Raw genomic sequence first — 56,555 nt, 5'->3', positions numbered from 1 at the left:
CCAGCCCTTCTCGGTGGCGATCACGCCGATGTCCTTGCTCTGCGCCTCGGCGCATTCGCGGGTGCAGCCGGACACGGCGAACTTGAGCTTGTGCGGCGAACGCAGGCCCTTGTAGCGGTCTTCCAGAAGCAAGGCCATCTTCACGCTGTCCTGCACGCCATAGCGGCACCAGGTGCTGCCGACGCAGGACTTCACCGTGCGCGTCGACTTGCCGTAGGCATGTCCGGTCTCGAAGCCGGCGGCGATCAGCTCTTCCCAGATCAGCGGCAACTCGTGCAACTGCGCGCCGAACAGATCGATGCGCTGGCCGCCGGTGATCTTGGTGTAGAGGTCGTATTTCTTCGCCACCTCGCCGATCACGATGAGCTTGTCCGGAGTGATCTCGCCGCCCGGGATCCGTGGCACCACCGAGTAGGTGCCGTTCTTCTGCATGTTGGCCATGAAGGTGTCGTTGGTGTCCTGCAGCGGCACCAGCGACGGGTCCATGATCGGCTGGTTCCAGCACGAGGCCAGGATCGAGCCGACGGTCGGCTTGCAGATGTCGCAGCCGACATGGCCCTTGCCATGCCTGGCCAGCAGCTCGGCAAAATCGCGGATGCCCTCGACCCGCACCAGCGCGTAGAGCTCCTGGCGGGTGTAGGCGAAGTGCTCGCACAGGCTCTTGTCGACACTGACCCCGCGGGCGCTCAACTCGTGCTCGAAGACCTGCTTGAGCAGGGCCGCGCAACCGCCGCAGCCGGTGGCCGCCTTGGTGCAGCTCTTCAGCGCCGCCAGGTCGCCGCAGCCGCCGTCGATGGCGGCGCACACCGCGCCCTTGCTGACGTTGTGGCAGGAGCAAATGGTCGCGCTGTCCGGCAAGGCGTCGGCGCCTAGGGCCGGCGCACCGCCCGTCTGCGGCAGGATCAGGGCGGCCGGATCAACGGGCACGGCGATGCCGTTCTGCACGTACTGCAACAGGGTGTCGTAGTAGCTGTTGTCGCCCACCAGCACCGCACCGATCACCCGCTTGCCGCTGGCGTCGAGAACCAGCCGGCGATAGCTGCTGCCGCCCTCGTCGATGAAGCGATAGCTGCGGGCGCCCGGGGTTGCGCCGTGGGCATCGCCGATGGAACCGACATCGACGCCGAGCAGCTTGAGCTTGGTCGACATGTCGGCACCGCTGAAGGCTGTAGCCGCCTGTCCCGCCAGCGCTGCGGCAAGGTTGCGCGCCATGGCGTAGCCGGGGGCGACCAGGCCGAACACGCTGCCGTTCCATGACGCGCATTCACCGATGGCGTAGATGTGCGGGTCGCTGCTGCGGCAGTCGCCGTCGATCACCACCCCGCCACGGGGCGCCACCTCCAGGCCGCAGGCGCGGGCCAGGGTGTCCTGCGGACGGATGCCCGCGGAGAACACGACAAGGTCGGTTTCAAGGAACTCGCCGCCGTCAAAATTCATCCGGTAGCGATGCTCTTCGCCGGCGACGATGGCCTGGGTCGCCCGTGACACATGCACGCCGACGCCCAGCGCCTCGATCCGCGCGCGCAGCGCGGCACCGCCCTCGCCGTCCAGTTGCACCGGCATCAGGCGCGGGGCGAATTCCACCACGTGGGCTTCCAGACCGAGCGACTTCAGGGCATTGGCCGCCTCCAGGCCGAGCAAGCCGCCGCCGACCACCACGCCGCGCCGCGCACTGGCTGCGGCGGCGCGGATCCCGTCGAGGTCGTCCAGGGTGCGATAGACCAGCCGGGCCGCGCCCTCCGAGCCCTGGATCGGGGGCACGAAGGGATAGGAACCGGTGGCAAGGATCAGGCGGTCATAGGGATAGCGACCGTTGCCAGTGACCACTTCGCGACGCTCGCGATCGAGTTCCAGCACCGCTTCGCCCAGGTGCAGGGTGACACCCGGCGTGGCATACAGCTCGGCGTCACCCAGCGCGAGCGCCTCGGCATCGCTGCCGCTGAAGTATTCCGACAGGTGCACGCGGTCATAGGCGCGCTGGCGCTCCTCGCCGAACACCCGCACCTCGAAACGGGCCAGGGCGCCGCGCTCGATCAGTTGCTCGACGCAGTGGTGGCCGACCATGCCGTTGCCGACGATGACCAGCTTTTCTCGTTGTTCGATGGACGCGATGGCGTTCATGCCTGGATCCTCACGGTATGAAAAGCACAAAAAAGGCGCCTGGAGCCGAAGCTCCAGGCGCCTTTGCCTGGTTCTGTATCGTTATGGTCCGTTTTGGTGATCGACGTTGACCACCCGGACGTTGTGCATGATTAAAAGCAGGGAGTGTGCCAAGTGCGGAATTGGCCAGGAATCAAGGATTCAAGGGGTTTCCACTGGCTTTTTTGAACCAGGCTGGTGCAGGAAGCGCTGATTCGCAGCATGTTGAGGCATCCACCAGCATCAATACACATCCCGCAGATACCGCCTGTCCCGCCCCATCCGGGCAACATACTCGGCCGCATCCGCCGCGCTCATCCCGCCCTGCTCCGCGACCAGCGCTTGCAACGCCGCATCGACATCCCGAGCCATCCGCCCGGCATCGCCGCAGACATAGAAGCAAGCCCCGTCCTGTAACCAGCGCCACAGCTCTGCCCCCTGCTCGCGCATGCGCTGCTGCACGTAGATCTTTTCCTCCTGGTCCCGCGAGAACGCCGTGTCCAGCCGGGTCAGCAAGCCGCTCTCACGCCACGCCAGCAACTCGTCGCGGTAGTAGAAGTCACAGGCCTCGCGCTGCTCGCCGAAGAACAGCCAGTTGCGCCCGCTCGCCCCCCGCGCCTCACGCTCCTGGAGAAAGGCCCGAAACGGCGCGATCCCCGTCCCCGGGCCGACCATGATCACCGGCCGGCCATCGTCCTCGGGCAGGTGGAAATGCGCCGACGGCTGGGGAAAGATGGCCACCTGCATCTCGCCGGCACGATCCGCGAGGAAGGTCGAGCACACGCCCTTGCGCTGGCCGTAGCGCACCGTCGACAGCGTCAGGTGCACCTGGCGCGGATGCTTGCGCGGACTGGAACTGATGGAGTACAGCCGCGGCTGCAACGGCTTGAGCAGGGCCAGCCAGTCCGCCAGCGGCAACGACAGCGGGAACTCGACGAGCAGGTCCGCCAGTTGCCGCCCCCACAGGGCGTCCTTGTCCTTGGGAAACCCCTGGTGCGAGGCGGCGAAGCGCTCCTGCCACTGTGGCGTGACCCGGCCGATCTCCAGATAACCGCCCAGCGCCTCGCGCAGCGTCATCGGCGCCTGTCCCTTGAGCGAGACCTCGACATCGGCGTCCAGCCCGCTGCACGCGAGGATTTCCTCCACCAGCGCCGGACAGTTGCGCGGCCATACGCCCAAGGCATCACCGGCCTGGTAGGACAACCCGCTGTCGCCCAGGTCGAAGACGATCTGCCGGGTTTCCTTGCTCGCCCCGGGCCCGTTGAGCAGGCGGTTTTCCAGAAGTCGTGCGGGCAACGGTGACTGCCTGGCGAACGCCGCTTTTTCGACCTCGGCCACCGGCACCGCTCCTTGCGCCAGCTTCGCCGTCAGCGCCTGCAACCAGCCAGCGAAGGGTTCGTCGAAATCCGGCTCGCATTCGACCCGTTCCAGCAGCCGCTGCCCCCCCAGTTCGGCAAGGCGCTGGTCGAGCTTGCGGCCGAAGCCACAGAACTGGTCGTAGCTGGAGTCCCCCAGCGCCAGCACCGCGTAGGGCCGCTTCGCCCAGTCGCCGGGCTCGCCCTGCAACGCCTGCCAGAACGCTGCGGCGCTGTCCGGGGCGTCGCCATCGCCAAAGGTGCTGGTGATAAGCAGCAGGCTCGCGGCCTCGCCGATCCGTTCAGGTTGAGCGGCTTCCATGCATTCCAGTTGCACCGCCAGTCCTGCCTCCCGCAGGTGCGCGGCGCAACGTTCGGCCAGGGCCTCGCTGTTGCCGGTCTGCGAGGCCCAGAGTACCCAGTGCGGCGGGCTGGGCGGCGCTTCGACCGGCGCCGGCAACGCCGCGGCGGTGCTGCGGGAATACAGGCCCGCGAGCACGCCGTCGATGAACAGTCGCCGCGCGGGCGCCAGCGGTGCGTTGGCCGGCAGGGTCGGCACGCCGTCGTGGCGCGCCGCATCCAGGCCGAGCAGGAAGCCCTGCAGATAGTGCTGTTCGCCCTCGGCCAGGGTCAGCGCAGGCACGGCGCCCAGGCCAAGGACCTGACGCAGGGTATCGGTAGGCATCGACCGGGTCTCCTCGGGAATGGCGGGATCGAGTTGCAGGACATCGAGGCGCTCACCGCCGACCCGGGTCAGAGCCACGGCGCAGTGCTTGAAGGCGGGTTGCAGCGACAGCGGATCGACCGCGTCGCAGGTCACCGCGTTGATCGCCAGTTGCTCGCCATAGAGATCGTTCCAGTGGAACGGCGCAAAGCAGTTACCAGGCATCATCCGCGTGGTGATCCGCGCGGGCAGCACGGCCTGTCCGCGCCGCGACCGCACCTCGACCTGGTCCTTCTCGGCAATGCCGAGGGCGGCAGCGTCGTCCGGGTGGATTTCCAGAAAGGGTCCGGGCTCAAGCTTGTTCAGGCTGGCGACCTTGCCGGTCTTGGTGAGGGTGTGCCACTGGTGCTGGACGCGGCCGGTATTGAGGACCAACGGGTAGTTTTCGTCCGGGAGTTCTGCAGGCGGCAGCCACGGACGGGCGAAGAAACGCGCCCTGCCGCTGGAGGTAGGGAAGACGATATCCCCGGCATCCAGCCTTTGCGTCTGGCTCAAGCCGTTGTTGAGATAGCGCAGCGGACTGCGGCTATCCTCCCGCCCCGGCTCGCAGGGCCATTGTTGCGGGCCAGAGCGCAGTCTTGCGTAGTCCAGGCCCCGCAGGTCGTAGCCGGTGGCCGGGTTCCAGGCCCGGCGGATCTCGTCGAACACCTCTTGCGCACTGGCGTAGCTGAAGCCTTGCGCGTAGCCCATGGCACAGGCGACACGGGCAATGATCTGCCAGTCGGGCAGGCTCTCGCCGGGCGGCTCCACCGCCTTGGTGGTCAGGGTCAGGTTGCGTTCGGAATTGATCATCACCCCTTCGGACTCGGCCCACAGCGCGGCGGGCAGGAGGATGTCGGCGTAGCGGTTGGTTTCCGTGTCGAGAAAGGCGTCCTGGCTGATCACCAGTTCCGCCGCACGCAGCCCGTCGATCACCCGCTGGCAATTGGCGACGCTGGCCACCGGATTGCTGCAGATGATCCAGCAGGCCTTCACTTCGCCGGCCGCCATGCGCTCGAACAGGCCGATGGTGCCCTCGCCCGCTTCCGCCCGCAGGCTACCGGGCGCAATCTCCCATAGCCGCTCGACGAACTGCCGGTCCGCCTCCACCAGCGCCGAGCGCTGCCCCGGCAGCCCAGGCCCCATGTAGCCCATTTCCCGCCCGCCCATGGCATTGGGCTGACCGGTGAGCGAGAAGGGTCCGCTGCCTGGTCGGCAGATCGCCCCGCTGGCCAGGTGCAGGTTGCACAGCGCGTTGGTGTGCCAGGTGCCGTGGATGCTCTGGTTCAGGCCCATGGTCCAGCAGCTCATCCAGTCCTTGGCTTCGCCGATCCAGGCCGCGGCCTGGCGGATGGCGGCTTCGTCGAGCCCGGTGATGTCCGCCACCCGCGCCGGGGTGTAGTCGGCGAGAAAGGCCGGCATCTCGTCCCAGCCTTCGGTGTAGCGCTGGATGAACGCGCCGTCGGTATGGCCATTCTGGTGAAGCAGGTGCAGCAAGCCATTGATCAGCGCGAGATCGGTACCGGGGCGAATCTGCAGGAACAGGTCGGCCTTGTCCGCCGTGGCGCTGCGCCGCGGGTCGACCACGATCAGGCGGGCGCCGGCCTTGAGGCGGTCGAGCAGGCGCAGGAAGAGGATCGGATGACAGTCGGCCATGTTCGCGCCGATGACGAAGAACACCTCGGCCTTGTCGAAATCCTGGTAGCTGCCCGGCGGCCCGTCGGCGCCCAGGGACAGCTTGTAGCCACTGCCGGCGCTGGCCATGCACAGGCGCGAGTTGGATTCGATATGGCGGCTGCGGATAAAGCCCTTCACCAGCTTGTTGGCCAGGTACTGGGCTTCCAGCGACATCTGCCCGGACACGTACAGCGCCACGGCGTCAGGACCATGCTCATCGATGATCCCGCGCAGGCGCCGGGCGGTCTGTTCGATGGCCGCATCCATGCCCAGGCGCGCCGGGTCGCGCTGGCGCTGGTCGCGCAACCAGGCGTGTTCCATGCGCCCGGACTCGCGCAGCGGCTGGTGGCAACTCAGGCCCTTGGTGCACAGCCGGCCGAAATTGCTCGGGTGCTGTTTGTCGCCGCTGACCTTGATGACCTGGTTGTCCGCCACGCTCATGACGATGCCGCAACCGACACCGCAATACGGGCAGACACTGCGCACCGTCGTGCTGGCCATGACCCTGACTCCCTCGCAAAAACAAAAAGGCGCCCTGCCGCTCCGGCCTGAATGAACAGGGGAGCGACACGGCGCCTTTGTCGTGAATGGGGCAATCGACGTTGATTGCCTGATAGGCAGGACAAAGCAAGGGACGCGCCAGAACAGCCGCAAGCCCGGATTCAGGGAGTTTGAAGGGAAACAGGGTGACGATCGCTGCACCGCCGTGGTGAGCCGTGCACCAACGCAGCGCGAAGAAGGAAAGGTAGAAACAAAAAAAGCGACCCTAAGGTCGCTTTCTCTGTTGCTTCCGGGTGTTCAGTGGGCCCTGGAAGCGAATATGGCGCAGCGGACGGGACTCGAACCCGCGACCCCCGGCGTGACAGGCCGGTATTCTAACCGACTGAACTACCGCTGCGCGTAACACTGAGAAGTGGTGGGTGATGACGGGATCGAACCGCCGACCCTCTGCTTGTAAGGCAGATGCTCTCCCGGCTGAGCTAATCACCCATCGTCTCGGTGTGGCGCGCATTCTACGGAGCACCCCAGGGTCTGTAAAGCACTTTTTGAAAAAAATTTTTCAGGCGTTCCAACGACTTAGCGGGGTTGGCCTGGAAGCGTCGCTCGGAGAATAATGCCCCCCTTATGTAATGAGGAGAGATTCGCCCCATGTGGTTCAAAAACCTGCTGAGCTATCGCCTGACCCAGGACATCCCGTTCGACGCCGAAGCGCTGGAAGCGGCCCTCGCCAGCAAGCCTGCCCGCCCATGCGCCAGCCAGGAGTTGACCACCTATGGCTTCGTCGCTCCGTTCGGCAAGGGCGAGGACGCGCCGCTGGTGCACGTCAGTGGTGACTTCCTGCTGATCGCCGCGCGCAAGGAAGAACGCATCCTGCCAGGCAGTGTCGTGCGCGACGCGGTCAAGGAGAAGGTAGAAGAGATCGAGGCCGAGCAGATGCGCAAGGTCTACAAGAAGGAACGCGACCAGATCAAGGACGAGATCGTCCAGGCCTTCCTGCCCCGCGCTTTCATTCGTCGGGCGATGATTTTCGCCGCCATCGCGCCGAAGCTGGGCCTGATCCTGGTCAACTCGGCCAGCGCCAAGCGTGCCGAAGACCTGCTGTCGACCCTGCGTGAAGTCATGGGCTCGCTGCCGGTGCGTCCGGTGACCGTGAAGATCGCCCCGAGCGCGACCATGACCGACTGGGTGAAGAACCAGCAGGCCGCGCCCGACTTCCACGTGCTGGACGAATGCGAACTGCGCGACACCCACGAAGACGGCGGCATCGTCCGCTGCAAGCGCCAGGACCTGACCAGCGACGAGATCCAGATGCACCTGGGCACCGGCAAGCAGGTCACCCAGCTGTCTCTGGCCTGGCAAGACAAGCTGTCGTTCGTGCTGGACGACAAGACGGTGATCAAGCGCCTGAAGTTCGAGGAACTGCTGCAGGACCAGGCCGAGGAAGATGGCGGTGAAGAAGCACTGGGGCAGCTGGATGCCAGCTTCACCCTGATGATGCTGACCTTCACCGAGTTCCTGCCGGCGCTGTTCGAGGCGCTGGGTGGGGAAGAGATTCCGCAGGGAATCTGATATACCCGGGGGCCGCCTGGCGGCCCCTTGGTCCTGTGGATTTGCCCTTGCCCCTGGAAATGTGCACTATAGTGCGCACTGCGAGGACGGCCTCGCGACGCACCGCGTGAACATCCGGGGACGGCCCCATCACCTGATGGAGTACCCACCATGTCCTGGATCATCCTGTTCTTCGCCGGCCTTTTCGAAGTCGGCTGGGCTGTCGGCCTGAAATACACTGACGGCTTCACCCGCCCCCTGCCCACCGTCCTCACCGTCGCCGCCATGGCCGTCAGCCTCGGCCTGCTCGGCCTGGCCATGAAGGAACTGCCGCTGGGCACCGCCTACGCCATCTGGACCGGCGTCGGCGCGGTGGGCACGGTGATCGCCGGGATCATCCTGTTCGGCGAATCCATGGCCCTGGTGCGCCTGGTCAGCGTGGCGTTGATCATCGCCGGCCTGGTCGGCCTGAAGGTCAGCGCAAGCTGACCTCTTATTAGCGAATCTCCCCGCGCAACTCCCCTACCCGCTCACGCAGCAGCGCCGGCTCCGCCTGTTCCCCCGGAATCGCGGTGCCGGCCACCAGGGTCACCCGCGACCAGAAGCGGCGGAAAAAACCCTTGGCCGGATCCCGGCTGAAGAAACTCCCCCACAATCCTTGCAACGCCAACGGGATCACCGGGACCGGCGTGCGTTCGAGGATCAGCCGCACGCCGCCCTTGAACTCGTCGATCTCGCCATCCAGGGTCAGCTTGCCTTCGGGGAAGATGCACACCAGCTCGCCCTCCTCCAGGTAGTGGGCAATGCGCTCGAAGGCACGGTCGTAGGTGGCGCGGTCTTCGTTGCGCCCGGCGATGGGAATCGCCCCGGCGGTACGGAACACGAAGTTCAATACGGGCAGGTTGTAGATCTTGTAGTACATGACGAAGCGCATCGGCCGGCGCACCGCCCCGGCGATCAGCAAGGCATCGACGAACGACACGTGGTTGCACACCAGCAGCGCCGCGCCTTCATCGGGGATCCGCTCCAGGTCGCGGTGCTTGACCCGGTACATGGAATGGCTCAGCAGCCAGATCATGAAGCGCATGCTGAACTCGGGGACGATCTTGAAGATGTAGCCGTTGACCGCGATGTTGAGCAACGACACCACCAGGAACAGCTGCGGGATCTCCAGCCCGGCCACGCCGAGCAGGAGCATGGTGACGATGGCCGAGACCACCATGAACAGTGCGTTGAGGATGTTGTTCGCGGCAATCACCCGGGCCCGCTGGTCTTCCGGGGTGCGTGCCTGGATCAGTGCATAGAGCGGCACGATGTAGAAGCCGCCGAACACACCGAGACCGACGATCGACAGCAGGATCCACCAGGCCTTGGCCATGCCCAGCAGGGCCAGCCAGTCATAAGGCGCGGCAGCGGCCGGGATATCCCCGGAATGCCACCACCAGAGCAGGCCGAACAGGGTCAGCCCGAACGAACCGAACGGCACCAGGCCGATCTCCACCTTGCGCCCGCTGAGACGCTCGCAGAGCAGCGAGCCGAGGGCGATACCCACCGAGAACAGGGTGAGGATCAGGGTGACCACGGTTTCGTCGCCGTGCATCCACATCTGGGCATAGGCCGGGATCTGGGTCAGGTAGATGGCGCCGACGAACCAGAACCACGAGTTGCCGACGATGGAGCGGGACACCGCCGGGGTCTGGCCCAGGCCCAGGCGCAGGGTGGCGCCGGTCTGGGCGAAGATGTTCCATTGCAGCTTCAACTCCGGCGATGCGGCAGCGGCGCGGGGGATGAAGCGGCTGGCCAGGTAACCGAGGGCCGCGGTGAGGACGATGCCGCAGGCGACCACCGGGGCGTAGGCAGTGGAAGACATCATCACCCCGGCGGCGATGGTCCCGGCCAGGATCGCCAGGAAGGTGCCCATCTCCACCAGGCCGTTGCCGCCCACCAGTTCTTCCTCGTGCAGGGCCTGGGGCAGGATCGAATACTTGACCGGACCGAACAGCGCCGAGTGGGTGCCCATGGCAAACAGCGCCAGGAGCATCAGCCACAGCTGGTTATAAAGGAAGCCGACGGCGCCGATGGCCATGATCACCACCTCGGCCAGCTTGATGGTGCGAATCAGCGCGTCCTTGGCGTACTTCTCGCCGAACTGCCCGGCCAGGGCCGAGAACAGGAAGAACGGCAGGATGAACAGCAAGGCGCAGAGGTTGACCAGCATCGAACCGTCGCCGCCGATGCTCAGCTTGTAGAGAATCGCCAGGATCAGCGACTGCTTGTACAGGTTGTCGTTGAAGGCACCCAGGGACTGGGTGATGAAGAACGGCAAGAAGCGACGTTTCTTGAGCAAGGTGAACTGCGAGGTGTGGCTCATCGTCCATGTACCTGGTCGGGCTTTGTGATTTGAGGCGCCGAGCGCGGGAAAAGCCACACTTTGCCGCAGAACACCTTCCCAGGGCCAGATCCCGTCGGCCCTTCACGTTTCTTCAGGTTTCACACACCCTTGATGCAAGGCGATACGAACAGCTCGCCACGCCAAGCCCCGCACAAGGTCCGCCAGCCCACCAGCAGCCACAACCCCACCAGCGCCAGCACCAGCAGCGCCCCCATGCCCTGGAAGAACCCGAGACCCAACCAGTTCGCCAGCTTCAGCGTGGCCAGGGCATACACCCCCAGCGGAAAGGTGAAGCCCCACCAGCCCAGGTTGAACGGCATGCCCTGGTGCACATGCTTGAGGGTGATCAGGACCGCCGTCAGCAACCACCAGAACCCGCAGCCCCACAACACGACCCCGGCGATCAGCCCGATCCCCCGGGCGATTTCGCCGAACCCGGCCAGGCCATTGGCGGCGAAGATCGCCGGCGCATCACCGCCCAGCAGCAACATGCCCAGCGCCCCGGTGCCGATCGGCCCCAGCGCCAGCCAGCTCGACGCCGCCATGTGCGCCGGCGGCAACTTGTGCAGGGCCATGCGCAGGATAAGGATGGTGAGGATGCTGAACGCCACCGGTAGCGACACAGCCCACAGCACGTAGCTGGTGATCAGCACCTGGAACTGCCGCGCACCATCGGTTAGGTGCGGCGCCAGCAGGCCACCGCTGGCCGCCGCCACTTCTGCCGCCACCACCGGCAACAGCCAGACCGCGGTCATCTGGTCGATGCTGTGCTCCTGGCGGGTGAACATCAGGAACGGAATGGCCACGCCACACAGCAGCGCCAGGCCCACGTCGAGCCACCACAGCGCCTCCACCCAAGGCAGCAGGCCATCGCCGAAGCGCGCCAGGCCGAATACCAGGGCGCCGTTGAGCAGCGTCGCCAGGCCCATGGGGATGGTGCCGAAGAACATCGAGACGGTGGAATGCCCGAAGATCCGCCGCGCCTCATGGAAGAACAGCACCCAGCGCGCGCCGTAGAGCAGGCTAAACAGCACGAAAAGACCGATCGCCAGCCACCACAGCCCCTCGGCGACACCGCGCAGGCCGGGGAATGCCTGTGGCAAGGCCAGGGCCAGCACCCCGGTGCCCATGACCACGGCGAACCAGTTCGGGGTGAACTGGCGGATCACTTCACGGGGGTGCGCCAGCTGGCTGAAAGGGCGCAACGGATGGGTGGCGGTCTGGCATGGCATGGTGGTTGTCTCCTGTCCTCTGATGAGGTGGAACCACCCTACAACCAAAAGGAATATCCATATAACGGTTATTTTCTCTATCTGTTATCGATATTGCAGATACTCACCCCTCCAACGCCCTGCGACGCCCTGCCGCTGCGACCTTGGTCGGCGCTGACGAAGCGTCGGCGACGTGCCAGACTGACTGATCGTGGTGGTAAACAGTTATTTGCTTCGGAGTCATCATGTCGTTGTCCAGCGGGCTGATCGCGGTGGTCGCCCTGGCCTATATGGCCGTCATGTTCGCCATTGCCTTCTACGGCGACCGCCGCGGCACGCCGCTGCCGCCGCGCCTGCGGGCCTGGGTGTACAGCCTGTCGCTGGCGGTGTACTGCACCAGCTGGACCTTCTTCGGCGCCGTCGGCCAGGCCGCCGAGCAGCTCTGGGCGTTCCTGCCGATCTACCTCGGCCCGGTGCTGCTGATGATGTTCGCGCCCTGGGTGCTGCAGAAGATGGTGCTCATCAGCAAGCAGGAGAACATCACCTCCATCGCCGACTTCATTGCCGCGCGCTACGGCAAGTCGCAGACCCTGGCGGTGGTGGTGGCGCTCATCTGCCTGGTGGGCGTGCTGCCCTACATCGCCCTGCAGCTCAAGGGCATCGTGCTAGGCGTCAACCTGCTGATCGGCGCCAATGCCGACGCCACCGGCAGCCGCGTGCAGGACACCGCGCTGGTGGTGTCGCTGGTGCTGGCGCTGTTCTCCATCGTCTTCGGCACCCGCAGCCTGGACGTTACCGAGCACCACCGCGGCATGGTCCTGGCGATCGCCTTCGAGGCCATCGTCAAGCTGCTGGCTTTCCTCGCCGTCGGCGCCTTCGTCGTCTTCAACCTCTACGACGGCTTCGACGACCTGCTCAGCCAGGCCCGCGCCGCGCCTGCGCTGGACAGCTACTGGCAAGAGACCATCAACTGGCCGTCCATGGTGGTGCAGACCGGGGTGGCGATGATGGCGATCATCTGCCTGCCACGGCAGTTCCAGGTCACCGTGGTGGAGAACATCGAGCCCCAGGACATGCGCCTGGCACGCTGGGTCTTCCCCCTGTACCTGGTGCTCGCCGCGCTGTTCGTGGTGCCCATCGCCCTGGCCGGGCAAATGCTCCTGCCCGATTCGGTGATCTCCGACTCCTTCGTCATCAGCCTGCCCCTGGCCGAGGCCCACCCGAGCCTGGCCCTGCTGGCCTTCATCGGAGGTGCTTCGGCGGCCACCGGCATGGTCATCGTCGAGGCGGTGGCGCTGTCGACCATGGTCTCCAACGACATGCTGCTGCCCTGGCTGCTGCGCCGCAACAACGCCGAGCGCCCGTTCGAAGCCTTCCGCCACTGGATGCTCACGGTGCGTCGGGTGACCATCGTGGTCATCCTCCTGCTGGCCTACGTCAGCTACCGCCTGCTGGGCTCCACCGCGAGCCTGGCCACCATCGGCCAGATCGCCTTCGCCGCCGTGACCCAGCTGACCCCGGCCATGCTTGGCGCGCTGTACTGGAAGCAGGCCAACCGCCGCGGCGTGTTCGCCGGCCTGGCCACCGGCACCTTCCTCTGGTTCTACACCCTGGTCCTGCCGATCACCGCCCACAGCCTGGGCTGGCCGCTGACCGTGTTCCCCGGCCTGGACTGGCTGCACGGCAACCCGCTGGGCCTGCCGATCACCCCGCTGACCCAGGGCGTGGTGCTGTCCCTGGCGGGCAACTTCATCGTCTTCGCCTGGGTCTCGATCCTCTCCCGCACCCGGGTCACCGAACACTGGCAGGCCGGGCGCTTCATCGGCCAGCAAAGCAGCGCGCGGCCGAGCAACCGCTCGCTGCTGGCGGTGCAGATCGACGACCTGCTGCACCTCGCCGCGCGCTTCGTTGGCGAGGAACGCGCACGCCAGAGCTTCATCCGCTTCGCCTACCGCCAGGGCAAGGGCTTCAACCCCAACCAGAACGCCGATGGCGAATGGATCGAGCACACCGAACGCCTGCTCGCCGGCGTGCTCGGCACCTCGTCGACGAGAGCGGTGGTCAAGGCGGCCATCGAAGGCCGCGACATGCAGCTGGAAGACGTGGTGCGCATCGCCGACGAAGCCTCCGAGGTGCTGCAATTCAACCGCGCCCTGCTGCAAGGCGCGATCGAGAACATCAGCCAGGGCATCAGCGTGGTCGACCAGTCCCTGCGCCTGGTGGCCTGGAACCGCCGCTACCTGGAACTGTTCAACTACCCGGACGGGCTGATCAGCGTCGGCCGGCCGATTGCCGACATCATCCGCTACAACGCCGAGCGCGGCCTGTGCGGCCCCGGCGAAGCCCAGGTCCACGTGGCGCGGCGCCTGCACTGGATGCGCCAGGGCCGTGCGCACACCTCCGAGCGCCTGTTCCCCAACGGCCGGGTGATCGAGCTGATCGGTAACCCGATGCCCGGCGGCGGCTTCGTCATGAGCTTCACCGACATCACCCCGTTCCGCGAAGCAGAGAAGGTACTCAAGGACTCCAACGAAAGCCTCGAACAGCGGGTCGCAGAGCGCACCCGCGAGCTGTCGCAACTGAACCTGGCGCTCACCGAGGCGAAGAGCCACGCCGAAGCCGCGAACAAGTCCAAGACCCGCTTCCTCGCCGCCGTCAGCCATGACCTGATGCAACCGCTGAACGCCGCACGGCTGTTCTCCGCAGCGCTGTCGCACCAGGCCGAGGGCCTGTCGACGGAGGCCCAGCAACTGGTGCAGCACATGGACAGCTCGCTGCGCTCGGCGGAAGAGCTGATCAGCGATCTGCTGGACATCTCGCGCCTGGAGAACGGCAAGATCACGCCGGACGCCAAGCCCTTCGCCCTCAACGAACTGTTCGACACCCTCGGCGCCGAGTTCACCGTACTGGCCCGGGAGCACGGCCTGGACTTCCGCGTACGCGGCAGCCGCCTGCGGGTGCACAGCGACATGAAGCTGCTGCGACGGATCCTGCAGAACTTCCTGACCAACGCCTTCCGCTACGGCAAGAGCCCGATCCTGCTGGGCGTGCGCCGCGACAAGGGCAACCTGTGGCTGGAAGTGTGGGACCGCGGCCCGGGCATCGCCGATGACAAGCTGCAGGTGATCTTCGAGGAATTCAAACGCCTCGACAGCCACCAGACCCGTGCCGAGAAAGGCCTGGGGCTCGGCCTGGCGATCGCCGACGGGCTGTGCAAGGTGCTCGGCCATCCGCTGGAAGTGCGCTCCTGGACCGGCAAGGGCAGCGTGTTCCGGGTCAGCGTGCCGCTGGCCAGCGCCCACGCGCCGGAACCGGTAAAGACGCCGGAGCAGGCGGGACAACCGCTGGCGGGGCTGCAGGTGCTGTGCGTGGACAACGAGGACAGCATCCTGATCGGCATGAACAGCCTGCTCAGTCGCTGGGGCTGCCAGGTGTGGACCGCGCGCAACCGCGAAGAATGCGCGGCACTGCTGGACAAGGGGCTGCGCCCGCACCTGGCGCTGGTGGACTATCACCTCGACGACGGCGAGATCGGCACCGAGCTGATGGCCTGGCTACGGACCCGCCTGGGCGAGCCGGTGCCGGGGGTGGTGATCAGCGCCGACGGGCATGGCGAGACCATGGCCAAGGTACATGCCGCCGGTCTCGACTACCTGAGCAAGCCGGTCAAGCCGGCGGCCCTGCGCGCCCTGCTCAATCGGCATCTGAGCCTGGTGCAATAAGCCCGTCGTTGGCCGGGTTGCCGTCGCCGGCAGCCATGGCCTTCTCCAGCAGGTCGGCGGGCAGGCTCTTGCTGGCGCGGGCTCCGAGCAGCTTGAGCTGTTCGCTGCGACTGATCAGGTTGCCGCGCCCCTCGCAGAGCTTGTTGCGCGCCGCCGCGTAGGCCTTGTCCACCTGCTGCAGGCGGTTGCCCAGCTCGTCCAGGTCCTGGATGAACAGCACGAACTTGTCGTACAGCCAGCCGGCGCGCTCGGCGATTTCCCGGGCGTTCTGGCTCTGCCGTTCCTGCTTCCACAGGCTGTCGATGACCCGCAGGGTGGCCAGCAGGGTGGTGGGGCTGACGATCACGATCTGCCGGTCGAAGGCTTCCTGGAACAGGTTCGGCTCGGCCTGCAGCGCCGCCGAGAACGCCGCTTCGATGGGCACGAAGAGCAGGACGAAATCCAGGCTGGTAAGGCCGTCGAGACGGTTGTAGTCCTTGCTCGACAGGCCCTTCACGTGGCTGCGCAGGGAGTGCACGTGCTGCTTCAGCGCGGCCTGGGCGACATCCTCTTCGCTGGCCCCGATGAACTGCTGGTAGGCGGTCAGGCTGACCTTGGAATCGACTACAACCTGCTTGTCGCCCGGCAGCATGATCAGCACGTCGGGCTGGAAGCGCTCGCCGTCGGCGCTCTTCAGGCTGACCTGGGTCTGGTATTCGCGGCCCTTTTCCAGGCCGGCATGCTCCAGGACCTTCTCCAGGATCAGCTCGCCCCAGTTGCCCTGGGTCTTCTGCCCCTTGAGGGCCTGGGTCAGGTTGGTCGCCTCGTCGCTCAGGCGCAGGTTGAGCTGTTGCAGGCGTTCCAGTTCCTTGCCCAGGGAGAAACGCTCGCGGGCCTCCTGCTGGTAGCTTTCTTCCACGCGTTTCTCGAAGGCCTGGATGCGCTCCTTGAGGGGATCGAGCAACTGGCCGAGGTGCTGCTGGCTGGTCTGGGCGAAGCGCTGCTCGCGCTCGTCGAAGATCTTCGTGGCCATTTCGGCGAACTGGGCACGCAGCTCGTCGCGAGAGCCCTGCAGGTCGGCGAGACGCTGGGCGTGGCTGTCCTGCTGCTCGCGCAGCTCGGCGTCGAGGGCGGCGCAGCGGGCATCGAGGCGGCGCAGTTCGGCTTCGCGGGCACTGCGTTCGAGGTTCCAGGCGTGGGCGGCGTCGCGGGCGTTGTCGCGGTCGATCTGCAGCAGGTCCAGCTCGCGGGCCTGGGCGGCGAGACTGGCCTGCTTGGCGCTGTTGGCCTGGCTCAGGTCGCTGATCTCGTCGCGGCTGGCATCCAGTTGCGCCTGCAAGCCTTCCTGGGCCAGCAAGGCGCTGTTCAGACGCTCTTCCTGCAAGGCCAGTTGCGCCTGGCGCTCGCTGTGCTGGCGCTGCCAACGTACCAGCAGCACCGCCGCCGGCACGGCCGCGAGCAACACACCCAGCACCAAGCTGGTCAGATCCATTGCAACCATCGACAGCATGCTCACCCCTCGGAAAAAGTCCCGCCGAGCTTACCAGCCCGCGTTCTCAGTCGCGCAGCAATTGGCGCAGTTCCACCTGGGCGCGCTGGTCCCCGGCCCGGGCCGCCTGGCGCAGCAACTCATGGCCGATACGGCGGTCGCGGGCATTGCCGCAATCGCGACAGAGCATTTGCCCCAGGCGCGACTGCGCCACCACCACCCCTTCGCGGGCCGGCTGCTTGAGCAGGCGCCCGGCAAAATGCTTGACCTGGGGCTTGTCGCCAAGACGTGGATTGTCGAGCAGCCACAATGCGACCTTCAGCGACAGGCGCCTGGGTTCGGGAAGGGCTTTGGAGGGAGGATTTGAATCGGAGGATCGACCGCGAAACTTCATAAAAGCAGGTGAGATACTTCTTGGGGCGCGCACTCTACCCGACTTTTCCGACGACCGCCTTGGTTATTTCTGAAGTTTTTTTAGAAATTTCTGATCTTTTTTCTTGACCTTTCCGAGGTGATTTTTTAGCCAGTACTACCTCACCGGAGAATTGTCCGACAGCCTTCGACTTGCTGGCACGCCCGTTCTAGAGCAACCGCTCGGGACAATCCACAGAAGCTGTGGATAACTCAGTGGACAACCGCTCCCGACACCCCGCAAACCCCGGTGGAATGGGGCCTCCAGTCAAACTGTCGATTTTTTCACCAGCTAAAAAAAGTGTTTTTTTTCATTGACTTGTCAGTACGGACAGGTCAATGGGCTGGCTCTACAGGGGCGTTACAAAGTTGTGACACAGGTCGCCCCACGTGTGTACAAGCGCCCCAAAGCGAGGCGATGCCCTGCACCATCGCGGCCGTTCGCGGCGAAGATCGGGGCTTCCCAGGGAGAGTCAAAATGGACATAATGATCGGCTCGCCGCAAGAAAGATGAAAAAACTTGCCAGCGAGCACGGAAGCCGGTATCTTCGCCGCCGTTAGTACCAAGCTGAAAGTCAATTCTGGCCAAAGCGGTCCTTGCAGCATCGCCCTCCCTCACAGGGCCATCCTGCTGAAACCAGGACCCGCCAAGGCAAAAGCTCCCCGGGCCACTCCATACTCGCCCCGCCGAGCCCACACCAGCAGACTGAACAGGATCTCACCCAGAGGCGCAGAACCTATTGCCCTGGCGTGCTGCCCGTCTTCCGAAGTACCTACCAGTCAGCCCAAGGCGCCACTACCTTATATTGCGCTCGATCACTGGCTGCCCTGTTCCAGACAGGTTCTGCCGCATTTGCCCTGAAGGGCCGCGTCACTGGAACGTTTGAAATATATACGGCTCAAACTAGCCGTATCTCATGCAGGAACGTCCAACAATGATGAATCACAACAGCCACACCCAAGCGGCCATCCGCACCCTGTCCCAGGCCTTCGCGCCGCTGAACTGCATCATTCTCGCCTCGCGCAAGAACAGCTTCAGCTTCACCCTGGTCGATGACAACGGCATCGCCCAGCACAGCGAACGCCTGTACCCCGAGCAATACTCCCGTGCCGAGCCGCTGCAGGCGGTGATCGACCGGACCCGTCAGGCGTTGATCGCCTGATGGACCACTCACTCCAAAGCCCCTCGTTCGAGGGGCTTTCGCTATCTGCCTGAGCCGTTTGCTCCTCTGCGCTGTTAAGCACCGATCGGCATATGATCTATAACGAAATGCCGGAAATGATTTAAAAACAGCCCTTTACAACCGGATTATGACACTACACTTCAACTCAAGCGGCCTTGTCCGCTTCCGGCGGGCCTGACCCCGATCCACCCTGCTGCCAAGCACCAGCGTCCCGCCGGCCACTTTCCAGTTCGAGGGCATCATGGGTATCGCCGCGAGCGAGTTGAGCCAATACGTGATCCGGCCGACGCTGATCTACCTGGAACGCCACAGCCCCTGCGCCGAAGCCCTGCTGCTGGGCGTGGCGGCCAGCCAGTCGGCCCTTGGCGCAGCCCTTCACGATCGCCGCGGTCACGGCTTGTACCGTATTGCCGAACTGCGTCACCAAGCGGTCTGGGATCACTTTCTTGCCCGCGATCCGGAACTGGCGAGCCTCGTCCGCGGTCTGGCTAGTCAGCATGCTTTTCTCAACGGACCTCATCTGGAACTGACGGTGAACCTGCGCTACGCCACCGCCATCGCATGGATGCTGATCGAAGAGCAGGCGCCACATTTGCCGGAACCCGACGACCTGCTCGGACTGGCGAAAATCTGGCGTCAGATTTTCCAGCCGCAAGGCCGGCTGCGCGACTTCACCCGGGCCTGGCAGGCCTGCGTCGCGCCGGTGGAACATCAGGCATGTTAGGAAAACTACAACAACGCTGAATGGAATAAATTGCCAACTCTGGTCGGATTGTCCTACAAAACCGCTCTATCTCCGGCGATACAGCCTATAGCGCGGGCCAGAAAATGTTGGTAATTTGCGCCCCGGTGATCCCCTGGAGTTTCTAATAATGAAAAAAGTCACACTCATCAAAAGCACCCTGGCACTTGCCGTTACCCTGGCCTCTTCCAACCTGCTCGCCAGCGGTTTCGCACTCAACGAACAAAGCGTCAGCGGCATGGGCACCGGTTTCGCCGGTCGTTCCTCGGCCGCCGATGATGCCAGCACCGTGTACGGCAACCCTGCCGGCATGTCGCGCCTGAAGCGCGAGCAAGTTACCGTCGGCGGCGCTGCCGTGATCGCCAAGACCGACATCAAGCAAACCGGTGGCGCCGCAGGCTCCAACGATGGCGACATGGTTCCGACCGTGGGCGTCCCGATGGGCTACTACGTCAAGCCGATCGACGAACACTGGAGCTTCGGCTTCGGCATGTACGTGCCATTCGGCCTGGTCACCGACTACGAGAACGGTTTCGCCGGCCGCTACTACGGCAGCAAGAGCGAAGTGCAAGTCATCACCCTGCAACCGACCGTCAGCTATGCCTTCAACGACAAGGTCTCGATCGGCTTCGGCCCGACCATCAACCGCATCGACGGCACCCTGGAGTCCGCCACCCGTCCGCCGGCACCTGGCCTGAACGACGGCAAGGTGAAGATCTCCGGTGACGACACCGCGGTCGGCTACAACATCGGCATCCTGGTCCAGGCTACCGACAGCACCCGCGTCGGCCTGACCTACCACTCGATGGTCGATTACAAGCTGGAAGGCAAGACCAAGGTCACCAACCAGTACATCGGCGCACTCAACGGCTCCAAGTACGATGCCTCGCTGAAGATCAAGACCCCGGAGTCTGTGGACCTTTCGATCACCCACGAGCTGGATGACCACTGGACCCTCTACGCAGGCAGCACCTGGACCCGCTGGAGCCGCCTGGAAGCCATCACCGTCGAGAACGAAGGTGTTCCGCCCCTGCTGCAGGCCGCCGGCCTGGGTCGCATCAGCGAAGAGCAGAAATGGCATGACACCTGGGCCCACGCCATCGGTGCTTCCTACAAGCTGAACAAGGAATGGACCCTGCGCACCGGCTTCACCGTCGACCAGTCGCCGACCAACAACGTCAACCGTTCGCCACGCATCCCGACCGGTGACCGCAAGATCATCAGCTTCGGTGCCGGCTGGAGCCCGAACGACGACATGACCATCGACCTGGCCTACTCCTACCTGTGGGAAGAAGACGCCAAGATCAACCAGGCAGCCTACAAGGCCAAATACGAAAACAGTGCACACGGCCTGGGCGCATCCCTGACCTACCGCTTCTGATTTCCGACTTGGCTGCATGAAGAAACCGCCCTCTGGGGCGGTTTTTTCATGCCTGGGATTTCACTGCCCAGCGATCACCCAGACTGCCCTGCAGAAACGCCATGAACGCCCGCACCTTCGGCGTCAGGGCGAAGCGATCGTCGACACACAGGTAGATATCCATCGGCTCGGTCTGCGCATAGGCCTGGCTGCCCCCGGCGTCCTCGAACAAGGGCACCAGTTCACCGCGCTCCAGGTACGGCCGGGCGACGAACTCGGCAAGCCGGGTGATTCCCCCGTCCCGCGCTGCCATCTGCGCCAGGACATCGATATCGTCGCTGATCAGTACATCGCCGAACTCGGCGTCGAAGCGCAGCCCCTCGCGAACGAACCCCCAGCGCAGGAAGCGTCCGTCCACCGGATAGCGGAATACCAGGCAGCGCCGCTGCTTGAGCTCCTCGGGGCTTTGCGGCCAGCCCTCGCGGGCCAGGTAGCCGGGCGCTGCACAGCAGATGAACGGCACCCGGGCGATATGCCGGGCAAGCAGGCCGTCTTCCAGTTGCGGCGTGATGCGCAGGCTCACGTCCACGCCCTGGCGCGCATGGTCGACACGGTTGTCACTCGTAAGCAATTCGATCGAAAGACCGGGGTACAGCGCACTGAACTCCGGGATCAACGGCGCCAGTACATGGCGCCCGAACGCCGAGGTGCTGGCGATGCACAAGCGCCCGCGGGGCTCGCTGTCCACCGTGGTGATCGCCAGTTGCGCGGCTTCCAGGTCTCGCTCGATGTGCCGGACCTTGTCGTAGTACAGGCTGCCGCTGGGGGTGAGCACCATGCGCCGGGTGGTCCGCGCCAGCAGGCGCACCTGCAGGTGCGCCTCCAGCCGGGCGATGTTCTGGCTCACCGCCGCCGCGCTGAGACCGAGGCTGCGCGCCCCCCCAGCGATGCTGCCGGCCTCGACCACCTTGATGAAACTCTTGATCAGGCCGAGCAGGTTCACCGGCAAGCTCCAGGGGATTCGTAAGTTTTCCTTTATAAAGACCTAATCCCTGCCCGTCTACTTGCCCCGCCGGCGCCTTGTTAACCTGCGCCATTCCCCATTCCCTCAAGGAGTCCCCATGGAGTCACGGGCAAGCCGTCGCACCCTGAAACTCGGCGTTCGCGCCACACCTTTCGTGTTTGCCTTCTACATGTCGTCGATCATGGCCATGCTGATGTGCTTCGTGATCACCGCCGCCAACAGCGGGATCGACGAGCAATACCTGGGCAACGTGCTGAAGGCCTACCAGCTGGCCATGCCGGTGGCCTTCGCCTGCGTGCTGGTGGTGCGCCCCATCGTCGTCAGGCTGGTGGCCTGGACCGTGCACCCGGCGGACTGAGTCAGGGCCGGGAAGCGATGGCCTTGTCGATGGCCGCGCGGAAGTCCGGGTCATCCGGCTTGGTCAGGCTGGAGAAACTGGCCACCACCTTGCCCTGGCGATCGACCACGTACTTGTAGAAATTCCACTTCGGCGCCGCGCTCTGCCGCGCCAGTTCCTTGAACAGCGGCGTGGCATCGGCGCCGCGTACCGGCTGCATCTCGGTCATGGTGAAGGTCACGCCGTAGTTGGCGTAGCAGACCTTGGCGGTCTTGGCGCTGTCGGCGTCTTCCTGCTTGAAGTCGTTGGACGGCACGCCAAGCATCTCCAGGCCCTTGCCGTGGTACTCCTTGTAGACCGCTTCCAGCCCTTCGAACTGCGGGGCGAAGCCGCAGTAGCTGGCCGTGTTGACCACTACCAGCGGCTTGCCGCCGAACTGCTGGCACAGGTCGATGGGTTTCTTGTTGCCCAGCTTGGGCAAGTCGCCCTGGAGCAGGGCCGGACAGCCATCGGCCAGGGCCAGGCCACTGAAGCCCAGGGCGATGGCGGCGATCAACAGGCGTGCATGCATGACGATTCTCCATTCGTTGTACGAAGAATCAGACTACGCCTAACAGACGCCCATGCCCAACTGCATCAGCGCCAGGCCACCGCGCTGCCAGCCCCACCAGGCCAGGGCCAGCAGCACCGCCGCCAGCACCAACCCGGTGAACCAGACCCGGTAGCGATTCATGCCGAGGCGGCCTGCAGGCGTGCCACCGGACGTTCACGCACCGGCCAGTTCAGGGCCCCCGCCAGCAGGCTGAGCAGGATCGAGATCTGCCAGACCAGGTCGTAGTTGCCCGTCTGGTCGTAGACCACTCCGCCCAGCCAGCCGCCGAGGAACGCACCCAACTGGTGGAAGAGGAAGACGATGCCGCCGAGCATGGACAGGTTGCGCACGCCGAACAGGGTGGCCACGGTGCCGTTGGTCAGGGGGACGGTGGACAGCCACAGCAGACCCATGGCGATACCGAACAGGTACGCGCTGAAAGTGGTGATCGGCGCCCACAGGAACAGCACGATGACCACCGCGCGCAGCAGGTACAGGGCGGTCAGCAGGCGCGGCTTGGACATCCGTCCGCCGAGCCAGCCGGCGGTGTAGGTGCCGACGATGTTGAACAGCCCGACCAGGGCCAGCACCGTGGTGCCGGTGGTCGCCGGCAGGTGCTGGTCGACCAGGTAGGCCGGCAGGTGCACGCCGATGAACACCACCTGGAAACCGCAGACGAAGAAGCCCAGGGCCAGCAGCCAGAAACCGGAATGGGAGCAGGCTTCGCGCAAGGCCTCGCCGAGGGTCTGGTCATGCCCTTGCGCAGGCAGCGGGCGGTCCTTGAGCAGGCCCGTCAGCGGCACGATGAACGCCACCATCAAGCCCAGCACCAGCAAGGCCAGGGACCAGCCCAGCCAGTTGATCAGGCCGAGGGTGCCGGGAAGCATGGCGAACTGGCCGAAGGAGCCGGCGGCGCTGGCGATACCCATGGCCAGGCTGCGTTTTTCCGGGGCCACGGCGCGTCCGACCACGCCGAGGATCACCGAGAACGACGTGCCGGACAGGCCGATGCCGATCAACAGGCCGGCGCTGAGGGAGAGGGTCACCGGCGAATCCGACAGGCCCATCAGCACCAGGCCGGCGGCATAGAGGATGCCGCCGATGATCACCACCTTGCCCGCGCCGAGGCGGTCTGCCAGGGCACCGGCGAACGGCTGGGCCAGGCCCCACATCAGGTTCTGCAAGGCAATGGCGAAGGCGAACACGCCGCGCCCCCAGCCGAATTCGGCGCTCATCGGTGCCAGGAACAGGCCGAAGCCGTGTCGTACGCCCAGCGACAGCGCCAGGATCAGGGCCGCGCCCACGAGTATCCAGCCACTGGTACGCCATACGGATGTCATTTTTCTTCTCTCCCGTTCCGCAAGGTTTGCGGGTATATACCCGCTTAAGGTCGTTAAAACACTCAGGCCAACTGTTTCAGCAAGCGGACCAGTTCATCCCGCTGCGCTTCGCCCAGGTTTTCCACCAGGCCTTCCTGGGCTTTTTCCCAGGCCGGCTCGGCGCTGCGCACGCGTTGCGCGCCCTCCTCCGTGAGCAGGACCACGCGGTTGCGCAGGTCATCGCCCTCGGCCAGGGCCACCAGGCCTTCCGCCTCCAGCACCTTGAGGTTGCGCCCCAGGGTGCTGCGGTCCAGGCCCATGGCCTCGGCCAGGGTCGAGATGCTTGGCTTGTCGAGGCGTTGCAGGTGCCGCAGCAGGGAAAACTGGGCGACATTGATGCCGAAGCCCTGGAGAGCTTCGTCGTAATGCCGGCTCACCCCACGGGCAGCGCGACGCAGATGGGTGCAGATGCAAGTACTGGTCAACATGAATGCGTGTATATACCCGCGTCTGCCACGACGCAAGCTGCAGTTACAGAATATTTCAACGGAGGGACAGGGCGAGGCTCAGCAGAACCGCCAGTTCCAGCAGCTCCAGCAGGGCTCCGGCGGTGTCACCGGTGGTGCCGCCGAGGCGGCGCAACATCGCGCGGCGCAGGGCGTAGAAGGCGATGGCGGAGGCCATCAGCGGCCAGATTCCCCCGAGCCACAGGCAACCTGCTGCGGTCAGCGCCAGCACCCAACCTGCGGCATGACGCGGAAGATGTTCGGCCAGCGCCTGGCCGAGGCCACCGGGGCGAACGTAAGGCGTGCCGAGGAACAGCGCCAGCAGTGCTGCCCGCCCGATCACCGGGGCCAGCACCAGCAAAGCCCCCTGCCCCGCCTCGATCAGCGCCAGCAGCGCGCAGAACTTGAGCAGCAGCACCAGCACCAGGGTGACCACGGCGATCGGTCCGCTGCGCGGGTCCTTCATGATCAGCAGGGTGCGCTCGCGATCGCCGAAGCCGCCGAGCCAGGCATCGGCGCTGTCGGCCAGGCCGTCCAGGTGCAGGCCACCGCTGAGCAGGACCCAGGCGCTGAGCAGCAGGGCGGCGTGGAGCAGGGGCTGGGTGCCTTGCAACAGGGTGTCGAATGCCCAGAGCAGCAGGCCGAAGAGCAGGCCCACCAGCGGATAGAACAGCAGGGAACGCCCGGTCTGCCGGGGTTCGGGCATGCCCGGCAGGGTCACCGGCAGGCTGCTGAGAAATTGCAGGGCGATCCAGAATGGCAGCATTGGCTGGCCTCTCGTTGAAAACACAAAACTCGTCGGGCTGTAAGCAAACCTTGTGGGAGCGGGTTTACCGGAACGCCGGACCGCCGCGATGACGTCGGTGAGTTCACTAGCGCAATCGCGGGTGAACCCGCTCCCACACTCAGAAGACTTCGTTCAACCGAATATCCGCATCGACCCGCAGCCGATGCAGCGCCCCATGCCCGACCTGTACCTGCAACAACTGCTCCCGCGGCAAGCCACGCGCTCGCGCCAGCAACAGGCGCATCACCCCGCCATGGGTCACCAGCAGCACCCGCTCGCCAGCATAAGCCGCCTGCAACCTCGCCAAGGCATCCAGCACCCGCACGGAAAACGCCTCCACCGGCTCGCCACCAGGTGGCGTGAAGCCATAGGGATCGTTCCAGAACAGCCCCAACGCCTGCTCGTGATCGGCCATCAGTTCCAGGGCTGTGCGCCCTTCCCAGTCACCGAAATGCAGCTCCTGCAGCCCCGGTTCCAGCGCCAGCGGCAAGCCCGATTGCTCGGCCAGGCGCTCGGCGAACCGCGCACAACGCTGCAATGGCGAACTGACCAGCCGATCCCAGGGCCCAACGCCCACCACCGCCGCCTGCATCTGCGCCCAGCCCGCCTCGGTCAGGGCATCGTCGAGACTGCCGCGAAAGCCTCCACCCAGCTCGGTCTCGCCGTGGCGCAACAGGTCGAGGATCATGCCGGACGATCCGCCACCGCCGCTTCGGCGAAGGTCGCCATCTGCCCGTGCAGGTCGCAGGCCAGGCGCAGCAACGGCACCGCCAGCGCCGCGCCACTGCCCTCGCCCAGACGCAGCCCCAGCTCCAGCAACGGCTCGCCTTGCAGCTCGGCCAGCACCCGGCGATGCCCGGGCTCGGCACCGCGATGCCCGAACAACAACCATGGCCGGCACGACGGATTGAGGCGTACCGCCAGCAACGCCGCCACCGAACAGATAAAGCCATCCACCAGCACTGCCACGCCTTCCTGAGCGCAGGCCAGGTAGGCGCCGGTCAGGGCGGCGATCTCCAGGCCGCCAACCCGCAGCAATACCTGCCATGGATCGCCGTTTGCCGCCTGGTGCAGACGCAGCGCCGCCTCGATCACCTCGGCCTTGTGCCGCACCCCTGCAGCGTCCAGGCCGGTACCGGGGCCGCTCAGCTCGCTGGCCGGGCACTCCAGCAAGGCGCAGGCCAGCGCACTGGCCGCCGTGGTGTTGCCGATGCCCATCTCGCCGCCGATGAACAGCCGCGCCCCCGCCGCCAACGCCCGCAGGGCGCTGTCGCGGCCGGCCTGCAAGGCACGCGTGCCCTGCTCCGCGCTCATGGCCGGGCCCTTGGCGAAGTTGGCGGTACCCGCAGCGATGCGCTCATGGCGCACGCCCGGCAGGTCGAGGGCCAGGTTCACCGTACCCAGGTCGACGACTTCCAGCCGCGCATCCAGTTGCCGCGCCAGGACGCTGATGGCCGCGCCACCGCTGACGAAGTTGAGCAGCATCTGCCCGGTGACTTCCTGCGGGTAGGCGGAAATGCCTTCGGCGACCACGCCGTGGTCCCCCGCGAAGATGCCAATCCACACCTGGTCCAGGCTCGGTTTCAGTTGCCCCTGCAATGCCGCCAGGTCCACCGCCACCTGCTCCAGCCGGCCCAGCGAGCCGGCCGGCTTGGTCAGTTGCTGCTGGCGCGCGAAGGCTTCTTCACGCACGTTCTCGTCCGCGACGCGGCACGCTTCCAGCCACCAGGCCTGGGTCATGATTCGGTTCCTTTGAGGTAGAGCGGCAGGCCGGCGACAGTAAGAATTACCCGCTGGCAACGTTCGGCGACGGCCTGGTGCAACCAGCCGGCCTCATCGACGTAACGCCGGGTCAGTTCGCCAAGGGGGACCACGCCCAGGCCGGTTTCGTTGCTGACCAGGATGATCTCTCCCGGCAGTTCGGCCAGGCATTCCAGCAGCCCGTCGCGCTCGGCGGCCAGGCGCGCCGGGTCGTCGAGCATCAGCAGGTTGGTCAGCCACAGGGTCAGGCAGTCCACCAGCAGGCAACGGTCGGCGGCGGCTTCGGTGCGCAGTACCCGGGCCAGGGCCAGCGGTTCCTCGATCAGGCCCCACTCGGCCGGACGCCGCTCGCGGTGCAGTTGCACCCGCGCGTTCATTTCACCGTCCAGCGGTTCGCTGGTGGCGATGTAGGTCACTGCCAGGCCGCTAGCCGTGGCGCGTTGTTCGGCCAGGCGGCTCTTGCCCGAGCGGGCGCCGCCGAGGATCAGGTTGAGCATGGTCAGGCGAGTCCGCAGAGTTGACGCAGGTGCCCGCCGTCCAGGTGCTTGTCCACCAGGTCGGCGAGGCGTTCGATATCCCGCTCGCGCAGGGCGTGGTAGTCGATCCGTTCGACGTCCTTGATCCCGGCCCAGCGCAGCAGCGCGGCGCAGGACCCAGGCGACTCGAACAGGCCGTGCAGGTAGGTGGCGAGGATCTGCCCGTCGGCGCTGATCGCGCCGTCACAACGGCCATCGGCCAGCTGCACCGCCGGGTTCTCCAGGGCCGGGCCACGGGTGACGCCGGCGTGGATCTCATAGCCGCTGATCGCCGCCTGCTCCAGGGCCAGGCTACCGCTGACGTTGCGCAGCTGTTTTTCCGCCTCCAGGACCGTCGAGTAGTCCAGCAGGCCAAGGCCCGGACTGCTGCCCGCGGCACCTTCCAGCCCCAACGGATCGTCCACCACCTGGCCGAGCATCTGCAGGCCGCCGCAGATGCCGAGCAGCTTGCCGCCATAACGCAGGTGCCGCTGGATGGCCTGCTCCCAGCCACGCTCGCGTAGCTGCGCCAGGTCGCCGCGCACGCTCTTCGAGCCGGGCAGGATGATCAGGTCGGCCGGCGGGATGCTCTCGCCCGGCCCGATGAATTGCAGGTCCACCTGCGGGTGCAGGCGCAACGGGTCGAAATCGGTGTGGTTGCTGATCCGCGGCAGCACCGGAACGATCACCTTGAGTACCTGGGCCGCCTTGTCGCCCTGGCGCCGGTCGAGGCCGTCCTCGGCTTCCAGGTGCAGGTCCATCACGTAGGGCAGCACGCCGAGCACTGGCTTGCCAGTGCGTTGTTCCAGCCAGTCGAGCCCGGGTTGCAGCAAGGCGATGTCGCCGCGGAAGCGGTTGATGACGAAGCCCTGGACCCGCGCCTGCTCGCTGGGCGAAAGCAGTTCCAGGGTGCCAACCAGGTGGGCGAACACGCCGCCACGGTTGATGTCTGCGATGAGGATCACCGGGCAGTCCACCGCCTCGGCGAAGCCCATGTTGGCGATATCGCCGGCGCGCAGGTTGATTTCCGCGGGCGAACCGGCGCCCTCCACCATCACCACCGGATACGCCGCCTCCAGGCGTTGGTGCGAGGCCAGCACCGCCTGCATGGCGATGGCCTTGTAGTCGTGATAGGCCACGGCGTTCATGCTGGTGACCGCGCGCCCGTGGACGATGACCTGGGCCCCGGTGTCGCTGTTGGGCTTGAGCAGCACCGGGTTCATGTCGGTGTGCGGCGCCAGCCCGCAGGCCTGGGCCTGGACCGCCTGGGCCCGACCGATCTCGCCGCCGTCGGCGGTCACCGCGCTGTTCAGCGCCATGTTCTGCGGCTTGAACGGCACCACGGCGACGCCCTGGCGCTTCAGCCAGCGGCACAACGCGGTCACCAGGGTGCTCTTGCCGGCGTCGGAGGTGGTGCCTTGCACCATCAGCGTGGTCATTTCGGTTCCTTGCGGTAGTCGTCCAGCGCGGCCGTCAGCTTCAACCAGTCGGCCTCGCCGGCGGGCAGGCCGAAGCGCAGGCCGGCGGGGTGTTCGAACAGGCGCAGGAGAATCCCGCGCCGGGCCATGAAGTCGTGGATCCGCGCGGCGTCGGGATGGCGCAGGTACTGGAACAGGTCGCAGCCGGCGGCGGGGGCCAGGCCGGCATCCACCAGCAGCGCAGCCAGCCGGGTGCTGGCGTGGGCACAGCGTTCGAGCTGGGCTTGCCGGGTGGCGCGATCACCGAGGCAGGCGGTGCCGAGGATCCGCGTCGGCCCGCTGATCGACCAGGGCCCGATGTCCTCCGCCAGCGCGCGCAACAACAGCGGCTCGGCAAGGACGAAGCCGAGGCGCACCCCGGCCAGGCCGAAGAACTTGCCGAACGAGCGCAGCACGATCAGCCCTTGCCGCTGGCTGTCGGCGGCGATGCTCTGCGCCGGCGTGTTGTCCATGAAGGCTTCGTCCACCAGCAGCCAGCCGCCGTGGCGATCGAGGCGTTCCAGCCAGGCCAGCAGGGTCTGCCGCGACAGCACCCGGCCGGTGGGATTGTTGGGGTTGACCAGCACCAGCACGTCGAGGTCGTCCAGTTGCCCTTCCACCTCGGCCTCGTCCAGTTCCCGCACCTGATGCCCGGCGCGGCGCCAGGCCTCGGCGTGCTCGGCGTAGCACGGCGACAGCACCCCGACCACGCCACGCGGACGCAGGCGCGGCAGGGCCTGGATGGCCGCTTGCGAGCCGGCCACCGGCAACAGTTCGCTGACGCCGTAGTAGGCACGGGCAGCCTGCTCCAGGCCGTCCTCGGTTTCCGGCAGGCGGGCCCAGGCGCGCAGGGGAATATCGGGCACCGGGAATGGCCAGGGCGCGATGCCGCTGGACAGGTCCAGCCAGTCTTCGTGGGCGATGCCGTAGTGCTCGATCGCCCGCTGCAGGCGACCACCGTGTTCAAGCATAGAATTCGGCTCCCAGGCACAGCAGCAACAGCCACAGCCAGACACCCTGGCAGACCAGGCGCCAACCGCGCTCGATGGCCCCGGCATCGGCTGCCGGGCCTTCGCCCAGGCGCGCACGCTCGTGCAACTCACCATGATAGACAGCCGGGCCGCCCAGCTCGACGCCCAGGGCCCCGGCCCCGGCGGCCATCACCGGACCGGCGTTCGGGCTGTCCCATTGTGGCGCCTGCTGGCGCCAGCATTTCAGGGCCAGGCGGGTCTTGCCCAGCAGCGCATAGGTCAGCGCCACCAGGCGCGCCGGGATGTAGTTGAGGACATCGTCGATGCGCGCGGCGGCCCAGCCGAAGCGCTCGAAGCGCTCGTTGCGATAGCCCCACATGGCATCGAGGGTATTGCTCAGGCGATAGAGCACCACTCCCGGCGCACCGGCGATGGCGAACCAGAACAGCGCGGCGAAGACCGCGTCGCTGCCATTCTCCAGCACCGACTCGGTGGCCGCGCGGGCCACGGCGGTTTCGTCCAGCTCGCGGGTTTCCCGGCTGACCAGGTAGCCGACACGCTTGCGCGCCTCGTCCAGGTCGCCTGCGCGCAGGGCATCGGCCACCGGCTGCACGTGCTCGCCGAGGCTGCGCAGGCCGAGGGCGCAGTACAGGGCGAGGATTTCCACCAGCCAGCCAATGTACGGCAGCCAGGACAGCGCGGTGGCCAGCAAGGTCAGCGGCACCACGGCAAGGAACCAGGCGGTGACGCCATGGCTGCGCCAGCCGCGACCCCCGGCATTGAAACGTTGCTCCAGGCGTCCGGCCATGCGGCCGAAAGCCACCAGCGGATGCCAGCGCCGCGGCTCGCCCAGCAGCGCATCCAGCGCTACCCCGGCCACGGTCAGCAGGGCCACACTCATTCGTTCTCTCCCCAATGGTTTTCAAACAGCATGTCGGCCAGCGGTCGCGGCGTGATCCAGCCTTCCAGGGCCAGCATCGGCGCCGGGTAGAACGCGCGTACCGGGCCCAGGCAGAGGATCGCCAGCGGCTTGGCCCCGGCCGGCATGCCCAGCAGCTCGGCCAGCGCCTGTGGGTCGAACAGCGACACCCAGCCCATGCCCAGGCCTTCGCCGCGAGCGGCCAGCCAGAGGTTCTGGATCGCGCAGGAGAGCGAGGCCAGGTCCATTTCCGGCAGGGTGCGGCGGCCGAAGATATGCGCTTCGCGCTTGTCCATCAGCGCCGCCACCAGCAGTTCGGCGCAGTCGTTGATGCCTTCGACCTTGAGTTGCATGAATTCGTCGGAACGTTGCCCCAGCGCCTCGGCGGTGCGCAGGCGTTCGTCCTCGACCAGGGCCTGGATGCGCTGGCGCAGGTCGCGGCAAGTGATGCGGATGAAGCGCCAGGGCTGCATCAGGCCGACGCTGGGGGCCTGGTGCGCGGCTTCCAGCAGGCGTGCGAGCAGCTCCGGGGCAACCTCGCCGCCACTGAAATGACGCATGTCGCGACGCTCGCCGATGGCGCGGTAGATCGCCGCGCGCTCGGCTTCGCTGTAGGCGTGTTCGCTCATGGTGCCAGCAGCGCCGCCGTCGCATCGGCGTTGGAGGGGAAGTAGAAGTGCACGTACGAGGCGGTCAGGCGCCCGCTGCGGTACACCGCTTCCGCACCGCGCCCGCCGTTGGGGCTCTGCCCGCGGGCGATCGGTTCCAGCTCGGTGCTGGTCAGGGAATGATGGTAGGTATGGCCGCGCAGGGTGCCTTCCGGCAGTTCCACCGCCTGCAGGGCCAGGGCCGCCAGGCGCTTCTGCATCACCGCCTCGCCCGCCAGCAGGCCGGCCAGTTCGGCGCGCTCGCCGGCGACATCGGTCAAGGCATCGAGCAGGTAGAGCATGCCGCCGCACTCGGCAAGCACGGGCTTGCCGGCCTGGTGATGGGCACGGATGGCCGCCAGCATCGGCGCGTTGGCGGCCAGGGCGTGATGGTGCAGCTCGGGGTAGCCGCCGGGCAGGTACAGGCTGTCCGCCGCCGGCAGTTCGCGGTCATGGATCGGCGAGAAGAAGCTCAGCTCGGCACCCATCGCCCTCAGCAGGTCGAGGTTGGCGCCATAGGTGAAGGCGAAGGCTTCGTCACGGGCCACGGCGATGCGCACGCCGGCCAGGCGCGGCTCGACGGCATGCGCCTCGGGGGCAGCGAACGCCACTGGCGGCGGCAGGGACGACTGGCAGCTGTCGCCCAGGGCCTTGGCAGCGGCGTCGAGGCGCAGGTCGAGGTCGCTCAGTTCGCTGGCCTGGACCAGTCCCAGGTGGCGGCTCGGCAGCTCGATCCCGGTCTCCCGGGACAACCCGCCGTACCAGCGCAGGCCTTCGGTGAGGCTGCCTTCCAGCAGCTGCGCATGGCGCAGCGAGCCGACACGGTTGGCCAGCACGCCGGCGAACGGCAGGTCGGCCTGGTAGCGCGCCAGGCCCAGGGCCAGGGCGCCGAAGGTCTGGGCCATGGCGGTGCCGTCGATCACCGCCAGCACCGGCACGCCGAAATGGCGGGCCAGGTCGGCGCTGGACGGAGTGCCGTCGAACAGGCCCATCACCCCTTCGATAAGGATCAGGTCGGCCTCGCCGGCGGCTTCCCAGAGCAGGCGACGGCTTTCCCCGGCGCCGACCATCCACAGGTCGAGCTGGTACACCGGCGCGCCGCTGGCGCGTTCGAGAATCATCGGATCGAGAAAGTCCGGTCCGCACTTGAACACACGGACCTTGCGCCCCTGGTTGCGATGCAGGCGGGCCAGGGCCGCGGTCACGGTGGTCTTGCCCTGACCGGAGGCCGGCGCGGCGATCAGTACCGCCGGGCAATGCCGGGTGTCACTCATAGCTCGACGCCCTTCTGGGCACGGATGCCGGCCTGGAAGGCATGCTTGACCATGCCCATCTCGGTGACGGTGTCGGCCAGCTCGATCATCTCGTCCTTGGCGCCGCGGCCGGTAACGATCACGTGCTGCATCGGCGGACGGGCCTGGAGGTCGCCGAGCACCTGATCCAGGTCAAGGTAGCCATGCTTGAGGGCGATGTTCAATTCATCCAGCACCACGAAGCCGATGCTCGGGTCCTGCAACAGTTGCCGCGACACGGCCCAGGCCGCTTCGGCGGCGGCGATGTCGCGCTGGCGGTCCTGGGTTTCCCAGGTGAAGCCCTCGCCCATCACGTGGTAACGCACCTGCTCGGGGAAACGGCGGAAGAACAGTTCCTCGCCGGTGGCGTTGCGGCCCTTGATGAACTGCACCACGCCGCACTGCATGCCATGGCCGAGGGCGCGGGCGAGCATGCCGAAGGCCGAGCTGCTCTTGCCCTTGCCGTTGCCGCTGAGCACCAGCAGCAGGCCGCATTCGTTGGGGGCGTTGGCGATGCGCTCGTCGATCACCGCTTTCTTGCGCTGCATGCGCGCCAGGTGGCGTTCGTCACGTTCGGGGGATTCGCTCATCGGGGGTCTCCGCGGGCCACTGTCGACAGGCGGGAAGCGACGACAGCTGGAAAGGTGGGCACGGCGGGACAGGCGCAGGCGGCGGGCGACGGGGCCCGGCAAACCGCGCATCACCCTCCGTGATGCCGTTGACTGTTTGCAGGCCGGTCTCCGGGCTCATGAGTGGATCGCGATCCCGACCGGGCGCCTTCCCGGGTCGGAAACCCAGTGGCCTTGCGCGGTCTTGCCTCATCTACCGTTGCGGGGGCAGCGCCGGGATCGCACGTCGCGCGTGCCCACCGGCTTCCCTGTTTCACCCTGTCGACCGCAAGGTCACAGAGCACCTGAAACAAGTCGCGAAGGTTAGAGGGTTGGGCACTGAGCGTCAATTGGAGACGCCCGTCACAGGCCGGACCAATGGCACTATCCGCAGGCTGTGCCACAGTGATATCAAATCGCCATGGTTTTCCGCTGTACTCGTACAAAAACTACGAAAGGAGAGCAGCATGCAAGGCCTGATTCTCAACAATCCCCGACTCGAATTCCTGCGTCCGGCACTGGAACGCTGGGGGGAGTCCATCGAGCGCTTCAACCAGGTCCTGGGCGATGGCGAAGGTCCTTACTGGCAAGGCGTCCAGGCCAACCTCGGCACCCTCTCCGCAGCCATCTGGCAGGCCGAACTGGTGACCTTGCAAGGCTACCAGAGCAAGAAACAGCGCGATGAAGGCGAACGTGGGGCGCAGTGCGATCTGCTGATCGCCAGCCGTGACGAATCGGCCTACCTGCATGCCGAGCAGCGCTGGCCCAAGGTGGGCCGCCTGGACCTCAGCAGCGCCTTGCAGGAAGCCGGGGCGGTGGCCAAGGGCATTGCCTATGCGAGCCAGCTGAAGCTCGCCGCGCTGTTCGTCAGCCCGGTCAAGCTGGAAAAGCATGCCAGCCCGGAAGAACTGCAGGACATGGTGGATGACCTGCAGAAGCACAACGCCTGCGCCATCGCCTGGTGTTTTCCGTACGGGTATCGCAAGTTGCATGACGAGTTCGGGCAGTACTATCCCGGAGTGGCGCTGCTGCTGAAGCAGGTCTGATCCCCTGAAACCAATCGCCGGCCATCCCGGCGATTGGCCAGGATGGCCGCCCTCATTCCTGAACACTCGACTGAACCTCCCGCCTCCGCCCCGCCTCTGACCTGTAACACCCCCGTTACGCGAAGGAGTCGAGCATGTCCTCACTGCGCCTTGCAGTCCTGCTGGCCATCGCCGCCGGCCTGACCGCCTGCGGCGAATCCGCCCGCCTGCAGGTCACCGATGGCAGCGGCCCGTCGCCGCAACTGCCGGAACCGAACAAGACCCTGATCCCCACGGTGAACATCGCTCCGGCCGTGGGCTGGCCGGAAGGCACCAAACCCGTCACCGCCCAGGGCACGCAGGTAGTGGCCTTCGCCAGCGGACTGGACCATCCGCGCTGGCTCCATGTGCTACCCAACGGCGATGTACTGGTGGCGGAAACCAATGCCCCGGAGAAACCCGAGGACGGCAAGGGCATCCGCGGCTGGGTTATGAACAAGGTCATGGCCAAGGCCGGCGCCGGGGTGCCCAGCGCCAACCGCATCACTCTCCTGCGGGATGCCGACAGGGACGGCGTGGCGGAAACCCGCACGGTGTTCCTCAAGGATCTGAATTCGCCGTTCGGCATGGCCCTGGTCGGCAACGATCTGTACGTCGCCGACACCGACCGCCTGCTGCGCTTCAAGTACCAGGACGGTGCGACCTCGCTGGACGGGCCCGGTGAAGCGGTCACCGATCTTCCGGGTGGCCCGCTCAACCACCACTGGACCAAGAACGTGATTGCCAGCCGCGATGGCAAGAAGCTGTATGTCACCGTCGGCTCCAACAGCAACGTTGCCGAGAACGGCATGGACAAGGAGACGGAGCGCGCGGCGATCTGGGAAGTCGATCCGGCGACGGGCCAGCACCGGGTGTTCGCCTCCGGCCTGCGCAATCCCAATGGCCTGGCCTGGGAGCCGCGCAGCGGGCAGCTATGGACGGCCGTGAACGAGCGTGACGAGATCGGCAGCGACCTGGTGCCGGACTACATCACCTCGGTACGTGACGGCGGGTTCTATGGCTGGCCGTACAGCTACTACGGCCAGCATGTCGACGTGCGGGTCCAGCCCGGCAACCCGAACCTGGTGGCCGAGGCGCTGGTGCCGGACTACGCGGTGGGCCCGCACACGGCTTCGCTGGGCCTGGCTTTCGCCGACGGGACACTGCCGCCGCCGTTCGACCAGGGTGCGCTGATCGGCCAGCATGGCTCGTGGAACCGCAAGCCGCACAGCGGCTACAAGGTGCTGTTCGTGCCCTTCAGCACGGACGGCAAGCCGGCGGGCAAGCCAATCGACCTGCTGACGGGCTTCCTGAACGACGACGGCAAGGCGATGGGGCGGCCGGTAGGGGTCGTCACCGACCAGCGTGGGGGCGTGCTGGTGGCGGATGACGTGGGGAATGTGGTCTGGCGGGTGAGCAAGGCGCGCTAGCCTGTGCCGGCCTCAACGCGGGCATTGCCGGCGATGAGGCCATCGGCCAGGGCACAAGGCTACGGGTTGTGCGCCAGATGCTCCGGTGCCTTCAGCACCCGCTTGGCATTGAGGTACGAACGCTGCCAGTAGTTGTTCGACAGGTAATCCAGGCGCACCGTCCCGCCAGTGGACGGCGCATGCACGAAGCGCCCTTCGCCGACGTAGATCCCGGCATGGTTCACCTGCCCGCTGCCGTTCGTCGCAAAGAACACCAGGTCCCCCGATTGCAGGGCATCACGGCCCACATCCGGGGCGCGCATGACGATCAGCTCACGGGTCGAACGCGGCAGCGCGATGCCTGCGGCGTCACGATAGACATAGCCGATCAGGCCACTGCAATCGAATCCCGAATCCGGGGTGTTGCCACCCCAGCGATACGGCGTGCCCACCAGGCCCAAGGCGCGGAAAAGCACGTCGTCAGCGGCTGGCGAGTAGGTCAGTGGCGTGGGAACGTACGCCGGCTGGACCACCGGGGGCGGGGTCGGGGCGTGGCTGGAGCAGGCACCGAGCAGTGCTGCCAGGGACAATACCGCTAGGCGCGCCATCATCGACATCTCAGAACATCCTGTCTGAAAGGGCCCGGCTTCAGGCCGGAAAATTGGTGAGAATCAAGATTAGACGTTTTCTGTAAACACGCACGGCGACTAGCTTTTCAGCTCGTCGCCGTGTTGTGACACCGCCCGTTGACGCTTAGTTGCGCGAAAGTTGGGTCGGTGCCGGAGCCATCGCCAGCGCGCGCTTGGCTTCGATGAAGGTCTTGCTCCAGTAGCGATCGCCCAGGCTGTCGATGCGCACACCACCGCTGCGGCGGCTGCTGGAGTGGATGAACTGGTTGTCGCCAAGGTAGATGCCGGCGTGGCTGACGCGACCGCGGCCGTTGGTGCTGAAGAACAGCAGATCACCCGGCTTGAGGTTGTTGCGCGATACCAGCGGGGCATCCACGTTGATCATTTCGCGGGTGGAGCGCGGCAGGTTCATGCCGGCTTCCTCGCGGAACAGGTAGCCGATGAAACCGCTGCAATCGAAGCCGGACTGCTCGGAGGTGCCACCGAAGCGGTAACGGGTACCGATCAGCGCCATGCCACGTTCGAGGATGCTGTCGGCCAGGGCTGGCAGTTCATAGGACTTGCTGCTGGAGAAGGCTTCCAGATCCTGCTCGGTGGCCAGCTCTTCCTCGAAGACCGAGGCATCGGCGACGGTGGAGGATTTGTGAGCGGTCTTGGCGGAAACGGAGTAGTGATCCTGCTGTTGCTGGACCGGGCCTTGGGCCGCGCAGCCGAACAGCAGCGTCACGAGTGCGAGGGGCACGAGGGGTGCGAAGCGATTCAGCATGGGCACGACCGTGTCTTGGAGTTTGATGAAGCCGCGACTATGCCTTCTATCGATTCGATTTGCAAATTCAATCGAAAAAAATGTGACTTTTATGTGCCGCAGGTCAAGGACGGGGTTTACCAGCCCAAAGTTTCCTTCAGGAACGGGATCGTGAGCTTGCGTTTTTCCTGCAGCGAGGCCTGGTCGAGGCGCTCCAGCAGGTCGAACAGCGCGCTCATGCTGCGGGTGCCGCGGGTGAGGATGAAGTGCCCGACTTCGTCGGTCATGTGCAGGCCACGACGCGAGGCACGCAGTTGCAGGGCACGCAGCTTGTCTTCGTCGGTCAGCGCGCGCATCTGGAAGATCAGGGCCATGGTCAGGCGCGACTTGAGGTCCGCCAGCTTGATCGGCAGTTCCCGCGGCGAGGCGGAGGCGGCGAGCAGCAGGCGCCGGCCGCTGTCGCGCAGGCGGTTGAACAGGTGGAACATGGCCTCTTCCCACTCCGGCTTGCCGGCGATGACATGGAGGTCGTCGAGGCACACCAGTTCGTACTGTTCGAGGTGATCCAGCAGTTCGACGCCACGGTCGAGCAGTTGCGCCAGGGGCAGGTACACGGCGGGTTCGCCCAGTTGCTCGAAACGCAGGCAGGCGGCCTGCAGCAGGTGGGTACGCCCGACACCCTGCTTGCCCCACAGGTAGATGAGGCTTTCGGTCCAGCCGGCGTCGGCTTCGCAGAGTCGCTCGACGTAGCCCAATGCGGCGGCGTTGGCACCCGGATAGTAGTTGATGAAGGTGGCGTCATCGCGCAGACGCACACCCAGGGGCAACTGGATCGGTTTCATGCTGGCTGGGCGGTTGCGAGGAACCGCAAAGGGCCCTTGGTAAAAGTTTGCAAAGTCTATACCCGTGGCGGCGGCCGCACAATGAGCGAAGAAAATCAAAGGCTTGCACCGGCCTTCAGGGCACGGTGAAAGCCCATTGCCACTATCTATAACTCAGGATCGATTTCTTCGCCGTACATATCCGACCTTTTATAGAAGTCGTGGGCATGCCGCAGCAGCACCATGATCACCGCTGCCGCCGGCAAGGCCAGCAAGACCCCGGTAAAGCCGAACAGCTCGCCACCGGCAAGGATGGCGAAGATCACCGCCACCGGGTGCAGGCCGATGCGGTCGCCCACCAGCAGCGGCGTCAGGACCATGCCTTCGAGCGCCTGGCCGACCATGAACACCGCGGCGATACCCAGCAGCGGGTAGAGGTCGCCACCGAACTGGAACAGCCCGGCGATCATCGCCGCACCAATACCGATGATGAAGCCCATGTACGGCACGATGGCCGCCAACCCCGCCAGCAGGCCGATCAGCAGGCCCAGTTCGAGCCCCACCAGCATCAGCCCGCTCGCGTAGATCACACCCAGCGCCAGCATCACCAGCAACTGGCCACGCACGAAGGCACCGAGCACCTCATGGCACTCCCCCGCCAGTTCCACCACCTGCGGCTCGCGCTGGCGCGGCAGGAGGCTGCGCAGCTTGGCCATCATCAGGTCCCAGTCGCGCAGCAGGTAGAAGCCCACCACCGGGATCAGCACCAGGTTGGCCAGCCAGCCCACCAGCGCCAGCCCCGAGGCGGTGACCTGGGACAGGACCACGCCGACGATATCGGTGGTCTGGCCCATGTGCTCGCCGATGGCGGCCTTGACCTTGTCGAACTTCCAGAAACCGTCGGCCAGGCCCAGCTTCGCCTGGGCCCAGGGCAAGGCCACATGCTGCAGCCAGTCGAGCATCTGCGGCGCCAGCTCGTACAGGCGCACCAGCTGTTTGGCCAGCATCGGGATCAACACCAGCAACATGGCCAGCAGGATCAGGCTGAACAAGGCGAACACCACCGCCACACCGGCAGTGCGCGACAGGCCCCAGCGCTCCAGGCGATCCACCAGCGGATCGGCCAGGTAGGCCAGGAGAATGCCAACCAGGAACGGCGAGAGGATGCCGTGGAGCAAATAAAGGAGCACTCCCAGCAACAGGACCGCACCCAAGGCGATCCAGCGGCGCGTATCGATCATCGCCATGGCTCCTTACCAGCGGAACCGCAGGCCGGTGAACGACGCGGGGGCCGGCGCGGCTGCCACACCCTCGGCAGGCGGGGCAACCGGTGCCGGCGGCGCGGTCTCGGCCGGCAGTTCCTGCAGTTTCGCCAGGCCCAGTTGGGCACGCAGTTGATCGGCGCTGCCGGTGGCCTTCCAGGTCATCACATCGCCCTGCACTTCGGTAATCCGTCCGGCAAAGGGCTCCAGGACCCGGCCCAGCTCGGCGTAGCGCTCCAGGTTCATGCCCTGTACCTGGAACAGCTGTTCACCGCTCGCCCCGGGCTTGACCACGAAGCGCGGCGCCAGTCGCTGGCTCACCGCAAGCATCACCGCGTCGGCGAGGGCAGCCTGGTCGGCGCCCTCGACCTTGCCCTGCTCGCGCTGGTCGCCCAGCCACAGGCGCCAGGTGCCGTTCCACTTGCCATCGGCTTCACTGGCGTGCACCGCCAGCAGGGCGTCGGCGGCATAGCGCCCGGAGGCGGCCTGCAACGGTGCCGGGTCGGTACCTTCGAGATTCTTCGCGGTGGCCACAAGTTGCTCTTCTAGGTCGCCCAGTGGCAGGCGCAGCGGCAGGCCACGATGCTGCGCGGCGCGGCGCAGCACGTCGGCGCTGGCCTGGCCATCGCCGACCAGGCTCGAACCTTCGGTGCTGTCGTTCAACCACCAGCCGAGGATCGCCGGGCGGTTGCTGCCCCACAGGGCCAGGCCGGCCTTGCGCAGGGCGCGCTCGGTACTGCCCGGATCGAACTCCACCAGCAGGGTTTCCGGAGGGCCCGCCTCGAAACCGAACTGGCTGATGATCTGCTGCGGATCCTTGCGCAGCTCGGCAAGCCCCGGGTTCTGCGGCGCCTTGGGATCGCCGGTGAGGCGCAGGACCAGGGTGTCCAGCGCACCCTGGGTCGCCTGGGCCTTGGCTTCGGCGTCCTGCCCGGCCACCGGTTCGCGGACCTGGTACAACCCGGAAACGGTTTCGGCCTGGGCCGCCATGGCGAACAAGGCAACGCAGCAACCCAACAGATATGAACGCAAACGCATGGAGGATTCCTGTCCAGATAAGAAAGAAGCGAAAGCCAAGACTCCCGCCACAGCGCAAAATTCACTCAGGGGGCGCTGTTTCACCTCCTATACCTTATACAGGCCGTGACGAGGCAACCACCCGCGCACCGCGATTCGCGTTTTTTCCTTGGATTGAGGCCCTGCCCGTCGGCCTGAGGATGGCCGCTGCCGGGCAACCCTGATAAAATCGCGCGCCTTCGCAGACCGCTGACGGTCGGGCAGGCGGATCCATTCTTCCCGCAGCCTGGCAGGTCACGGTCGATTCCCCCGAATCCCTCCCTCCTAAAGGCCTGGATCACATGAGCAAGCAACCCTCCCTGAGCTACAAGGACGCCGGTGTAGACATCGACGCCGGCGAAGCACTGGTCGAACGCATCAAAGGCGTGGCCAAGCGCACCGCGCGCCCGGAAGTCATGGGCGGCCTGGGCGGTTTTGGCGCCCTGTGTGAAATCCCGGCCGGTTACAAGCAGCCGGTCCTGGTCTCGGGCACCGACGGCGTCGGCACCAAGCTGCGCCTGGCCCTGAACCTGAACAAGCACGACTCCATCGGCCAGGACCTGGTCGCCATGTGCGTCAACGACCTGGTGGTCTGCGGCGCCGAGCCGCTGTTCTTCCTCGACTACTACGCCACCGGCAAGCTCAACGTGGACGTGGCCGCCACCGTGGTCACCGGCATCGGCGCCGGTTGCGAACTGGCCGGTTGCTCGCTGGTCGGTGGTGAAACCGCGGAAATGCCGGGCATGTACGAAGGCGAGGACTACGACCTGGCCGGCTTCTGCGTCGGCGTGGTCGAGAAGGCCGAGATCATCGACGGCTCGAAGGTTGCCACCGGCGACGCGCTGATCGCCCTGCCGTCCTCCGGCCCGCACTCCAACGGCTACTCGCTGATCCGCAAGATCATCGAAGTGTCCGGCGCCGACATCGAGCAGGTGCAACTGGACGGCAAGCCGCTGACCGAACTGCTGATGGCCCCGACCCGCATCTACGTCAAGCCGCTGCTCAAGCTGATCAAGGACACCGGCGCGGTCAAGGCCATGGCCCACATCACCGGCGGCGGCTTGCTGGACAACATCCCGCGCGTACTGCCAAAAGGCGCCCAGGCGATCGTCGACGTGGCGAGCTGGGAGCGTCCGGCCGTCTTCAACTGGCTGCAGGAACAAGGCAACGTCGACGAGCACGAAATGCACCGCGTCCTGAACTGCGGCGTCGGCATGGTCATCTGCGTCGCCCAGGACCAGGTCGAAGTGGCCCTGGACACCCTGCGCGCAGCCGGTGAGCAGCCATGGGTCATCGGCCAGATCGGCGTTGCCGCCGAAGGCGCCGCCCAGGTCGAGCTGAAGAACGTCAAGGCGCACTGATGCCCACAGCGAAGTGCGATGTGGTGGTGTTGCTGTCGGGTTCCGGCAGCAACCTGCAAGCCCTGATCGACAGCGCCCGTGCCGGGGATTCCCCGGTACGGATCCGCGCCGTGATTTCCAACCGCGCCGACGCCTACGGGCTGCAGCGCGCCCGTGACGCCGGCATCGACACCGCCGTGCTCGACCACAAGGCCTTCGACGGTCGCGAAGCCTTCGACAAGGCGCTGGTCGAGCAGATCGACGCCTTCTCGCCGCACCTGGTGGTACTGGCCGGCTTCATGCGCATTCTCAGCGGCGGCTTCGTCCGCCACTACGAAGGCCGCCTGCTGAATATCCACCCGTCCCTGCTGCCCAAATACAAGGGCCTGCACACCCATCAGCGGGCGCTGGAAGCCGGCGACCGCGAGCATGGCTGCAGCGTGCATTTCGTCACCGAGGAACTCGATGGCGGGCCGCTGGTCGTACAGGCAATCATTCCGGTGGCCGCGGATGACACGCCGGAAAGCCTGGCGCAGAGGGTTCACGGCCAGGAACACCAGATCTACCCGCTGGCGGTGCGCTGGTTCGCCGAAGGCCGTTTGCGCCTGGACGAGCACGGTGCTCTACTGGATGGCCAGCCCCTCCCGGCCAGCGGCCACTTGATTCGACCCTAGGAGATTTTATGCGTCGCGCCCTGCTTCTCGCTCTTGCCGTGCTCGCGCTGCCGCTCCAGGCAGCCGACCTGAAACCGTTCTCGGCCAGCTACACCGCCGACTGGAAGCAACTGCCGGTTGCCGGCGGCACCGCCGAGCGCAGCCTGGTCAAGAATGCCAACGGCACCTGGGACCTGAACTTCAAAGCCTCGATGATGCTCGCCAGCCTCACCGAGAAAAGCACCCTGAGCCTGGACAAGGACACCCTGCTGCCGCAGAAGTACAACTTCGAACGTGGCGGCCTGGGCAAGGCGAAGAAGGTCGAACTGGTCTTCGACTGGACGCAGAAGGTCATCACCGGTGAAGACCGTGGCGATGCGGTGAAACTGCCGCTGAACCGTGGCGTGCTGGACAAGTCGTCCTACCAGCTGGCCCTGCAGCATGACGTGGCCGCGGGCAAGAAGAGCGTGAGCTACCAGGTGGTCGATGGCGACGAGATCGACACCTATGACTTCCGCGTGCTGGGTACCGAGAAGGTCGCCACCAAGGCGGGCCAGATCGACGCGATCAAGGTCGAGCGCGTGCGCGACCCGAGCCAGAGCAAGCGCATCACCGAGCTGTGGTTCGCCAAGGACTGGGACTACCTGCTGGTGCAACTGCGCCAGGTCGAGACCGATGGCAAGGAATACGTGATCGTCCTGCAGGACGGCACGGTGGATGGCAGGTCGGTCAAGGGCAACTGACCGACTCGTTGTTCGTGATATTCGGAAACCCCGCCAAGTGCGGGGTTTTCTTTTGCCTGTGAGGGCCTCATCGCTGGCAAGCCAGCGATGAGGCCCTCCTGATCAAGCATGAAAGATCTTTCATCGCGGTTTTAATTTACTTAGCCAGCTAACAAATTCTATAAAAGAGGCCTGCGACAGAGTGCCGCAGTTAACCGGATTTGGAGTTTGCACATGACTGTCAAAGTAACTGAGCGCGACGAATCGAAACTGTCCCACGAAGGTGTCGCCGCTGGAGTGCGCATCTGGGATGTGCACCAGCAGGGCCAACTGGTCGGCATGTTCCACACTGAACACGAAGCCAACACCTACCGCATGGAACTGGAAGTCTGGGAGACCCGCCAGGCCAAGTCCTGAGCCCAGGCCCTGAAAGCACAAACCCCGCCGAGGCGGGGTTTGTCGTTTCTTACCACATCAGGTCGTCAGGAATGACGTAGGCGGCGTACGGGTCGTCGGCATCCGGCTCTTCCACCTGGGTGTTGAGCAGCAGGATGCGCTTGGGATCGCGTTCCTGGATCTTCACCGCGGCTTCACGCGGGATGATCTCGTAACCACCGCCATGGGCGACGATGGCCAGCGAGCCGCTGCTCAGCTTGCTGCGCATCAGGGCGTTGACCGAGATGCGCTTGACCTTCTTGTCGTCGACGAAGTTGTAGTAGTCCTCGGTGCTCAGCTTGGGCAGGCGCGACACTTCGATCAACTGCTTGATCTGCGCGGCACGGGCCTTCTGCTCGGCCTTTTCCTGCTGCTGGCGGTTCAGTTCCTGGTCGCGCGCGGCCTTCTCGGCCATGGCTTCCTTGGCCAGGCGCTGCTGGCTGTCGTCGACCTCGACCTGGCCTTTTTGCTCCAGGCGCTTCTGTTTCTTCTGGTCTTTGTTGACCTGCTTGACCTGCTTCTGGTTGACCAGGCCGGCTTTGAGCAATTGGTCGCGAAGGGAAAGGCTCATCGATGTTCACTCACTTATGCATCACGCTCAGCCGCAGCTGGGCAGGTTCTTTTCCTGACGCTTGGCTTCGCCCCAGAGCGCGTCCAAGTCTTCGAGGGTGCAATCTTCGATCGGACGCCCGTTGTCGCGCAATGCCTGCTCGATAAAACGGAAACGTCGCTCGAACTTGGCGTTGCCGGCGCGCAGGGCGTTCTCCGGGTCGATCTTCAGGTGCCGGGCCAGGTTGACCGTGGCGAACAGCAGGTCGCCGACCTCGTCGGCCAGCGCCGCGGCGTCGTTGTCGGCCATGGCCTCCAGCACTTCGTCCAGCTCTTCGCGGACCTTGTCCAGCACCGGCAGCGGGCCCGGCCAGTCGAAACCGACCTGGGCCACGCGCTTCTGCAGCTTGGCTGCGCGGGACAGGGCCGGCAGCGCCGCCGGCACGTCGTCGAGCAACGACAGCTGCTCGGGCGTGCTTTTCTCGGCGCGTTCCTCGGCCTTGATCTCTTCCCAGCGATGCTTGACCTGTTCTTCGTCGAGGCGCGGAGTGTCCAGCGGCGCATAGAGCTCGCCGGTGGGGAACACATGCGGGTGACGGCGGATCAGCTTGCGGGTGATGCTGTCGATCACCCCGGAAAATTCGAAGCGGCCTTCTTCCAGCGCCAGCTGGCTGTAGTAGACCACCTGGAACAGCAGGTCGCCGAGCTCGCCCTGCAGGTGCTCGAAGTCGCCACGTTCGATGGCATCGGCCACCTCGTAGGCTTCTTCGAGGGTATGCGGGACGATGGTGGCGTAGGTCTGTTTGAGGTCCCAGGGGCAGCCGTACTGCGGGTCGCGCAGACGGGCCATGAGGTGCAGCAGGTCGTCCAGGGTGTACATCGGGGGTTCTCGTCAGAGGCCGTCGTTCGTTGCAGGATAGACCCGCCGCCACCACTGGTGACGACGGGCCGGCCTCGCTCATGGCGTGCGGTTGCGCCGGGTCTCGATGATGTTGGGCAACTGCGAGATGCGCCCGAGCAGGCGCCCGAGGGCGTCCAGGCCAGGGATCTCGATGGTCAGCGACATCAGCGCGGTGTTGTCTTCCTTGTTCGAGCGAGTGTTCACCGCCAGCACGTTGATCCGCTCGTTGAGCAGGACCTGGGAGACGTCACGCAGCAAGCCCGGGCGGTCGTAGGCACGGACCATGATGTCCACCGGATAGGTCTGTACCGGCACCGGGCCCCAGCTGACCTGGATGATCCGCTCCGGCTCGCGCCCGGCCAGTTGCAGCACCGAGGCGCAGTCCTGGCGGTGGATGGTCACGCCACGCCCCTGGGTGATGTAGCCAACGATTGCGTCGCCGGGCAGCGGCTGGCAGCAGCCGGCCATCTGCGTCAACAGGTTGCCCACGCCCTGGATCTGGATGTCGCCGCGCTTGCCCGGCTTGAAGCCCGTGGCCTTGCGCGTGATGAGGTCGATTTCCTCGATCCGCTCCGGCTCCACCAGTTGCTGCGCGGCGTTGACCAGATGGGCCAGGCGCAGGTCGCCGGCGCCGAGGGAGGCGAACATGTCCTCGGCGGTGCGCAGGTTGGCTTTTTCCGCCAGGCGCTCGAAGTCCACCTGGGGCAGGCCGAGGCGGTTCAGCTCGCGCTCCAGAAGGGTCTTGCCGGCGGCGACGTTCTGGTCGCGGGCCTGCAGCTTGAACCAGTGGACGATCTTCGCCCGCGCCCGCGAGGTGGTGACGTAGCCGAGGTTGGAGTTCAGCCAGTCACGGCTCGGGTTGCCATGCTTGCTGGTGATGATCTCGACCTGCTCACCGGTCTGCAGGCTGTAGTTGAGCGGCACGATGCGCCCGTTGATCTTGGCGCCGCGGCAGTTGTGGCCGATCTCGGTGTGCACGCGGTAGGCGAAGTCCAGCGGCGTGGCGCCCTTGGGCAGGTCGATGGCATGGCCGTCGGGGGTGAACACGTAGACCCGGTCCGGCTCGATATCGACCCGCAACTGCTCGGCCAGGCCGCCGATGTCGCCCAGCTCCTCGTGCCATTCCAGCACCTGGCGCAGCCAGGAGATCTTCTCTTCGTAGTGGTTGGAGCCGGACTTGACGTCGGTGCCCTTGTAGCGCCAGTGCGCGCAGACGCCGAGCTCGGCTTCCTCGTGCATGGCGTGGGTGCGGATCTGCACCTCCAGGACCTTGCCCTCGGGGCCGATCACCGCGGTGTGCAGCGAGCGGTAGCCATTTTCCTTGGGGTTGGCGATGTAGTCGTCGAACTCCTTGGGAATGTGCCGCCACAGGGTGTGGACGATACCCAGCGCGGTGTAGCAGTCGCGCATTTCCGGAACCAGCACGCGCACCGCGCGCACGTCGTAGATCTGGCTGAATTCCAGGCCCTTGCGCTGCATCTTGCGCCAGATGGAATAGATGTGTTTCGCCCGGCCGCTGATATCGGCCTTCACGCCAGTGGCCAGCAGTTCGTTCTGCAACTGCGCCATGACGTCGTTGATGAAGCGCTCGCGGTCCAGCCGGCGCTCATGCAGGAGCTTGGCGATCTGCTTGTACTGGTCGGGTTCCAGGTAGCGGAAGGACAGGTCTTCCAGCTCCCACTTGATGTGACCGATGCCCAGGCGGTGTGCCAGCGGCGCGTAGATGTCGAAGACCTCGCGGGCGACCCGGTGGCGCTTCTCGTCGTCGGCGCCCTTCACCGCACGGATCGCGCAGGTGCGCTCGGCCAGCTTGATCAGGGCGACGCGGACGTCGTCGACCATGGCCACGAGCATCTTGCGCAGGTTCTCGACCTGGGTCTGGGAGCCCAGCACCAGCGACTGGCGCGGATTCATGCTGGCGCTGATGGCGGCCATGCGCAGCACGCCGTCGATCAGCTTGGAGACCACCGGGCCGAAACGCTGGGCGACCTCGGCCAGGGTGACCTTGCCCTCGCGTACCGCGCGGTAGATGATCGCCGCGACCAGCGAGTCCTGGTCGAGCTTGAGGTCGGCGAGGATCTCGGCGATTTCCAGGCCAGCCTGGAAACTCGAGGTACCGTCGGCCCACGAGTGCTTGTCCTGGTTGCCCTGCTTCTCGATGGCCTGGGCGAACTCGCAGGCCACCTTGAGGGCTTCCCGGTTCAGCGCCGCATCGACGCTGCACACATGATCCAGCCATGCTTCGAGATTGATACTGCCGTCGGTGTTGACCGGCTGGTGCACTCTCACCTGTACCATCTTTGTTTACCTTTCCCTACGGCGCATGCGCGATGCGCTTGAAAACTCGGGTGTCGCCCTCGCCATATCAAGAGCGCGACACCGGGCGGCCAGCAACGCTAGCCCACCTCGAATAACGCCATGGCCTCGACATGTGCTGTCTGCGGGAACATGTCGAGGATCCCGGCCCTTTTTAACCGGTAACCCTGCTTGATCAATTCAAGCGTATCGCGGGCCAGGGTCGCCGGATTGCACGACACGTAGACCAGCCGCTTGGCACCTAGTGCTGCGATTTTTCTGACGACCTCGTAGGCACCGTCTCGCGGTGGGTCCAAGAGTACCGCAGAAAACCCTTCCGCCGCCCAACCGGACGCACTCAAGGGTTGGGATAAATCCGCCTGAAAACAGCGAACATTATTCAAATTATTGCTACGGGCATTGGCCGCCGCCCGTTCCACCATCGCCTGCACGCCTTCCACGGCCACCACCTCGGCGGAGCGCTGGGCCAGCGGCAAGGCGAAGTTGCCCAGGCCGCAGAACAGGTCCAGGACCCGTTCGTCCGCCTGTGGCGCGAGCCAGTCGAGGGCCTGCTCGATCATCGCGGTATTGACCCCGGCGTTGACCTGGACGAAATCCCCCGGGCGATAAGCCAGGGTCAGGTTCCACGGTTCCAGGGCGAAGCCCAGTTCCCGGCCCGGCTCGGCCGGCGCCGGTGCGCCCTCGCCTTGCAGCCAGAGTTGCACCCCGGCTTCAGCGCAGAACGCCTGCAACCTGGCCATGTCCGCCTCGCCCAGCGCGCCGGTGTGGCGCACCAGCATGGCCAGGGCGGTGCCGCTGAACAGCTCGACATGCCCGATCAACTGCGGCTTGGCCAGGCTCTGCAGCAACAGCGGCAGATGACGCATCACCGACTGCAAGGGCTGTACCAGCACCGGGCAGTCGTCGATGGCGACGATGTCCTGGGTGGCTTCGGCGCGGAAGCCCACGTCCAGCTTCTTCGCCTTCTGGTCCCAGCGCACCGCGACCCGGGCGCGCCGGCGGTAGCCGAATTCCGGCCCGCTGAGCGGCGGCGCCCATTGCTCGGGGGCGACCCCGGCGACCCGCTGCAACTGCTCGGCGAGCAGGCGCTGCTTGAGTTCCAGCTGGTCGGCATGCGGGAGGTGTTGCAGGTTGCAGCCGCCGCAGCGCTCGAAATGCCGGCAGGGTGCTTCGCGCCGCTCCGGGCTGGCGCTGAAGACACGCTCCAGACGCGCCTCGACCACCTTGCCATGGGCGTTGAGCACCCGCGCCTCGACCTCTTCGCCGGCCAGGGCGCCACTAACGAACCAGGTGCGCCCCTCGACGAAGGCAATGCCACGGCCATCACCCGCCAGGCGTTCGATCGCCAGGCGCTGCTTCTTGCCCACCGGAACCTGTGGCGCGCGGCTGCCGCCGGCCGGCTGGAAGCGCAGGCCGCCGTTACGTTTGCTTTTGGACATCAGCGATCCGCGTCGAAAATGCCGGTCGACAGGTAGCGGTCGCCGCGGTCGCAGATGATCGCCACCATGGTCGCGTTCTCCACTTCGCGGGACAGGCGCAGCATGGCCGCCACCGCACCGCCGGAGGACACGCCGCAGAAGATGCCTTCTTCGCGGGCCAGGCGACGGGTGGTCTCCTCGGCTTCGCTCTGGGCCATGTCGACCACGCGATCGACGCGTTCGGCCTGGAAGATCGACGGCAGGTATTCGTGGGGCCAGCGGCGGATGCCGGGAATGGCCGAGCCTTCCATCGGCTGCAGGCCGACGATCTGGATCGCCGGGTTCTGCTCCTTGAGGTAGCGCGAGCAGCCCATGATGGTGCCGGTGGTGCCCATGGAACTGACGAAATGGGTGATGGTGCCGCCGGTCTGGCGCCAGATCTCCGGGCCGGTACTGACGTAGTGGGCCTCGGGGTTGTCGCCGTTGCCGAACTGGTCGAGGACCAGGCCACGGCCTTCGTCGCGCAGACGCTCGGCGAGGTCGCGGGCGCCCTCCATGCCTTCTTCCTTGCTGACCAGGATCAGCTCGGCGCCATAGGCGGTCATCGCCGCCTTGCGTTCGGCGCTGGAGTTGTCCGGCATGATCAGGATCATCTTGTAGCCCTTGATCGCCGCCGCCATCGCCAGGGCGATCCCGGTATTGCCGGAGGTAGCCTCGATCAGCGTGTCACCCGGCTTGATCTGCCCACGCAGTTCGGCGCGGGTGATCATCGACAGCGCCGGACGGTCCTTGACCGAACCCGCCGGGTTGTTGCCTTCAAGTTTCACCAGGAGGGTATTGCTGGTGTCGCCGGCCATGCGTTGCAGGCGGACCAGGGGAGTGTTGCCGACGCAATCGGCGATGGTGGGGTACTGCACGGTCATGGCGTGTTCGCAATCCAGACTCACGGGGCCGCCTATCATACCGGCAAACCGTCGCGCTCCATATCACGCAATATGCGGGGCTTATAGCGGATTGCTATAACTCGGTGGCCGAGGGTGCTGCCAGCAGTCGGAAATTCTGGCGCAGGCCACGCCCGTTGTTCTGCGCCCAGAGGCGCCCGCCCTGGCGCTGCACGGCGTTGCGGGCGATGCTCAGCCCCAGGCCGAAACCACCGTCGCCGGGACGCGAGCCGTCGAGACGGGTGAAGGCGGCGAAGATCCGCTCCAGCTCCGCTTCGTCCACCCCGCCGCCCTCGTCTTCCAGCCAGAGCTGCCAGTGCTCGCCCTGGCGCTCACCGCCAAGACGGATGCTGCCGTTGGCCGGGGAGTGGCGGATGGCATTGCGCAGGATGTTTTCCAGAGCCTGCGCCAGGCTGTTGAGGTTGCCCTGGACCCAGCAGTCGCCGTCCAGCTCGCAGTGCAACTGCGCCCGCGGCCAGCCGCTTTCGAAACAGGCGTCCTCGCAGAGCATTTCCCACAGCGCCACGACCTGGATCGGCTCGCAGGGCAGCGGCGCCCGCTCGGCATCCAGCCAGGCCAGTTGCAGGGCATCTTCCACCAGACGCTGCATGCATTCCACTTCGCGGCTGAGGCGCTCGCGCAGGCAACCCGGGTCCTGCTCGCTGTCGCTGGCCACCTGCAGGCGGCTCAGCGGCGTGCGCAGCTCATGGGACAAGTCACGCAGCAGTTGCTGCTGCAGGGCCACCGTGCCTTGCAGGCGCTCGGCCATGTCGTCGAAGGCGCGGCCCAGTTCGCCAAACTCGTCCTGGCGGCTGGTGGTGGTGCTGGCCACCCGGGCGGTCAGGCGCTCGGCGCGCCAGGCGTTGGCCTGGTCGCGCAACTGGTGCAGCGGGCGGATCAGCATGCGGTACAGGCCGACGCAGAACAGCAGGGTCAACAGGCCGGGAATCAGGCCGTTGGTGACCATGCGCCAGAACAGCAGGTTCCAGCGGTCGGGCACCAGCCGTTGCGGCAACTCGATCACCAGGCTGCCGAGGGAGGAATCGTCGGGAAATGGCACGCGCATCCAGGGCATGGTGCTGGAATGGCGACTGATCGGGCGATCGACGCTGCGCAGGTTGGTCAGGTGCACCAGCTCGGCATCGCTCAGCGGCAGGCTGCCGAGGGGCTGCAGGTCGGGGCCGATCACGCTGATGAAGCCGCTTTCGCGATCGCGCATGCCGGTCAGCCACAGATCGATGCCCGCACTGCCGCCGCTTTCAAGAGCGTGCTCGGCCTCGGCGGCATAGCCCTTGAGCAGGTCCCGTGCCTGTTGCCCGAGATAGGCGTTGCGCACTTCCATGTGACGGCCCCAGGACAGGCTCAGGCCGATCAGCAGCAGGCAGAAGCCCACCATGAGGATCGCCAGTTTCCAGAACAGCGAGTGACGATTGGGCAACTCACTGCTCCTCGCCGGCGCTCAGGACATAGCCCTGGCCCCACACAGTGCGGACCTGGCGCTCCAGGTAGCCGATGGCCTTGAGCTTGCGGCGGATCTGGCTGACATGCATGTCCAGGCTGCGGTCGTGGCGCGAGTAGCCGCGCTGGAGCACGTGCTGGTAAAGGAAGGGCTTGCTCAGCACCTCGTCGTTGCTGCGCTGCAGGGTGTCGAGCAGGCGGTATTCGCTGGGAGTCAGGCCGGCCCACTGGCCGCCGTGACAGACATCGCTGGCCTCGTCGTCGAAACGCAGCTCGCTGCCCGGTGCCTTGGTAGCCGGCGAATAGCGGCGCTCCAGGTCGACCCGGCGCAGGATCGCCTCGATGCGCACCCGCAGCTCGGCCATGCTGAACGGCTTGGGCAAATAGTCGTCGGCGCCGCGCTCGAAGCCGGTGATGCGGTCCGCCTCGGCCCCCAGCGCCGACATCATGATCACCGGCGTGCCGCTGCGCTCGCGCAATTGCACCAGGGCATCGAGGCCGGTCATGCCCGGCAGCAGGATGTCCATCAGCACCACGTCGAAGTGCTGCTGGCGCGCCTGGTCCAGGCCTTCGCGACCGTTGCGGCACCAGGTCACGAGAAACCCACTACGCTCCAGTTGCTCGTGCAGATAAGCACCGAGCACCGGGTCGTCTTCGATGGCGAGGATGTTGGGATTGCGGATCACTGCGGGATTCATTGGCGGCTGCTAGCAATTCTCAATTGCGCGATTATTGAGCATTACCCTCCCCCAGGCAACCGCACAGGCGTACAAGGGCCGACCCCGCAACGGAGACAAATGAGTGCAATACAGCGACAGTCGCGGTAGCGTGCTGCCCATCCAGCGCCGCGCAGACACAGGAGACCGGGCGTGCTGAATCGTTTTGGAATCAGGACCCGCGTGCTCCTGCTCGCCGTGGTGCCCGCCGCAGCCATGGCCCTGGTGCTCGGTGGCTATTTCACCTGGCTGCAGCAGAACGAGCTGCAGAGCCAGTTGCTGCAACGCGGGCAGATGATCGCCGAGAGCCTGGCACCGCTGGCCGGCTCGCCCCTGGCGCGCAAGGACCGTGCGCAGCTGGAGCGCATCGCCGCGCAGACCCTGGAACAGGACGACGTGCGCTCGGTGTCCTTCCTCGCCCCCGACCGCGGCAGCCTGGCCCATGCCGGCCCGAGCATGCTCAACATGCCGCCCGCCGGTGGCGGCACCCAACTGCTGCAGCGCTCCGGCAACGACGCCACGCGCTATCTGCTGCCGGTGTTCGGCCATCACCGCGACCTCACCGACGACCCCGTGCCCCAGGAAGCCGAGCGCCTGCTGGGCTGGGTGGAGATCGAGATTTCCCACGGCGGCACCCTGCTGCGCGGTTACCGCAGCCTGTTCGCCAGCCTGCTGCTGATCCTCATCGGCCTGATGGCCACCACCCTCCTGGCCCTGCGCATGAGCCGGGCGATCAATGGCCCGATCGGGCAGATCAAGCACGCGGTGAGCCAGCTCAAGGACGGCAACCTCGAAGAACGCCTGCCGACCATGGGCAGCTACGAGCTGGACGAACTGGCGGCCGGCATCAACCGCATGGCCGAAACCCTGCACAGCGCCCACGAAGAACTGCAGCACAGCATCGACCAGGCTACCGAGGACGTGCGGCAGAACCTGGAAACCATCGAGATCCAGAACATCGAGCTGGACATGGCGCGCAAGGAAGCCATCGAGGCGAGCCGGATCAAGTCCGAGTTCCTCGCCAACATGAGCCACGAAATCCGCACGCCGCTCAATGGCATCCTCGGTTTCACCCATCTGCTGCAGAAAAGCGAACTGACCCCGCGCCAGCACGATTACCTCGGCACTATCGAGAAGTCCGCCGACAGCCTGCTGGGGATCATCAACGAGATCCTCGACTTCTCCAAGATCGAGGCCGGCAAGCTGGTGCTGGAGAGCATCCCGTTCAACTTGCGCGACCTGATCCAGGACACCCTGACCATCCTCGCGCCGGCGGCGCACGCCAAGCAGCTCGAACTGGTCAGCCTGGTGTACCGCGACACCCCGCTGTCGCTGATCGGCGACCCGCTGCGGCTCAAGCAGATCCTCACCAACCTGGTGAGCAACGCGATCAAGTTCACCCGCGAGGGCACCATCGTCGCCCGCGCCATGCTCGAAGACGAGCGCGAGGACTCGGTGCAACTGCGCATCTGCATCCAGGACACCGGCATCGGCCTTTCGGCACAGGATGTCCGGGCGCTGTTCCAGGCCTTCAGCCAGGCCGACAACTCGCTGTCGCGCCAGCCCGGCGGCACCGGCCTGGGCCTGGTGATCTCCAAGCGCCTGATCGAGCAGATGGGCGGCGAGATCGGCGTCGACAGCACGCCGGGCGAGGGTTCGCAGTTCTGGATCAGCCTGAGCCTGCCCAAGGCCCGCGACACCACCGAGGACCAGCCGTTGCCGGCCCTGCACGGGCGGCGCACGGCGATCACCGACAACCACGACCTGGCACGCCAGGCGCTGGAACATCAACTGGAGGATTGCGGCCTGGAGGTGAGTACCTTCAATTCGCCGGAACAGTTGCTGACCGCCGTCGAGGCCGCGCACCTGGCCGGGCAACCCTTCGAACTGGCGGTGCTCGGCGTCAACCTGCACGACCTGCCGCCGGACCGCCTCGGCCAGCTGATCCAGCGCCTGGAGCATTTCTCCTGCCTGGCCCTGGTACTGTGCCCGACCACCGAGCAGACCCTCTATCACCCCTACCTGCCCAACGCCCACGGCCAGCTCTATGCCAAGCCGGCGTGCACGCGCAAGCTGCGCCGGGCGCTGCTGGAGCTGGTCCAGCCACGCCGCAGCCCCACCGAGTTCAAGCCGGCCCCCGGCCAGCGCCTGCCGAAAGTACTGTGCGTCGACGACAACCCGGCCAACCTGCTGCTGGTACAGACGCTACTGGAAGACCTCGGCGCCGAGGTGCTGGCGGTGGACAGCGGCAAGGCGGCGATCAAGGCGGTGCAGCAGGACAGCTTCGACCTGGTGCTGATGGACGTGCAGATGCCGGGCATGGACGGTCGCGAATGCACCGAGCAGATCCGCCGCTGGGAAGCCGGCCAGGGCGGCCAGGCCCTGCCCATCGTGGCCCTGACCGCCCACGCCATGGCCAACGAGAAGCGCGCCCTGCTGCACAGCGGCATGGACGACTACCTGACCAAGCCGATCAGCGACCGGCAACTGGCCCAGGTGATGCAGAAATGGACCGGCCTGCCGGTCACCGTCACCCGTGACGACCGCGCCGCCAGCAGCCATCACAGCGGTAGCGAGCTGAAGGTGCTGGATCCGGAGGAAGGCCTGCGCCTGGCCGCCGGCAAGCCGGACCTGGCCGCGGACATGCTGGCGATGCTGCTGGCCTCGCTGGAGTCGGACCGCCATGCGATCCGCGCGGCCCGCGACACCGGCGACCGCGCCGCGACCATCGAGCGCGTGCACCGTCTCAACGGTGCCACCCGCTACTGCGGCGTGCCGCAATTGCGCGCGGCCTGCCAGCGCAGCGAAACCCTGCTGAAACAGGACGATCCGCAAGCCCAGCAGGCCCTCGACGACCTGGAACGGGCCATCGACCGCCTGACCCACGCTGCGCGCCAGAGCGCCTGACCTGGGGCAAGGCCGGGTTGGCCATGAGTGGCTACACTAGGCGCCATTTGATCGTTCGGGAGCCCGACCATGCGCGCCTTGTTCTTCAGCAGCCAGTCCTATGACCAGGACAGCTTCAGCGCCGCCCCTGTAGTGGACGGCCTGGAGCTGCACTTCCTGCCCACTCGCCTGAACGAGGACACCGCGATCCTCGCCGCCGGCCACGAAGTGGTCTGCGCCTTCATCAACGACGACCTCTCGGCTCCGGTGCTGGAGCGCCTGGCCGCCGCCGGTACGCGCCTGATCGCACTGCGCTCGGCCGGCTACAACCATGTCGACCTGGCAGCCGCCAAACGCCTGGGCCTGACCGTGGTGCGGGTGCCGGCCTACTCGCCGCATGCCGTGGCGGAACATGCGGTGGCGCTGATCCTCGCCCTCAACCGGCGCCTGCACCGCGCCTACAACCGCACCCGCGAAGGCGATTTCAGCCTGCACGGGCTGACCGGCTTCGACCTGCACGGCAAGACTGTCGGCGTTGTCGGCACCGGCCAGATCGGCCTGGCCTTCGCCCGCATCATGGCCGGCTTCGGCTGCCAGCTGCTGGCCTACGACCCCTGTCCCAACCCCGAGGTGCTGGCCCTCGGCGCACGCTACCTGGCGCTGGACCAACTGCTGCGCCAGTCCAACATCATCAGCCTGCACTGCCCGCTGACCCCGCAGACCCGCCACCTGATCAACATCCAGAGCCTGGGCGACCTGCAACCCGGGGCGATGCTGATCAACACCGGGCGCGGCGCGCTGGTGGACACCCCGGCGCTGATCGAGGCGCTGAAGAGCGGCCAGCTCGGCTACCTGGGGCTGGACGTGTACGAGGAGGAAGCACAGATCTTCTTCGAGGACCGCTCCGACCAGCCCCTGCAGGACGACGTGCTGGCGCGGCTGCTGACCTTCCCCAACGTCATCGTCACCGCCCACCAGGCCTTCCTGACCCGCGAGGCGCTGGCCGCCATCGCCGGCACGACGCTGGACAACATTGCCCGATGGATGGTCGGTGAGCCGCAGAATCTGGTGGAGGGATGAGGTAGGATACGCGGCAAATTTGGAGGCCCCATGGTCGAACACGATTTCCGCTACACCCTCTTCAACCCGCAACACACCCTGATCGAATGCCGTGCGCTGGTGCCGGGCCGCTACCAGGTCACCGGCAACGGCGGCTCGATCCAGAAAGGCGACGTCCTGCTGGTCACCCTCAAGGGCAGCAAGGACTTGTCCATGCGCCTCACCGTCGACAGCGTCCGCCACCTGATCAACCCGCGCGGCCAGTGGGTCGCGGTCGCCACCGGCCCGGTATTCGGCGAGCTGGCGATCCACCAGTGGCAAGTGCAGTGCAATGCCTGCGAAGCCGAACTCGACTTCGAGTTCGCGGTGGACGCCAAGCTGGGCAAGAAGGCCCAGCAACCGGCCGCCGTAGCGCGCATTGCCGAACTGGGCTGGGTGACCAAGGGTGACAAGCACCTGTGCCCGAAATGCCGGGAGCAGGTGCAGTGAACAAGCTGGTATTGAGCGGCGCGGTGCTCGCGGCCCTGGCGGGTTGCGCGGCCGAGCCGGTAAAGCTGCAGAAGGAACGCAGCTACGTGCTGGAGTGGATCGGCGAACGTCCGCTGATGGACTACAGCCATCTCACCCTGACCCTGGCCGAGGATGGCCGGGCCTATGGCAATGCCGGCTGCAACCACTGGTTTGCCCAGTACAGCCTGGCGGGCGACCAGCTCAGCTTCGGCACCATCGGCAGCACCCGCAAGCTTTGCGCGCCGGCGCTGATGGAACAGGAAAAGCGCTTCCTGCAGGCGCTGACCAAGGTGCAGCGCTGGGACATCTCGCCGATCGAGCAGATCCGCTTCTGGCCGGCCGAAGGCAAGCCGTTGCGCTTCTGGCCTGAGGAAGGCTGATACTCCAGCCCTGTGGGAGCGGGGGGGGCCCCCCGGGGGGGGGGGGGGCCCCCCAGGGGCTAAACGGGGGGGGCCCCCCCCCCACCGGGGGGCCACCCCCCAGGCGGCCCCGGGGGGGGGGGGGGTTTGGCCCCCCC

General features: G+C 66.1%; 49 protein-coding genes, 2 tRNA genes, 1 pseudogene and 1 riboswitch (1 of these 53 running past the window's edge). Of the genes and pseudogenes, 17 read left to right on the top strand and 35 right to left on the bottom strand.

The annotated features are described in order from the left end of the window. From nirB to V0R59_RS24030, 4 genes are all read right to left on the bottom strand, one after another. Positions 1-2,121: the 5' portion of a nitrite reductase large subunit NirB gene (gene nirB / locus V0R59_RS24045; protein ID WP_330075302.1), read on the bottom strand. Its footprint begins 438 nt before the window's first position; 2,121 of the gene's 2,559 nt are visible here — the first part of the coding sequence; the start codon lies at positions 2,119-2,121; its stop codon lies off the left edge, out of view. 261 nt (positions 2,122-2,382) lie between these two features. Continuing rightward, positions 2,383-6,375, bottom strand: coding sequence for a bifunctional nitrate reductase/sulfite reductase flavoprotein subunit alpha (locus tag V0R59_RS24040; RefSeq protein ID WP_330075301.1), 3,993 nt, complete (start codon positions 6,373-6,375; stop codon positions 2,383-2,385). A gap of 320 nt (positions 6,376-6,695) precedes the next feature. Beyond that, positions 6,696-6,772 (bottom strand) — tRNA-Asp (locus V0R59_RS24035). Positions 6,773-6,788: 16 nt separating this feature from the next. After that, a tRNA-Val gene (locus V0R59_RS24030) sits at positions 6,789-6,864 on the bottom strand. Positions 6,865-7,023: 159 nt separating this feature from the next. On the opposite strand from V0R59_RS24030, the gene rdgC reads away from it, so the two are divergent. After that, a complete protein-coding gene (gene rdgC / locus V0R59_RS24025; protein ID WP_330075300.1) occupies positions 7,024-7,944 on the top strand; it encodes a recombination-associated protein RdgC in 921 nt (306 codons plus the stop codon). A gap of 150 nt (positions 7,945-8,094) precedes the next feature. Then, on the top strand, positions 8,095-8,412 hold the full coding sequence (gene sugE / locus V0R59_RS24020) for a quaternary ammonium compound efflux SMR transporter SugE (protein WP_330075299.1): 318 nt from the start codon (positions 8,095-8,097) through the stop codon (positions 8,410-8,412). A 7-nt stretch (positions 8,413-8,419) separates the two neighbouring features. On the opposite strand, the gene V0R59_RS24015 is transcribed toward sugE, so the two are convergent. Together V0R59_RS24015 and V0R59_RS24010 are read right to left on the bottom strand one after the other, a co-directional pair. Further along, a complete protein-coding gene (locus V0R59_RS24015; protein ID WP_330075298.1) occupies positions 8,420-10,294 on the bottom strand; it encodes an MFS transporter in 1,875 nt (624 codons plus the stop codon). A gap of 119 nt (positions 10,295-10,413) precedes the next feature. Continuing rightward, positions 10,414-11,547 carry a TDT family transporter gene (locus V0R59_RS24010; protein WP_330075297.1) on the bottom strand — a complete coding sequence of 378 codons (1,134 nt, stop codon included), beginning with the start codon at positions 11,545-11,547 and terminating at the stop codon, positions 10,414-10,416. Positions 11,548-11,771: 224 nt separating this feature from the next. Here V0R59_RS24010 and V0R59_RS24005 point away from each other — a divergent pair, with 224 nt between their 5' ends. After that, on the top strand, positions 11,772-15,248 hold the full coding sequence (locus V0R59_RS24005; protein WP_330075296.1) for a PAS domain-containing hybrid sensor histidine kinase/response regulator: 3,477 nt from the start codon (positions 11,772-11,774) through the stop codon (positions 15,246-15,248). On the opposite strand, the gene rmuC is transcribed toward V0R59_RS24005, so the two are convergent. Together rmuC and V0R59_RS23995 are read right to left on the bottom strand one after the other, a co-directional pair. Continuing rightward, a complete protein-coding gene (gene rmuC / locus V0R59_RS24000; protein ID WP_330075340.1) occupies positions 15,220-16,611 on the bottom strand; it encodes a DNA recombination protein RmuC in 1,392 nt (463 codons plus the stop codon). The genes V0R59_RS24005 and rmuC overlap by 29 nt on opposite strands. Before the next feature lie 184 nt (positions 16,612-16,795). Continuing rightward, a pseudogene (locus tag V0R59_RS23995) lies at positions 16,796-17,110 on the bottom strand (sel1 repeat family protein); the annotation flags it as partial. Between the two features lie 955 nt (positions 17,111-18,065). On the opposite strand from V0R59_RS23995, the gene V0R59_RS23990 reads away from it, so the two are divergent. From V0R59_RS23990 to V0R59_RS23980, 3 genes are all read left to right on the top strand, one after another. Further along, positions 18,066-18,290 (top strand): hypothetical protein, encoded by a 225-nt coding sequence (locus tag V0R59_RS23990; RefSeq protein ID WP_330075339.1) that lies wholly within the window; start codon positions 18,066-18,068, stop codon positions 18,288-18,290. Between the two features lie 262 nt (positions 18,291-18,552). Further along, positions 18,553-19,035 carry a hypothetical protein gene (locus tag V0R59_RS23985; protein WP_330075295.1) on the top strand — a complete coding sequence of 161 codons (483 nt, stop codon included), beginning with the start codon at positions 18,553-18,555 and terminating at the stop codon, positions 19,033-19,035. A 148-nt stretch (positions 19,036-19,183) separates the two neighbouring features. Then, complete coding sequence (locus V0R59_RS23980; RefSeq protein ID WP_330075294.1) at positions 19,184-20,434, top strand: OmpP1/FadL family transporter; 1,251 nt, start codon at positions 19,184-19,186, stop codon at positions 20,432-20,434. A 46-nt stretch (positions 20,435-20,480) separates the two neighbouring features. Here V0R59_RS23980 and V0R59_RS23975 read toward each other — a convergent pair whose 3' ends face one another. Then, positions 20,481-21,416 carry a LysR family transcriptional regulator gene (locus V0R59_RS23975; protein WP_330075293.1) on the bottom strand — a complete coding sequence of 312 codons (936 nt, stop codon included), beginning with the start codon at positions 21,414-21,416 and terminating at the stop codon, positions 20,481-20,483. Positions 21,417-21,534: 118 nt separating this feature from the next. Between V0R59_RS23975 and V0R59_RS23970 the strand changes: the two genes are divergently transcribed. Further along, positions 21,535-21,795: a DUF2798 domain-containing protein gene (locus V0R59_RS23970; protein WP_330075292.1), complete on the top strand. Its 261-nt coding sequence runs from the start codon at positions 21,535-21,537 to the stop codon at positions 21,793-21,795. Position 21,796: 1 nt separating this feature from the next. Here V0R59_RS23970 and V0R59_RS23965 read toward each other — a convergent pair whose 3' ends face one another. The 14 genes from V0R59_RS23965 to cobO all read right to left on the bottom strand — a co-directional run bounded on the left by V0R59_RS23965 (position 21,797) and on the right by cobO (position 33,130). Next, positions 21,797-22,345, bottom strand: a complete 549-nt coding sequence (locus V0R59_RS23965) for a glutathione peroxidase (protein ID WP_330075291.1) — start codon at positions 22,343-22,345, stop codon at positions 21,797-21,799. 39 nt (positions 22,346-22,384) lie between these two features. Next, positions 22,385-22,507 (bottom strand): hypothetical protein, encoded by a 123-nt coding sequence (locus V0R59_RS23960; RefSeq protein WP_330075290.1) that lies wholly within the window; start codon positions 22,505-22,507, stop codon positions 22,385-22,387. After that, positions 22,504-23,706 carry an MFS transporter gene (locus V0R59_RS23955; protein ID WP_330075289.1) on the bottom strand — a complete coding sequence of 401 codons (1,203 nt, stop codon included), beginning with the start codon at positions 23,704-23,706 and terminating at the stop codon, positions 22,504-22,506. Before V0R59_RS23955 ends, V0R59_RS23960 begins: the two co-directional genes overlap by 4 nt. 62 nt (positions 23,707-23,768) lie before the next feature. Beyond that, positions 23,769-24,173, bottom strand: coding sequence for a MarR family winged helix-turn-helix transcriptional regulator (locus tag V0R59_RS23950; protein ID WP_330075288.1), 405 nt, complete (start codon positions 24,171-24,173; stop codon positions 23,769-23,771). Between the two features lie 55 nt (positions 24,174-24,228). Next, positions 24,229-24,957, bottom strand: a complete 729-nt coding sequence (locus V0R59_RS23945) for an adenosylcobinamide-GDP ribazoletransferase (protein WP_330075287.1) — start codon at positions 24,955-24,957, stop codon at positions 24,229-24,231. 139 nt (positions 24,958-25,096) lie between these two features. Then, a complete protein-coding gene (locus V0R59_RS23940; protein WP_330075286.1) occupies positions 25,097-25,666 on the bottom strand; it encodes a histidine phosphatase family protein in 570 nt (189 codons plus the stop codon). Further along, positions 25,663-26,718, bottom strand: a complete 1,056-nt coding sequence (cobT, locus tag V0R59_RS23935) for a nicotinate-nucleotide--dimethylbenzimidazole phosphoribosyltransferase (protein WP_330075285.1) — start codon at positions 26,716-26,718, stop codon at positions 25,663-25,665. Before cobT ends, V0R59_RS23940 begins: the two co-directional genes overlap by 4 nt. Beyond that, positions 26,715-27,236, bottom strand: a complete 522-nt coding sequence (gene cobU, locus V0R59_RS23930; RefSeq protein WP_330075284.1) for a bifunctional adenosylcobinamide kinase/adenosylcobinamide-phosphate guanylyltransferase — start codon at positions 27,234-27,236, stop codon at positions 26,715-26,717. The genes cobT and cobU overlap by 4 nt, the downstream gene beginning before the upstream one ends. A gap of 2 nt (positions 27,237-27,238) precedes the next feature. Next, positions 27,239-28,693: a cobyric acid synthase gene (locus tag V0R59_RS23925; RefSeq protein WP_330075283.1), complete on the bottom strand. Its 1,455-nt coding sequence runs from the start codon at positions 28,691-28,693 to the stop codon at positions 27,239-27,241. Next, positions 28,690-29,682 carry a threonine-phosphate decarboxylase CobD gene (cobD, locus tag V0R59_RS23920; RefSeq protein ID WP_330075282.1) on the bottom strand — a complete coding sequence of 331 codons (993 nt, stop codon included), beginning with the start codon at positions 29,680-29,682 and terminating at the stop codon, positions 28,690-28,692. Before cobD ends, V0R59_RS23925 begins: the two co-directional genes overlap by 4 nt. Continuing rightward, positions 29,675-30,583, bottom strand: coding sequence for an adenosylcobinamide-phosphate synthase CbiB (gene cbiB / locus V0R59_RS23915; RefSeq protein WP_330075281.1), 909 nt, complete (start codon positions 30,581-30,583; stop codon positions 29,675-29,677). The genes cobD and cbiB overlap by 8 nt, the downstream gene beginning before the upstream one ends. After that, positions 30,580-31,230, bottom strand: a complete 651-nt coding sequence (gene bluB, locus V0R59_RS23910; protein ID WP_330075280.1) for a 5,6-dimethylbenzimidazole synthase — start codon at positions 31,228-31,230, stop codon at positions 30,580-30,582. Before bluB ends, cbiB begins: the two co-directional genes overlap by 4 nt. After that, on the bottom strand, positions 31,227-32,522 hold the full coding sequence (locus tag V0R59_RS23905) for a cobyrinate a,c-diamide synthase (RefSeq protein ID WP_330075279.1): 1,296 nt from the start codon (positions 32,520-32,522) through the stop codon (positions 31,227-31,229). The genes bluB and V0R59_RS23905 overlap by 4 nt, the downstream gene beginning before the upstream one ends. Further along, positions 32,519-33,130 (bottom strand): cob(I)yrinic acid a,c-diamide adenosyltransferase, encoded by a 612-nt coding sequence (gene cobO, locus V0R59_RS23900; RefSeq protein WP_330075278.1) that lies wholly within the window; start codon positions 33,128-33,130, stop codon positions 32,519-32,521. Before cobO ends, V0R59_RS23905 begins: the two co-directional genes overlap by 4 nt. A gap of 124 nt (positions 33,131-33,254) precedes the next feature. After that, positions 33,255-33,472, bottom strand: a riboswitch (cobalamin riboswitch). 143 nt (positions 33,473-33,615) lie between these two features. Between cobO and V0R59_RS23895 the strand changes: the two genes are divergently transcribed. Next, positions 33,616-34,194, top strand: coding sequence for a hypothetical protein (locus tag V0R59_RS23895; RefSeq protein WP_330075277.1), 579 nt, complete (start codon positions 33,616-33,618; stop codon positions 34,192-34,194). A 134-nt stretch (positions 34,195-34,328) separates the two neighbouring features. Further along, entirely contained in the window at positions 34,329-35,642 is a 1,314-nt protein-coding gene (locus V0R59_RS23890; protein WP_330075276.1) for a PQQ-dependent sugar dehydrogenase, read from the top strand. A 59-nt stretch (positions 35,643-35,701) separates the two neighbouring features. On the opposite strand, the gene V0R59_RS23885 is transcribed toward V0R59_RS23890, so the two are convergent. The 5 genes from V0R59_RS23885 to V0R59_RS23865 all read right to left on the bottom strand — a co-directional run bounded on the left by V0R59_RS23885 (position 35,702) and on the right by V0R59_RS23865 (position 40,116). Next, the gene (locus V0R59_RS23885) at positions 35,702-36,238 is read right to left on the bottom strand and encodes a C40 family peptidase (RefSeq protein ID WP_330075275.1); all 537 of its coding nucleotides are present in this window, start codon (positions 36,236-36,238) and stop codon (positions 35,702-35,704) included. A gap of 136 nt (positions 36,239-36,374) precedes the next feature. Further along, complete coding sequence (locus V0R59_RS23880) at positions 36,375-37,016, bottom strand: C40 family peptidase (protein WP_330075274.1); 642 nt, start codon at positions 37,014-37,016, stop codon at positions 36,375-36,377. A 116-nt stretch (positions 37,017-37,132) separates the two neighbouring features. Next, positions 37,133-37,837, bottom strand: coding sequence for a DnaA regulatory inactivator Hda (gene hda, locus V0R59_RS23875; RefSeq protein ID WP_330075273.1), 705 nt, complete (start codon positions 37,835-37,837; stop codon positions 37,133-37,135). A gap of 146 nt (positions 37,838-37,983) precedes the next feature. Beyond that, on the bottom strand, positions 37,984-39,057 hold the full coding sequence (locus tag V0R59_RS23870; RefSeq protein WP_330075272.1) for an AI-2E family transporter: 1,074 nt from the start codon (positions 39,055-39,057) through the stop codon (positions 37,984-37,986). A 12-nt stretch (positions 39,058-39,069) separates the two neighbouring features. Continuing rightward, complete coding sequence (locus V0R59_RS23865; RefSeq protein ID WP_330075271.1) at positions 39,070-40,116, bottom strand: DUF2066 domain-containing protein; 1,047 nt, start codon at positions 40,114-40,116, stop codon at positions 39,070-39,072. Between the two features lie 320 nt (positions 40,117-40,436). On the opposite strand from V0R59_RS23865, the gene purM reads away from it, so the two are divergent. The 4 genes from purM to V0R59_RS23845 all read left to right on the top strand — a co-directional run bounded on the left by purM (position 40,437) and on the right by V0R59_RS23845 (position 43,266). Continuing rightward, entirely contained in the window at positions 40,437-41,495 is a 1,059-nt protein-coding gene (gene purM / locus V0R59_RS23860) for a phosphoribosylformylglycinamidine cyclo-ligase (protein ID WP_330075270.1), read from the top strand. Next, positions 41,495-42,148: a phosphoribosylglycinamide formyltransferase gene (purN, locus tag V0R59_RS23855; RefSeq protein ID WP_330075269.1), complete on the top strand. Its 654-nt coding sequence runs from the start codon at positions 41,495-41,497 to the stop codon at positions 42,146-42,148. Before purM ends, purN begins: the two co-directional genes overlap by 1 nt. 8 nt (positions 42,149-42,156) lie before the next feature. Next, positions 42,157-42,870 carry a DUF3108 domain-containing protein gene (locus V0R59_RS23850; protein WP_330075268.1) on the top strand — a complete coding sequence of 238 codons (714 nt, stop codon included), beginning with the start codon at positions 42,157-42,159 and terminating at the stop codon, positions 42,868-42,870. 213 nt (positions 42,871-43,083) lie between these two features. Next, positions 43,084-43,266, top strand: coding sequence for a hypothetical protein (locus tag V0R59_RS23845; RefSeq protein WP_330075267.1), 183 nt, complete (start codon positions 43,084-43,086; stop codon positions 43,264-43,266). A 49-nt stretch (positions 43,267-43,315) separates the two neighbouring features. Here the strand turns inward: V0R59_RS23845 and V0R59_RS23840 are convergent, their stop codons facing one another. The 7 genes from V0R59_RS23840 to V0R59_RS23810 all read right to left on the bottom strand — a co-directional run bounded on the left by V0R59_RS23840 (position 43,316) and on the right by V0R59_RS23810 (position 51,565). Continuing rightward, on the bottom strand, positions 43,316-43,855 hold the full coding sequence (locus tag V0R59_RS23840) for a DUF2058 domain-containing protein (RefSeq protein WP_330075266.1): 540 nt from the start codon (positions 43,853-43,855) through the stop codon (positions 43,316-43,318). Between the two features lie 27 nt (positions 43,856-43,882). Next, positions 43,883-44,713, bottom strand: coding sequence for a nucleoside triphosphate pyrophosphohydrolase (gene mazG / locus V0R59_RS23835; RefSeq protein WP_330075265.1), 831 nt, complete (start codon positions 44,711-44,713; stop codon positions 43,883-43,885). A gap of 78 nt (positions 44,714-44,791) precedes the next feature. Further along, positions 44,792-47,032, bottom strand: coding sequence for a GTP diphosphokinase (gene relA, locus V0R59_RS23830; protein ID WP_330075264.1), 2,241 nt, complete (start codon positions 47,030-47,032; stop codon positions 44,792-44,794). A 98-nt stretch (positions 47,033-47,130) separates the two neighbouring features. Next, on the bottom strand, positions 47,131-48,489 hold the full coding sequence (gene rlmD, locus V0R59_RS23825) for a 23S rRNA (uracil(1939)-C(5))-methyltransferase RlmD (RefSeq protein WP_330075263.1): 1,359 nt from the start codon (positions 48,487-48,489) through the stop codon (positions 47,131-47,133). After that, a complete protein-coding gene (cysM, locus tag V0R59_RS23820) occupies positions 48,489-49,391 on the bottom strand; it encodes a cysteine synthase CysM (RefSeq protein ID WP_330075338.1) in 903 nt (300 codons plus the stop codon). Before cysM ends, rlmD begins: the two co-directional genes overlap by 1 nt. A 94-nt stretch (positions 49,392-49,485) precedes the next feature. Beyond that, a complete protein-coding gene (locus V0R59_RS23815; RefSeq protein WP_330075337.1) occupies positions 49,486-50,805 on the bottom strand; it encodes a sensor histidine kinase in 1,320 nt (439 codons plus the stop codon). Between the two features lie 43 nt (positions 50,806-50,848). Further along, a complete protein-coding gene (locus tag V0R59_RS23810) occupies positions 50,849-51,565 on the bottom strand; it encodes a response regulator transcription factor (protein WP_330075262.1) in 717 nt (238 codons plus the stop codon). 171 nt (positions 51,566-51,736) lie between these two features. Between V0R59_RS23810 and V0R59_RS23805 the strand changes: the two genes are divergently transcribed. The 4 genes from V0R59_RS23805 to V0R59_RS23790 all read left to right on the top strand — a co-directional run bounded on the left by V0R59_RS23805 (position 51,737) and on the right by V0R59_RS23790 (position 56,418). After that, positions 51,737-54,490 carry a response regulator gene (locus V0R59_RS23805; protein WP_330075261.1) on the top strand — a complete coding sequence of 918 codons (2,754 nt, stop codon included), beginning with the start codon at positions 51,737-51,739 and terminating at the stop codon, positions 54,488-54,490. 69 nt (positions 54,491-54,559) lie between these two features. Continuing rightward, positions 54,560-55,549, top strand: coding sequence for a 2-hydroxyacid dehydrogenase (locus V0R59_RS23800; RefSeq protein WP_330075260.1), 990 nt, complete (start codon positions 54,560-54,562; stop codon positions 55,547-55,549). A 30-nt stretch (positions 55,550-55,579) separates the two neighbouring features. Beyond that, a complete protein-coding gene (locus tag V0R59_RS23795) occupies positions 55,580-56,017 on the top strand; it encodes a hypothetical protein (protein ID WP_330075259.1) in 438 nt (145 codons plus the stop codon). Beyond that, positions 56,014-56,418 carry an META domain-containing protein gene (locus tag V0R59_RS23790; protein WP_330075258.1) on the top strand — a complete coding sequence of 135 codons (405 nt, stop codon included), beginning with the start codon at positions 56,014-56,016 and terminating at the stop codon, positions 56,416-56,418. Before V0R59_RS23795 ends, V0R59_RS23790 begins: the two co-directional genes overlap by 4 nt. The last annotated feature ends 137 nt before the right edge of the window (positions 56,419-56,555 follow it).

Source organism: Pseudomonas ulcerans (genome assembly GCF_036324125.1).
GTDB classification, from domain to species: Bacteria; Pseudomonadota; Gammaproteobacteria; order Pseudomonadales; family Pseudomonadaceae; genus Aquipseudomonas; species Aquipseudomonas ulcerans.
The sequence above is the reverse complement of the archived record's forward strand: the minus strand, read 5'-3'. Positions and strand labels throughout refer to the sequence as shown.

Bases quoted from the DNA above. Each gene is read 5' to 3' on its own strand.
- V0R59_RS23800 (WP_330075260.1), top strand. From the start codon at position 54,560: ATGCGCGCCTTGTTCTTCAGCAGCCAGTCCTATGACCAGGACAGCTTC.
- purM (WP_330075270.1), top strand. From the start codon at position 40,437: ATGAGCAAGCAACCCTCCCTGAGCTACAAGGACGCCGGTGTAGACATC.
- V0R59_RS23890 (WP_330075276.1), top strand. From the start codon at position 34,329: ATGTCCTCACTGCGCCTTGCAGTCCTGCTGGCCATCGCCGCCGGCCTG.
- V0R59_RS23865 (WP_330075271.1), bottom strand. From the start codon at position 40,116: ATGCGTTTGCGTTCATATCTGTTGGGTTGCTGCGTTGCCTTGTTCGCC.
- V0R59_RS24005 (WP_330075296.1), top strand. From the start codon at position 11,772: ATGTCGTTGTCCAGCGGGCTGATCGCGGTGGTCGCCCTGGCCTATATG.
- mazG (WP_330075265.1), bottom strand. From the start codon at position 44,713: ATGTACACCCTGGACGACCTGCTGCACCTCATGGCCCGTCTGCGCGAC.
- V0R59_RS23885 (WP_330075275.1), bottom strand. From the start codon at position 36,238: ATGTCGATGATGGCGCGCCTAGCGGTATTGTCCCTGGCAGCACTGCTC.
- relA (WP_330075264.1), bottom strand. From the start codon at position 47,032: ATGGTACAGGTGAGAGTGCACCAGCCGGTCAACACCGACGGCAGTATC.
- V0R59_RS23845 (WP_330075267.1), top strand. From the start codon at position 43,084: ATGACTGTCAAAGTAACTGAGCGCGACGAATCGAAACTGTCCCACGAA.
- V0R59_RS24015 (WP_330075298.1), bottom strand. From the start codon at position 10,294: ATGAGCCACACCTCGCAGTTCACCTTGCTCAAGAAACGTCGCTTCTTG.
- cobT (WP_330075285.1), bottom strand. From the start codon at position 26,718: ATGACCCAGGCCTGGTGGCTGGAAGCGTGCCGCGTCGCGGACGAGAAC.
- cobO (WP_330075278.1), bottom strand. From the start codon at position 33,130: ATGAGCGAATCCCCCGAACGTGACGAACGCCACCTGGCGCGCATGCAG.
- V0R59_RS23985 (WP_330075295.1), top strand. From the start codon at position 18,553: ATGGGTATCGCCGCGAGCGAGTTGAGCCAATACGTGATCCGGCCGACG.
- V0R59_RS23880 (WP_330075274.1), bottom strand. From the start codon at position 37,016: ATGCTGAATCGCTTCGCACCCCTCGTGCCCCTCGCACTCGTGACGCTG.
- V0R59_RS23945 (WP_330075287.1), bottom strand. From the start codon at position 24,957: ATGCTGCCATTCTGGATCGCCCTGCAATTTCTCAGCAGCCTGCCGGTG.
- V0R59_RS23925 (WP_330075283.1), bottom strand. From the start codon at position 28,693: ATGACCACGCTGATGGTGCAAGGCACCACCTCCGACGCCGGCAAGAGC.
- V0R59_RS24040 (WP_330075301.1), bottom strand. From the start codon at position 6,375: ATGGCCAGCACGACGGTGCGCAGTGTCTGCCCGTATTGCGGTGTCGGT.
- V0R59_RS23905 (WP_330075279.1), bottom strand. From the start codon at position 32,522: ATGAGTGACACCCGGCATTGCCCGGCGGTACTGATCGCCGCGCCGGCC.
- V0R59_RS23895 (WP_330075277.1), top strand. From the start codon at position 33,616: ATGCAAGGCCTGATTCTCAACAATCCCCGACTCGAATTCCTGCGTCCG.
- V0R59_RS23990 (WP_330075339.1), top strand. From the start codon at position 18,066: ATGAATCACAACAGCCACACCCAAGCGGCCATCCGCACCCTGTCCCAG.
- cysM (WP_330075338.1), bottom strand. From the start codon at position 49,391: ATGACCGTGCAGTACCCCACCATCGCCGATTGCGTCGGCAACACTCCC.
- V0R59_RS23965 (WP_330075291.1), bottom strand. From the start codon at position 22,345: ATGCATGCACGCCTGTTGATCGCCGCCATCGCCCTGGGCTTCAGTGGC.
- V0R59_RS23850 (WP_330075268.1), top strand. From the start codon at position 42,157: ATGCGTCGCGCCCTGCTTCTCGCTCTTGCCGTGCTCGCGCTGCCGCTC.
- cbiB (WP_330075281.1), bottom strand. From the start codon at position 30,583: ATGAGTGTGGCCCTGCTGACCGTGGCCGGGGTAGCGCTGGATGCGCTG.
- V0R59_RS23955 (WP_330075289.1), bottom strand. From the start codon at position 23,706: ATGACATCCGTATGGCGTACCAGTGGCTGGATACTCGTGGGCGCGGCC.
- V0R59_RS23980 (WP_330075294.1), top strand. From the start codon at position 19,184: ATGAAAAAAGTCACACTCATCAAAAGCACCCTGGCACTTGCCGTTACC.
- V0R59_RS23940 (WP_330075286.1), bottom strand. From the start codon at position 25,666: ATGATCCTCGACCTGTTGCGCCACGGCGAGACCGAGCTGGGTGGAGGC.
- V0R59_RS23960 (WP_330075290.1), bottom strand. From the start codon at position 22,507: ATGAATCGCTACCGGGTCTGGTTCACCGGGTTGGTGCTGGCGGCGGTG.
- V0R59_RS23815 (WP_330075337.1), bottom strand. From the start codon at position 50,805: ATGGTGGGCTTCTGCCTGCTGCTGATCGGCCTGAGCCTGTCCTGGGGC.
- V0R59_RS24010 (WP_330075297.1), bottom strand. From the start codon at position 11,547: ATGCCATGCCAGACCGCCACCCATCCGTTGCGCCCTTTCAGCCAGCTG.
- V0R59_RS23795 (WP_330075259.1), top strand. From the start codon at position 55,580: ATGGTCGAACACGATTTCCGCTACACCCTCTTCAACCCGCAACACACC.
- cobU (WP_330075284.1), bottom strand. From the start codon at position 27,236: ATGCTCAACCTGATCCTCGGCGGCGCCCGCTCGGGCAAGAGCCGCCTG.
- V0R59_RS23870 (WP_330075272.1), bottom strand. From the start codon at position 39,057: ATGATCGATACGCGCCGCTGGATCGCCTTGGGTGCGGTCCTGTTGCTG.
- purN (WP_330075269.1), top strand. From the start codon at position 41,495: ATGCCCACAGCGAAGTGCGATGTGGTGGTGTTGCTGTCGGGTTCCGGC.
- bluB (WP_330075280.1), bottom strand. From the start codon at position 31,230: ATGAGCGAACACGCCTACAGCGAAGCCGAGCGCGCGGCGATCTACCGC.
- V0R59_RS23950 (WP_330075288.1), bottom strand. From the start codon at position 24,173: ATGTTGACCAGTACTTGCATCTGCACCCATCTGCGTCGCGCTGCCCGT.
- V0R59_RS23970 (WP_330075292.1), top strand. From the start codon at position 21,535: ATGGAGTCACGGGCAAGCCGTCGCACCCTGAAACTCGGCGTTCGCGCC.
- V0R59_RS23810 (WP_330075262.1), bottom strand. From the start codon at position 51,565: ATGAATCCCGCAGTGATCCGCAATCCCAACATCCTCGCCATCGAAGAC.
- cobD (WP_330075282.1), bottom strand. From the start codon at position 29,682: ATGCTTGAACACGGTGGTCGCCTGCAGCGGGCGATCGAGCACTACGGC.
- sugE (WP_330075299.1), top strand. From the start codon at position 8,095: ATGTCCTGGATCATCCTGTTCTTCGCCGGCCTTTTCGAAGTCGGCTGG.
- rdgC (WP_330075300.1), top strand. From the start codon at position 7,024: ATGTGGTTCAAAAACCTGCTGAGCTATCGCCTGACCCAGGACATCCCG.
- rlmD (WP_330075263.1), bottom strand. From the start codon at position 48,489: ATGTCCAAAAGCAAACGTAACGGCGGCCTGCGCTTCCAGCCGGCCGGC.
- hda (WP_330075273.1), bottom strand. From the start codon at position 37,837: ATGAAACCGATCCAGTTGCCCCTGGGTGTGCGTCTGCGCGATGACGCC.
- V0R59_RS23840 (WP_330075266.1), bottom strand. From the start codon at position 43,855: ATGAGCCTTTCCCTTCGCGACCAATTGCTCAAAGCCGGCCTGGTCAAC.